Source organism: Shewanella sp. SM87 (genome assembly GCF_025653705.1).
GTDB lineage: Bacteria > Pseudomonadota > Gammaproteobacteria > Enterobacterales > Shewanellaceae > Shewanella > Shewanella oncorhynchi.
Genome location: NZ_JAKKSC010000015.1, coordinates 53,535 through 111,205 on the forward strand (window position 1 = coordinate 53,535; position 57,671 = coordinate 111,205).

The 57,671-nt window shown below is 46.1% G+C and carries 55 protein-coding genes (2 of these 55 cut by a window edge); 47 read left to right on the forward strand and 8 right to left on the reverse strand.

Annotated features, from left to right (window positions below; genetic code table 11):
- The 40 genes from L5M11_RS13335 to L5M11_RS13530 all read left to right on the forward strand — a co-directional run.
- Nucleotides 1-891, forward strand: the 3' portion of a protein-coding gene (locus L5M11_RS13335) for a KAP family NTPase (protein ID WP_263192415.1). The gene continues 615 nt to the left of window position 1, outside the view; 891 of the gene's 1,506 nt are visible here — the last part of the coding sequence; its start codon lies beyond the left edge, outside the window; its stop codon occupies nt 889-891.
- A gap of 342 nt (nt 892-1,233) precedes the next feature.
- Nucleotides 1,234-1,746 (forward strand): glycoside hydrolase family protein, encoded by a 513-nt coding sequence (locus tag L5M11_RS13340; protein WP_263192418.1) that lies wholly within the window; start codon nt 1,234-1,236, stop codon nt 1,744-1,746.
- Nucleotides 1,747-1,995: 249 nt separating this feature from the next.
- Nucleotides 1,996-2,520, forward strand: coding sequence for a hypothetical protein (locus L5M11_RS13345; protein ID WP_263192419.1), 525 nt, complete (start codon nt 1,996-1,998; stop codon nt 2,518-2,520).
- A gap of 116 nt (nt 2,521-2,636) precedes the next feature.
- The gene (locus L5M11_RS13350) at nt 2,637-2,906 is read left to right on the forward strand and encodes an HP1 family phage holin (protein ID WP_012587930.1); all 270 of its coding nucleotides are present in this window, start codon (nt 2,637-2,639) and stop codon (nt 2,904-2,906) included.
- Nucleotides 2,899-3,264, forward strand: coding sequence for a hypothetical protein (locus L5M11_RS13355; RefSeq protein WP_263192421.1), 366 nt, complete (start codon nt 2,899-2,901; stop codon nt 3,262-3,264). The genes L5M11_RS13350 and L5M11_RS13355 overlap by 8 nt, the downstream gene beginning before the upstream one ends.
- Complete coding sequence (locus L5M11_RS13360; protein ID WP_263186220.1) at nt 3,261-3,599, forward strand: HNH endonuclease; 339 nt, start codon at nt 3,261-3,263, stop codon at nt 3,597-3,599. Before L5M11_RS13355 ends, L5M11_RS13360 begins: the two co-directional genes overlap by 4 nt.
- Nucleotides 3,600-3,607: 8 nt before the next feature.
- Nucleotides 3,608-4,120 carry a phage terminase small subunit P27 family gene (locus L5M11_RS13365; protein ID WP_263192423.1) on the forward strand — a complete coding sequence of 171 codons (513 nt, stop codon included), beginning with the start codon at nt 3,608-3,610 and terminating at the stop codon, nt 4,118-4,120.
- The gene (locus tag L5M11_RS13370; protein WP_263192426.1) at nt 4,077-5,822 is read left to right on the forward strand and encodes a terminase large subunit; all 1,746 of its coding nucleotides are present in this window, start codon (nt 4,077-4,079) and stop codon (nt 5,820-5,822) included. Before L5M11_RS13365 ends, L5M11_RS13370 begins: the two co-directional genes overlap by 44 nt.
- Nucleotides 5,822-5,983, forward strand: a complete 162-nt coding sequence (locus tag L5M11_RS13375; RefSeq protein WP_173496331.1) for a hypothetical protein — start codon at nt 5,822-5,824, stop codon at nt 5,981-5,983. The genes L5M11_RS13370 and L5M11_RS13375 overlap by 1 nt, the downstream gene beginning before the upstream one ends.
- Complete coding sequence (locus L5M11_RS13380; RefSeq protein WP_263192429.1) at nt 5,980-7,284, forward strand: phage portal protein; 1,305 nt, start codon at nt 5,980-5,982, stop codon at nt 7,282-7,284. The genes L5M11_RS13375 and L5M11_RS13380 overlap by 4 nt, the downstream gene beginning before the upstream one ends.
- A 3-nt stretch (nt 7,285-7,287) precedes the next feature.
- Complete coding sequence (locus L5M11_RS13385; RefSeq protein ID WP_012587923.1) at nt 7,288-8,142, forward strand: head maturation protease, ClpP-related; 855 nt, start codon at nt 7,288-7,290, stop codon at nt 8,140-8,142.
- A 12-nt stretch (nt 8,143-8,154) separates the two neighbouring features.
- On the forward strand, nt 8,155-9,345 hold the full coding sequence (locus L5M11_RS13390; protein WP_263192431.1) for a phage major capsid protein: 1,191 nt from the start codon (nt 8,155-8,157) through the stop codon (nt 9,343-9,345).
- A gap of 96 nt (nt 9,346-9,441) precedes the next feature.
- On the forward strand, nt 9,442-9,789 hold the full coding sequence (locus tag L5M11_RS13395) for a hypothetical protein (RefSeq protein ID WP_263192434.1): 348 nt from the start codon (nt 9,442-9,444) through the stop codon (nt 9,787-9,789).
- Between the two features lie 21 nt (nt 9,790-9,810).
- On the forward strand, nt 9,811-10,107 hold the full coding sequence (locus L5M11_RS13400) for a head-tail connector protein (RefSeq protein ID WP_263192435.1): 297 nt from the start codon (nt 9,811-9,813) through the stop codon (nt 10,105-10,107).
- Nucleotides 10,107-10,469 carry a head-tail adaptor protein gene (locus tag L5M11_RS13405; RefSeq protein ID WP_263192437.1) on the forward strand — a complete coding sequence of 121 codons (363 nt, stop codon included), beginning with the start codon at nt 10,107-10,109 and terminating at the stop codon, nt 10,467-10,469. The genes L5M11_RS13400 and L5M11_RS13405 overlap by 1 nt, the downstream gene beginning before the upstream one ends.
- 1 nt (nt 10,470) lies before the next feature.
- Nucleotides 10,471-10,935 carry an HK97-gp10 family putative phage morphogenesis protein gene (locus L5M11_RS13410; RefSeq protein WP_219234361.1) on the forward strand — a complete coding sequence of 155 codons (465 nt, stop codon included), beginning with the start codon at nt 10,471-10,473 and terminating at the stop codon, nt 10,933-10,935.
- Nucleotides 10,932-11,300, forward strand: a complete 369-nt coding sequence (locus L5M11_RS13415; protein WP_263192439.1) for a DUF3168 domain-containing protein — start codon at nt 10,932-10,934, stop codon at nt 11,298-11,300. The genes L5M11_RS13410 and L5M11_RS13415 overlap by 4 nt, the downstream gene beginning before the upstream one ends.
- 90 nt (nt 11,301-11,390) lie before the next feature.
- On the forward strand, nt 11,391-12,092 hold the full coding sequence (locus L5M11_RS13420) for a phage tail tube protein (protein WP_263192442.1): 702 nt from the start codon (nt 11,391-11,393) through the stop codon (nt 12,090-12,092).
- An 89-nt stretch (nt 12,093-12,181) separates the two neighbouring features.
- Nucleotides 12,182-12,676: a phage tail assembly chaperone family protein, TAC gene (locus L5M11_RS13425; protein WP_263166931.1), complete on the forward strand. Its 495-nt coding sequence runs from the start codon at nt 12,182-12,184 to the stop codon at nt 12,674-12,676.
- 38 nt (nt 12,677-12,714) lie between these two features.
- Nucleotides 12,715-12,858, forward strand: a complete 144-nt coding sequence (locus L5M11_RS13430) for a hypothetical protein (RefSeq protein ID WP_087486469.1) — start codon at nt 12,715-12,717, stop codon at nt 12,856-12,858.
- 65 nt (nt 12,859-12,923) lie between these two features.
- On the forward strand, nt 12,924-15,677 hold the full coding sequence (locus L5M11_RS13435) for a phage tail tape measure protein (RefSeq protein WP_263192443.1): 2,754 nt from the start codon (nt 12,924-12,926) through the stop codon (nt 15,675-15,677).
- Complete coding sequence (locus L5M11_RS13440) at nt 15,677-16,012, forward strand: phage tail protein (RefSeq protein WP_263192445.1); 336 nt, start codon at nt 15,677-15,679, stop codon at nt 16,010-16,012. Before L5M11_RS13435 ends, L5M11_RS13440 begins: the two co-directional genes overlap by 1 nt.
- An 18-nt stretch (nt 16,013-16,030) precedes the next feature.
- Complete coding sequence (locus L5M11_RS13445) at nt 16,031-17,257, forward strand: formylglycine-generating enzyme family protein (RefSeq protein WP_263192447.1); 1,227 nt, start codon at nt 16,031-16,033, stop codon at nt 17,255-17,257.
- Between the two features lie 62 nt (nt 17,258-17,319).
- Entirely contained in the window at nt 17,320-17,676 is a 357-nt protein-coding gene (gene avd, locus L5M11_RS13450) for a diversity-generating retroelement protein Avd (RefSeq protein ID WP_263192448.1), read from the forward strand.
- Complete coding sequence (locus tag L5M11_RS13455; protein WP_263192449.1) at nt 17,673-18,950, forward strand: RNA-directed DNA polymerase; 1,278 nt, start codon at nt 17,673-17,675, stop codon at nt 18,948-18,950. The genes avd and L5M11_RS13455 overlap by 4 nt, the downstream gene beginning before the upstream one ends.
- A complete protein-coding gene (locus tag L5M11_RS13460; RefSeq protein WP_263192450.1) occupies nt 18,943-19,233 on the forward strand; it encodes a hypothetical protein in 291 nt (96 codons plus the stop codon). Before L5M11_RS13455 ends, L5M11_RS13460 begins: the two co-directional genes overlap by 8 nt.
- A complete protein-coding gene (locus L5M11_RS13465; RefSeq protein ID WP_263166944.1) occupies nt 19,226-19,951 on the forward strand; it encodes a phage minor tail protein L in 726 nt (241 codons plus the stop codon). Before L5M11_RS13460 ends, L5M11_RS13465 begins: the two co-directional genes overlap by 8 nt.
- A gap of 139 nt (nt 19,952-20,090) precedes the next feature.
- The gene (locus tag L5M11_RS13470) at nt 20,091-20,804 is read left to right on the forward strand and encodes a C40 family peptidase (protein WP_263186244.1); all 714 of its coding nucleotides are present in this window, start codon (nt 20,091-20,093) and stop codon (nt 20,802-20,804) included.
- A gap of 79 nt (nt 20,805-20,883) precedes the next feature.
- On the forward strand, nt 20,884-21,459 hold the full coding sequence (locus L5M11_RS13475) for a hypothetical protein (protein ID WP_263166948.1): 576 nt from the start codon (nt 20,884-20,886) through the stop codon (nt 21,457-21,459).
- Nucleotides 21,460-21,569: 110 nt separating this feature from the next.
- On the forward strand, nt 21,570-22,214 hold the full coding sequence (locus L5M11_RS13480) for a tail assembly protein (RefSeq protein ID WP_263186245.1): 645 nt from the start codon (nt 21,570-21,572) through the stop codon (nt 22,212-22,214).
- 5 nt (nt 22,215-22,219) lie between these two features.
- A complete protein-coding gene (locus L5M11_RS13485; protein WP_263192451.1) occupies nt 22,220-27,754 on the forward strand; it encodes a phage tail protein in 5,535 nt (1,844 codons plus the stop codon).
- Nucleotides 27,751-28,857 (forward strand): hypothetical protein, encoded by a 1,107-nt coding sequence (locus tag L5M11_RS13490; RefSeq protein WP_263186552.1) that lies wholly within the window; start codon nt 27,751-27,753, stop codon nt 28,855-28,857. The genes L5M11_RS13485 and L5M11_RS13490 overlap by 4 nt, the downstream gene beginning before the upstream one ends.
- A gap of 320 nt (nt 28,858-29,177) precedes the next feature.
- On the forward strand, nt 29,178-30,137 hold the full coding sequence (locus L5M11_RS13495; RefSeq protein WP_131523925.1) for a beta-ketoacyl-ACP synthase III: 960 nt from the start codon (nt 29,178-29,180) through the stop codon (nt 30,135-30,137).
- 62 nt (nt 30,138-30,199) lie between these two features.
- Nucleotides 30,200-31,126, forward strand: coding sequence for an ACP S-malonyltransferase (fabD, locus tag L5M11_RS13500; protein WP_263186553.1), 927 nt, complete (start codon nt 30,200-30,202; stop codon nt 31,124-31,126).
- A 9-nt stretch (nt 31,127-31,135) separates the two neighbouring features.
- Complete coding sequence (fabG, locus tag L5M11_RS13505) at nt 31,136-31,882, forward strand: 3-oxoacyl-ACP reductase FabG (protein ID WP_006081230.1); 747 nt, start codon at nt 31,136-31,138, stop codon at nt 31,880-31,882.
- 164 nt (nt 31,883-32,046) lie between these two features.
- Entirely contained in the window at nt 32,047-32,280 is a 234-nt protein-coding gene (gene acpP / locus L5M11_RS13510; protein WP_006081231.1) for an acyl carrier protein, read from the forward strand.
- Between the two features lie 236 nt (nt 32,281-32,516).
- Nucleotides 32,517-33,755 carry a beta-ketoacyl-ACP synthase II gene (gene fabF / locus L5M11_RS13515; RefSeq protein ID WP_006087466.1) on the forward strand — a complete coding sequence of 413 codons (1,239 nt, stop codon included), beginning with the start codon at nt 32,517-32,519 and terminating at the stop codon, nt 33,753-33,755.
- Between the two features lie 232 nt (nt 33,756-33,987).
- A complete protein-coding gene (locus L5M11_RS13520; protein ID WP_028760367.1) occupies nt 33,988-34,356 on the forward strand; it encodes a hypothetical protein in 369 nt (122 codons plus the stop codon).
- A gap of 117 nt (nt 34,357-34,473) precedes the next feature.
- Nucleotides 34,474-34,953 carry an acyl-CoA thioesterase gene (locus L5M11_RS13525; protein ID WP_105252855.1) on the forward strand — a complete coding sequence of 160 codons (480 nt, stop codon included), beginning with the start codon at nt 34,474-34,476 and terminating at the stop codon, nt 34,951-34,953.
- A gap of 168 nt (nt 34,954-35,121) precedes the next feature.
- Nucleotides 35,122-35,997: an NAD(P)-dependent oxidoreductase gene (locus L5M11_RS13530; RefSeq protein ID WP_263186554.1), complete on the forward strand. Its 876-nt coding sequence runs from the start codon at nt 35,122-35,124 to the stop codon at nt 35,995-35,997.
- Between the two features lie 206 nt (nt 35,998-36,203).
- Here L5M11_RS13530 and L5M11_RS13535 read toward each other — a convergent pair whose 3' ends face one another.
- Entirely contained in the window at nt 36,204-37,052 is an 849-nt protein-coding gene (locus L5M11_RS13535) for a D-hexose-6-phosphate mutarotase (RefSeq protein ID WP_263186555.1), read from the reverse strand.
- Nucleotides 37,053-37,298: 246 nt separating this feature from the next.
- On the opposite strand from L5M11_RS13535, the gene L5M11_RS13540 reads away from it, so the two are divergent.
- The 3 genes from L5M11_RS13540 (at nt 37,299) to L5M11_RS13550 (ending at nt 43,114) form a co-directional block, all read left to right on the forward strand.
- A complete protein-coding gene (locus L5M11_RS13540) occupies nt 37,299-39,089 on the forward strand; it encodes an acyl-CoA dehydrogenase C-terminal domain-containing protein (protein WP_263186556.1) in 1,791 nt (596 codons plus the stop codon).
- Between the two features lie 396 nt (nt 39,090-39,485).
- Entirely contained in the window at nt 39,486-41,732 is a 2,247-nt protein-coding gene (locus L5M11_RS13545) for a TonB-dependent siderophore receptor (RefSeq protein WP_263192455.1), read from the forward strand.
- Nucleotides 41,733-41,974: 242 nt separating this feature from the next.
- The gene (locus L5M11_RS13550) at nt 41,975-43,114 is read left to right on the forward strand and encodes a patatin family protein (RefSeq protein ID WP_263186557.1); all 1,140 of its coding nucleotides are present in this window, start codon (nt 41,975-41,977) and stop codon (nt 43,112-43,114) included.
- 192 nt (nt 43,115-43,306) lie between these two features.
- On the opposite strand, the gene asnB is transcribed toward L5M11_RS13550, so the two are convergent.
- From asnB to purM, 5 genes are all read right to left on the reverse strand, one after another.
- Complete coding sequence (gene asnB / locus L5M11_RS13555) at nt 43,307-44,971, reverse strand: asparagine synthase B (protein ID WP_263192452.1); 1,665 nt, start codon at nt 44,969-44,971, stop codon at nt 43,307-43,309.
- A gap of 598 nt (nt 44,972-45,569) precedes the next feature.
- Nucleotides 45,570-47,246, reverse strand: coding sequence for a M28 family metallopeptidase (locus tag L5M11_RS13560; RefSeq protein WP_263192453.1), 1,677 nt, complete (start codon nt 47,244-47,246; stop codon nt 45,570-45,572).
- Between the two features lie 232 nt (nt 47,247-47,478).
- Nucleotides 47,479-48,225, reverse strand: a complete 747-nt coding sequence (locus L5M11_RS13565) for an HAD-IIA family hydrolase (RefSeq protein ID WP_028760358.1) — start codon at nt 48,223-48,225, stop codon at nt 47,479-47,481.
- Nucleotides 48,226-48,384: 159 nt separating this feature from the next.
- Nucleotides 48,385-49,029 carry a phosphoribosylglycinamide formyltransferase gene (gene purN / locus L5M11_RS13570; RefSeq protein WP_028760357.1) on the reverse strand — a complete coding sequence of 215 codons (645 nt, stop codon included), beginning with the start codon at nt 49,027-49,029 and terminating at the stop codon, nt 48,385-48,387.
- A complete protein-coding gene (gene purM, locus L5M11_RS13575; protein WP_113938786.1) occupies nt 49,029-50,066 on the reverse strand; it encodes a phosphoribosylformylglycinamidine cyclo-ligase in 1,038 nt (345 codons plus the stop codon). The genes purN and purM overlap by 1 nt, the downstream gene beginning before the upstream one ends.
- Nucleotides 50,067-50,396: 330 nt before the next feature.
- On the opposite strand from purM, the gene upp reads away from it, so the two are divergent.
- The gene (upp, locus tag L5M11_RS13580) at nt 50,397-51,023 is read left to right on the forward strand and encodes a uracil phosphoribosyltransferase (protein ID WP_011789711.1); all 627 of its coding nucleotides are present in this window, start codon (nt 50,397-50,399) and stop codon (nt 51,021-51,023) included.
- 116 nt (nt 51,024-51,139) lie between these two features.
- Here upp and L5M11_RS13585 read toward each other — a convergent pair whose 3' ends face one another.
- The gene (locus tag L5M11_RS13585) at nt 51,140-52,459 is read right to left on the reverse strand and encodes a Na+/H+ antiporter family protein (protein ID WP_173496537.1); all 1,320 of its coding nucleotides are present in this window, start codon (nt 52,457-52,459) and stop codon (nt 51,140-51,142) included.
- Nucleotides 52,460-52,844: 385 nt separating this feature from the next.
- Here L5M11_RS13585 and L5M11_RS13590 point away from each other — a divergent pair, with 385 nt between their 5' ends.
- Nucleotides 52,845-53,450, forward strand: coding sequence for a peroxiredoxin C (locus L5M11_RS13590; protein WP_006081247.1), 606 nt, complete (start codon nt 52,845-52,847; stop codon nt 53,448-53,450).
- Nucleotides 53,451-53,550: 100 nt separating this feature from the next.
- Here L5M11_RS13590 and rnt read toward each other — a convergent pair whose 3' ends face one another.
- Complete coding sequence (rnt, locus tag L5M11_RS13595; RefSeq protein ID WP_105252848.1) at nt 53,551-54,222, reverse strand: ribonuclease T; 672 nt, start codon at nt 54,220-54,222, stop codon at nt 53,551-53,553.
- A gap of 141 nt (nt 54,223-54,363) precedes the next feature.
- Between rnt and motY the strand changes: the two genes are divergently transcribed.
- The gene (gene motY / locus L5M11_RS13600; RefSeq protein WP_028760352.1) at nt 54,364-55,233 is read left to right on the forward strand and encodes a flagellar protein MotY; all 870 of its coding nucleotides are present in this window, start codon (nt 54,364-54,366) and stop codon (nt 55,231-55,233) included.
- A 764-nt stretch (nt 55,234-55,997) separates the two neighbouring features.
- Nucleotides 55,998-57,671, forward strand: the 5' portion of a protein-coding gene (locus L5M11_RS13605; protein WP_263186558.1) for a prolyl oligopeptidase family serine peptidase. Its footprint extends 510 nt past the window's final position; the window shows 1,674 of its 2,184 coding nt (coding positions 1-1,674); its start codon is at nt 55,998-56,000; the stop codon falls past the right edge of the window.

Here is a 57,671-nt window from a genome sequence, read left to right on the forward strand (position 1 = left end):
ATTTTTATTGATGAACTAGATCGATGCAGGCCTACATATGCAATTGAAATGCTTGAGGTTGTGAAGCATTTGTTTGATATACCTAGACTGGTATTTGTTATGTCAACAGATACAAAACAACTAGAGAGTTCAATAAAGTCTTTATATGGTGAACAATTTGATGCTGAAGAATATTTAAGTAGATTTTTTCAGAGGAGATTAACGTTGTCAAAACCTAAATATTTTGACTTTGTTAAGTCAATGGATGCTTTTTCTCTGGTGAACTTTGATAATTGCTTAATTTATCCTCCGATGAACAAAGAGTCTGCTCAAAGTGTTTTTGCGCTGTTTTGTGAATATAACGATGTTTCACTTAGAAGAGCAGAACAACTATGCGCAAGAGTTGATGCTGCGTTAGTTAATTTACCAAGTAACGCTGCAGTTTTTTTCATAGAGTTAGTGGGTAGCATTTTTTGTTATGAGTTATATCCAAAGTATAACATTAAGTATAACAATATATATGAACATGGTCCGCATGAACAAAATGGATTTAAATATGATATAAAGATTATAGGGGATGTTAATGACGTTAATCCAAATACTGTTTTAAATTTTCATAGAGGCGTATGGGATTTGATTTTGAGTTTTAAAAATGCCTATGGTAATAAACATGGGTTTTCTTCTGCATTAGAAAAAGAAATTTTTCAGAATTTTACAGGAGGTATAGAACGATGTTATGTACATAGGCGTGTTGGAGGTTTACCTTATTTTGTTGGTCACCTACCAACTTCTGATGTTAAAGCCGTTGATATGTTGGTTGAACTATTAAGTAAAATTAATAGCGACAATACAATTATTCTTTCAGGAGATGATTTAGAAGAATTCTTACATATATTTGAAAGTATTTCGTAACGATATAAAATGAAATATTTGTCGCTTACTCGAAAGTGGATACTACTCGTAATTTGGTGGCAACAATTGATAAGGTGTGTTTATCTAACTAAAAAAATTACTGCTTAGTGTTGGAAGTCAATGCGAGTTGCTTACCTTTACAAACAGATAATGGCAAAATGATTTATGATTATAAAGGTAGATAAACACGCATTGACCCAGCAAACACTATTCACTATCCTATTATAACAATGCGGGTTATAGCACCTAAAGCCACCTAACAGGTGGCTTTTCGCTATCTAGACCTTCTGGATTATTCAAGCCTCAGCACCTGCTGGGGCTTTTTGTTTTGGGGCTAATTCAATGCGCAATAAGATGATAGTCACAGGTCTTAGCCTATCAGCTGCAGCATTCATTACCTTGATCACCTCAGAAGGGTTTGCGCCAGTCGCAACAGTGCCGGTGCAAGGAGATAGACCAACAGGTGGCTTTGGTTCCACGTATCACGCAGATGGACGGCCCGTAAAGCTTGGTGAGAAATTCACCCCTATTAATGCGCTTACAACAGCTAAGGCTCACATCTCAAAGGATGAGGAACGCTTCCGCAATAGCTTACCGAATGCCGAGCTTAACCAAGCATCTTACGATCTCTATATCGATTGGGTTTACCAGTACGGCATTGGCCGATGGTCAAACTCACCCATGCGTGATCATGTAATCAAAGGTGAATATCAACAGGCATGTGATGCGCTGCTACTGCCGCAGTATCGCACTGTCGCTGGCTATGACTGTTCAACGCCTGGCAACAAGCGCTGCTATGGCGTCTGGGTTAGAGTACAAGAGCGGCATGAGCGCTGCCTTGATTCACTGCAGTAGATTCACTCTGAATAATATCCAACATAACGCGATTAGAAGCGATTACAGAAGGGTTTGAATTCATGATGTCAGCGGCCAAATCATTCGGTAAAGGCTCTGAAATCAACGCCTATGAATCGGTTGAGGCGTTGTCAGTGGGGGTGGGGCGGGTCGAAACCTTGGGGCTTTTGCCTAACTGACCGTGCGCTCCCATCTTTATACAAAACCGCGAAATGAAACCTTTTTTTCTGGCGCAGGAAGGTCTTGAAAATGTTCAGTACATTAAAGAATAAAATCATTGCGTTAGTTATCGGTTTATTGGTCGTTTCCATTTTTGCTTTAGGTGTGTTTTTGATGATAAATCAGGGTCAAATAGCACAGTTAAAGAGTGATTTGGCAATATCTGATCAATCAAGGGAAAACTTGCAAAAGGATTTGACCTCTGTTTCAGACTCGCTTGAAGTTGCTGAAAAAGATAAAGAAAACCTGTTATCTAGCCTTAGCTTATTAGCGAAAGCATTAAGCGATCGAGAACGTGATCGGAATGAAATTAAGCAGGAATTTGCCGCAAGTAATAAAGAATTGAAGCAAATTTTTAACGGGGCCAGTGATGAAAAAACGAAGTCTTGGGGTTCTGCTGATATCCCTGCAGATCTTAACCGCGTGCTCGAGCGTTCAGCCAGATGTGCGAACCGTTACCGTTACCAAGATAAAGTATGTTTTCCCGCCACAGGAACTGATCAGCCAGTGCCTAGCGCCACGATATTCCAGCAAGAAAAACCAAGAGCTTTCTGAATACACCAATTCGTTGATTGAAGTGATTTCATTGTGTGACCGAGATTGGCTAGCACTAGAAAACTGGATTAACGAGCAAAAATCAAAACTGTCTACCGAGTGATCGGAGGCTAACAATGAATATCAAACCATTGGCGCCAATTATGGATAAAGCTACGACAACCGGAAGCTATATTGCTTCGATCTCAACAGCAATAGGCGGCTTTTTGTCACTCAATAATATTGCGTTGTTGCTTGGTATCGCATCAACAATCGCTTTATTCGTAGTTCAATTTCGCCTCTCGCGAGAAAAGAAAAAACAAAACCGAGAATTTCACGAAGCGAGAATGGCCGCGATTAAACAAGGCAACTTAAAAGTAATCAATATGGATGATGGCAATGAATAAAGTCGTAGTTGTCTTTAATGGCACCATTGTTTCTGTTCCAGCAATAGAAACTAACGAAAATGGCATTATCACGCTAAATCCACTTATTCCCAGCGACTGGGAAGACGTCACTACGTTAGGCAGTCCTTATCAATCGTTTGTCGGAACCACAAAGCCTGAGCTGCTTAATCCAAGCCAGCAATCATCAAACGATAGCCTAATTGAACAACTCAAAGCCCTTACTGCAGCACTAACCGCCCAAACCACAGCGATCAGTCAGCTGGTAAATAGTAACCTTGAAATCGTTGATCAGATGATGGCCGCAGAGCCAGAAGAAGAAAAACAATCAGGCTATTTAGATGGCTCCGATGAGTTATGAGTCAAAAACCTAGCTGGCGTGATGATAAGCGTAAAACCGCTGAACGTGGGTACGGTGGACGCTGGCAAAAAGCCAGAGAAACATTCTTAAGTCGCCACCCGCTTTGTTGCTTCTGCGAACAAAAAGGCAAGATCACAGCCGCGACAGTCGTGGACCACAAAATTCCACACCAAGGTGATCAAGCCTTGTTCTGGGACACCAACAACTGGCAACCGCTTTGTAAGCTTTGCCACGATAGCACTAAAAAAATAATGGAGAGCAGAGGGGTAAAGCCTGGCGCTGATGAAAGCGGCAAGCCTACAGACCCTAACCACCATTGGAACAAGAGTAATTGAGGTGAAAAGTGGCAGTAGGAAGAAAATCCACCCCCACTGCGCTCAAGCTAGTTACAGGGAACCCAGGCAAGCGGCCACTCAATAAAAAAGAGCCGAAATTGCAAGCCGGTATTCCTCGCATGCCAGCTCACTTAAGCCCAAGAGCCAAAGCCGCATGGAAGAAACTCACCCTGCTACTAAAAAACATGGGCGTTCTTACCCTTGCCGATGGTATGGCCCTTGAGCGTTTATGTGATGTTTACTCTGAAATCCTTGAGCTCAGAGACGAAATTAAGCAAAACGGTCGAACCTACCAAAGTATCAAAATCATCGGCGAAAACATCGATGAAGAAACCAAAGAATTTACGCAAGTCGAGCAAATGCTAATGAAGGCTAACCCAGCCGTGCAAATGCTGGCTGATGCCGATCGGCGCTTTAGAGCCTATCTCGTTGAATTTGGGCTAACCCCATCAGCCCGTAGCAAAGTACAGGTAACTGATGGCCCCAAGAAAAAAGACGAAGTCGACCAATTCTTCGGATGATATAGAAGATCGCGTCACTCGTTGGGCTAAGCAAGTTGCATCAGGTGAATTCTTAGCAGGACCAGACATCCGCAACGCCTGTAAACGGCACTTAAAAGACTTAGAAACAGGCCACGAACGTGGCATTTATTTTGACTTAGCCGCAGCAAACCGTGCGATCAGCTTTTTCCCAAAAGTATTGTGCTTAAGTGGCGGAGATCACGAAGGTAAGCCGTTCCATCTTCTAGATTGGCAAGCCTTTATCGTGGGCTCCTTGTTTGGTTGGAAAGATGCCGACCATACCCGCCGATTCCGCATGTGTTATGTCGAAAGTGGCAAGGGTTCAGGTAAATCACCGCTTGCAGGTGGCATAGGGCTTTATGGTTTAGTCGCTGATGGCGAGGCAAGCGCCGAAATTTATGCCGCAGCTACGAAAAAAGATCAGGCGATGATCTTATTCCGCGATGCGGTTTCCATGGTCAACCAGTCGCCGCAGTTAAGCTCAAGATTAAAAAAATCGGGAACTGGCCAGAGTGTTTGGAACCTTGCATATCTAGAAAAGAACTCATTTTTTAGGCCAATAAGTTCGGACAACGGCCAATCTGGCCCACGTCCACACATGGCGCTGATTGACGAAGTACACGAACACAAGAATAACAACGTCGTTGAAATGATGCGCGCCGGCACCAAAGGCCGCAAGCAAGCGCTGATCTTCATGATCACCAACTCAGGCCACGACCGCACCAGCGTTTGTTACTCATACCACGAATATGGCAAGGCCATTTGTGCGGGTACCAAAGAAGATGATTCATTCTTCGCCTTTATCTGTTCTCTCGATGAAGGTGACGACCCAATCAATGATGAAAGCTGCTGGCCGAAAGCAAACCCGTCACTCGGGTATACCTTCACGCACAAATACCTGCGTGAACAGGTTACACAAGCCAAGGGCATGCCAGCTAAAGAAAGCATTGTTCGGCGCTTAAACTTCTGTCAGTGGGTCGATTCCGCCTCACCTTGGCTATCAGCCGACACATGGACAGATTGTGAAGATGATTTTGATATCAGCGAACTCTTCGGCGAAGAATGCTACGGCGGACTCGACTTATCCGGTACCAGAGATTTAACGGCATTAGGGCTCTATTTCCCTAAATTAAAGACCTTATTAGTCGAGTTTTGGACACCAAAAGACACCTTGCTTGACCGTGAACGCACCGATAACGTGCCGTATTCAGCATGGTTAAGGCAAGGTTTTATCCATGCACCACCCGGGCATGCAGTGGACTACAGCTTTGTCGCCGAACGCATCGCCGACTTATCAGCCCAGTTCAATATCAAATGCATCGGCTTCGACCAATACAGGATTAACTACTTAACGCCAGCGCTAACAGAAGCAAACGTGTTTATCCCGCTGGTTAAGCATGGGCAAGGTTACTACAAGGCATCAGAGTCAAACCTCTGGATGCCACGCTCAATTGAAGAGTTCGAAAAGCTGATCACCAGTAAGCAGATCAGAATCAAAACCAACCCATGCCTAAGGTGGAACGCAGCAAGCGCAGTGCTTGAGGCCGACGCCAAAGACAACCGTATTTTTACCAAGAAAAAATCCACAGGCCGCATCGATGGCGTAGTCGCCGCCGCAATGGCAGTGGGAACGGCATTAGAGTCAGATGGCATAGATGATACCGAAGATTGGTTAGCAGCGATAAGGGACCCAATTTACTAATGAACACACCACTTGCTCTATTCATTGCCCTAGCGCTCACAGGTTCATTACTGGCTGTCGCAGGCGTTTACATTCTTTTTGGGCTTGGCTGGTCATTACTAGCGGGTTCATTGTTTGCATTCGCTGGCGCCTCATTTTTACGTAAAGGAATGGCTGCGTGAAACCAACCAACTCATTAGGTTCAGTCATTGCGAAAGCGGCAAGCCAACCATTTGCATCGTTAGATAGTTTTATGGGTAAAACCTTAAGGCTCACAGACGGTGATTTTTGGTCGCAATTAATGGCAACCTCAAAAAGCGGCAAAACGGTTAATGTGAATACCGCCCTGCAGCTTGCAGCTGTTTGGGCCTGTGTTCGCCGCATTGCTGAAACCGTTGCCATGCTGCCATTGGGGTTATACGAGCGCCAAAGTGATGGCGGCAGAGTACAGGTTCAAAGCAGCCTATCGAATGTATTAAGTCTTAAGCCAAATGCAGATATGACAGCAATGCAGTTTTGGGAGGCCGTCATTGCCTCCTTACTGCTAAAGGGCAATGCATTCATTGAGATCCACCGTTCAGGGGCTGACATTATCGCGCTCGATTTCCTTATGCCACACCGCATGGATATCGATCTCGCCGACAACGGCAGCCTAGTGTATTGGTACACGCCAAGAAAAGGTAAAAAACGTCAAATCGAAAAGCAAAACATGATGCACATTCCCGCATTCTCGCTGGATGGCTTGATTGGCTTATCGACTATTTCCTTTGGTGCCAATGTGTTTGGCGGCGCTATGTCAGCCGAAGATGTCAGTGCTAACACCTTTAAAAATGGTATGACAAAGACAGTCGCCTTTAAAGTTGACCGGATAATGACTGCACCTCAACGTGTGGAATTTCGCGAATATGTAAAAACCATCACTGGCGCAATGAACGCGGGTAAATCCCCCGTACTTGAGCAAGGTGTTAGCCCCGAGTTGATCGGCATTAACCCTATTGATGCCCAGTTACTCGAGTCGCGAAACTACAGCGTAGAGGAGATCTGCCGATGGTTTCTAGTGGACCCTTCATTAATTGGTTTTGGTGGTAAAGATAGCAATTTTGGCACAGGGCTAGAGCAGAAGATGATCGGCTTTATCACCTTAACCCTATCTTCTTGGATCCGCCGCATTGAGCAGTCAATTAGCATTAACTTGCTCACACCAGCACAGCGTCAAACTCAGTACGCTCAATATAACCTTGAAGCCCTACTTCGTGGCGATAGCGCATCACGGGCAGAGTTCTACAGCAAAATGACTCAAAACGGCATTTATACCCGTGACGACTGCCGCGTTAAAGAAAACTTACCGCGCCGTGGCGGCAACGCCGATGTGTTAACTGTTCAAACCAACTTAGCCCCCATTGATCAGCTGGGTGCTCAATCTGAATCTGCAAAAGTACAAGCCGCATTAAATAGCTGGCTTAATCAAGACAACCAGGGGTAAACCATGCCATTTCCAAAAAGCTTCTCGCAGAGCGGAGTGCGCTGCGATATTTCTCCGCGTGCGCAAGAGCTGTGGAACCCAGCGATTCAGGCCGCGGTTGAAAACACTGAATCTACCATTACGGTTTACGGCATCATTGGCGAGGACTGGTATGGCGAAGGCGTCACACTGAAGCGTATCGATGCTGCGCTACGCAGTATTGGCGCAGATAAAGATGTGACCGTCTACATCAATTCTCCCGGTGGCGATATGTTCGAAGGTATCGCCATTTATAACCGCTTGCTTGAGCACAAAGGCAAAGTGACAACTAAAGTGCTTGGCCTCGCAGCTTCTGCTGCATCCGTCATTTACATGGCTGGTGCTGATGATGCGCGCTTTGTCGCCAGCTCTGCCTTTCTAATGATCCACAACTGTTGGGTATTTGCCATCGGTAACCGCCATGCATTGCGAAACATTGCTGATGACATGGAAGAATTCGATGCTGCCATGGTCGATTTGTATGTTGAAGGCAGTGGGCAAAGTGAAAAAGCCATAGCAACCATGATGGATGAAGAAACCTTTATCCGCGGCAAAAAGGCCGTAGAACTTGGCTTTGCGGCTGGTACCTTATCCGCTGCTGAAATTGGCGAATCAACCGACAACACCAGCGCAAACTCACTACGAAAAGTCGATGCCGCCATGGCAAAAGCAGGCGTTCCGCGCAGTGAACGCCGTCAACTATTGCAAGATTTAAAGTCCAGTACGCCGAGCGCTGCTGGCGGCATCACGCTAAATGCTGATGTGTCCGATACGCAAAACGCTGTCGCCCCCGATCTAACTGCGTTAATCAACGCATCAAACACCATTTTATCTAAATAACTGGAGGCGATTATGCCAACCCCAAATTTTGAAAAACAAGTAGAAGAATTAGGTGCCAATCTAGCCAAGATTGGTGATCAAATTAAATCGGCGGCAGAAGAAACCAATAAGCAGATCAAGGCTTCTGGTGAAATGCATGCCGAAACCCGCGATAAGGTCGATAAGCTGCTGTTAGAGCAGGGTGCCATGCAAGCACGATTGCAAGAAACTGAGCAAAAGCTACTTAAGGGGCCGCAAAGTCAGCAAGAAGAACGTGAAATGTCGATCGGTGAGCGAGTAGCGAAAGACAAAGAAATGGAAGGGGTAAACAGCTCTTTCCGTGGTAGTCGTCGTGTGCAAATGCCACGTTCAGCGATTACATCCGCCACAGGCTCAGGTGGTGCATTAGTCCGCCCTGATCGTATGGCTGGTATCATTGCACCTCCACAGCGCACCTTCACGATTCGCGATTTGATTGCACCAGGTCGAACTGGCAGCAACAGCGTTGAATATGTGAAGGAAACTGGCTTTACCAATAATGCTGCACCAACTGCTGAAAATACTCAAAAACCGTATTCTGATATCACTTTTGGTTTAGTGAATAATGCAGTACGTACCATCCCGCATCTTTTTAAAGCCAGCCGCCAAATCTTGGATGATGCCGAGCAATTAGCTAGCTACATAGATGCTCGTGCTCGTTACGGCTTAATGCTTGCTGAAGAAACGCAACTGCTGTACGGCAACAATACTGGCGCTAACCTGCACGGTATTATCCCGCAAGCCAGTGCTTACGTTAAACCAACAGGTGCAACAGTTACTGCAGAGCAGCATATTGACCGTATTCGTCTTGCAATGCTACAAGCTGCTTTAGCTGAATACTCCTCCGACGGTATCGTACTCAATCCGATCGACTGGGCTGTAATTGAAATGCTTAAAGATAGCAATGGGAATTACTTAATTGGTAAACCTCAAGGCCAAACATTCGCAACCTTGTGGAATCGTCCTGTTGTAGAAACTTCTGCGATTGTGCAAGACGAGTTCTTAGTCGGTGCATTCCAAATGGGTGCGCAGATCTATGACCGTATGGATATTGAAGTCTTAATCTCTACCGAGAACGACAAAGACTTTGAGTTAAACATGGTGACTATCCGTGCTGAAGAACGTTTAGCACTTGCGGTTTATCGTCCTGAAGCGTTTGTCACTGGCGATTTCACTTTCGCTTAACAGCGCAAAATCACTTAACTGATAACTAAAAGCAAAAAGGCCGAATATCTTCGGCCTTTGTCGTTTTTATCAATACCAATTTATAGGAGTAATACCATGGCTAAAGTTCTCGCCATTGCACTTAAGTCCTTTTACTTTGAAAAGGAAGTAAAAACCCGCGCATCAAAACCATTTGAAGTGGATGAACATCATTTCAATGAGTTAAAGCAAAACAAATTAGTTGAGCGCGCACCGGAAGAAAAATCAGATGAAGTAGACGCTAAGGCCACTGCAGAAGCTGAAGCAGATGCTAAGGCAAAAGAAGAAGCTGAAGCAGATGCTAAGGCAAAAGAAGAAGCAGATGCAGATGCTAAGGCAAAAGAAGAGGCAGATGCAGATGCTAAGGCAAAAGAAGAGGCAGATGCTAAGGCCGCTGCCGCTGCTGCAAAAAAAGCTAAAGCTTAATCCGTTATTCAGGAGTCCTCAGTGAGCACCATTTACCTAGAGCAAGCCAAGCAATTTCTTGACGTTATCCACGATGAGGATGATGCCAAACTGCAATTATTGCTCAATGCCGCCGAGGATGAAGCCTGTCAATTTATGGGAAGGGAATCCCTTACTATTCTGCTTGATGAAACGACTGCAGAGCTGCCAGCAAGTATCACTATGGGCGTAATGATTTTACTGCAAGCAAACTATCAAGCAACACCAGAAGATGCGGCAAAACTGCGCAAAGCAGCAGAAATAAAATTAACGCCATATCGAATAGGTTGGGGCATCTAATGCTAGCTCATCGTTTACGTCATCGGGTGCATATTCAACAACCGATAATAACTCAGGATCCTCAATCAGGTGGTGATCTCATCGAATGGCAAACCCTCATGTTAGGGGTAAAACCTCTCGATAAGCTCGCTGCAGAAGTATTAACAGGTGCAGGCCGTGAGTTTTATGCCGCAGATGCCAAGCAAGCTGAAACCAGCGCAAGAATTAATTTTCGTTGGTTCCCCATTGATTTAAGCCTCTTATACCAATGCCGCATTTTATGGGATGGCAGAACCTACGATATCCAATCGGTAGAAACCGACATAACAGGGCGTCAAGAGTGGCGGTTACGCTGCAAAGATGGCGTTAATCAGGGGCTTTAAGATGGCCGCAAAATTTGATTTCAGTCTCATTGGCTTAAAAGAAGTTAAAGCCAAAATGAACAAGGTGAGTCAAACCGTGCTTGATACGGGTACTCGCACCGCGCTGCGTAAAGCCGCTGGCATAGTAAAAAAAGCGGCTCAAGAAAACTCACTTAATGTGGACGACCCCAAAACAGGCAGGCGCATTCGCGACAACATCACACTGCAGTTTGCTAGCCGGCTATTTCAACGCGAAGGCGTGATCATGTATCGAGTGGGTATCGCCACTAATCGCGGACGTATTCCAACCCCGAACGCCGACGAGGGTGCGCGCGGCAATACCCCACACTGGCATTTAGTCGAGTTCGGTACCGAACACGCCCAAGCACAGCCATTTATGCGCCCAGCATTGGCCAATAACATCAATCAAGTGATCGGCCGTTTTACGGTTGAATTTGATAAAGAACTCGATAAGGCACTTTCATGAGTATCGCGCCCATTTTTGTCGTGTGCCGAGCAAGCACGGCGGTAACTGACTTACTCGGTACTAATCCCACAAGGCTTTATCCCTTTGGCCAAGCGCCGCAAAACGTAGCCAAGCCTTATGCGGTTTGGCAAGTGATCGGTGGTAGCCCTGAAAACTATATCTCAGGCCGACCCGATACCGACACCTTTGCACTGCAAGTGGATGTGTATGCCGATTCAGGCAATTCGGCTAATGCCGTGGGTGATGCAATTCGCTTCGCCACTGAATTAGAGGCGCATACCACCAATTACAACGGTGATAGTCGCGACAAAGAAACAGGCAATTATCGTCACAGCTTTGACATCGATTGGATAGTCACACGCTAGCCCACTAAAACCATTTCATAAAACCAAAAGCCTCTGCAACCGCAGGGGCTTTTTTGTATCTGCCGCAAGGCTATTGTTAGGAGCACACACATGAGTATTAAAACGCAGGGCACCCAGCTCTATGCAATCGATCCGGCAGATGATTCCGTTTTATCGATCACTGCCGTCACCACGATTGATGGCATTGACAGCCCAGTTGATTCTATCGAAACAACACCACTCGAAGCTTTAACTCGTGAATTTGAGTCTGGATTAAAATCACCTGGTGCGGCCACGTTTGGTATTAACGTCGACCCAAGAATGCCAAGCCATTTACGTTTACATCGTTTAAAAACCGCAGGAACCACACTGCAATGGGCAATTGGCTTCTCTGATGGGCTTAATACAGCCCCTACAGCCATTGCAGATCAAGGTATTGGCACAATTATTCTTGAAGAAGGTGGTTCAGGATATACAACTGCACCTACAGTAACATTTGTCGGTGGCGGAGGTTCAGGGGCAACTGCAACTGCAACTGTAGCTGGTGGTAAAGTGACAGGTTTTGAAATTACAGAGGCTGGTAGCGGATATACTTCAAATCCAACAGTTATTTTAACTAGTGAAGCTGGTTCAGGAGCAATTGCTAAGGCAATTCCGTCGCTTGTTTTGCCAACTAACCGCACTTGGATTGCATTTCGTGGATTTATGACTGCTTACCCATTCTCGTTCAATCAAAACGATGTAATCAAGTCAACCGTAGGAATTCAGGTATCAGGCGATCCGATTCTAGCGCCTGCCGCCGTAACGCCTTAATCATAGACACGCCTGATTAACCTAAATGAAGCCCACTTAATCAGTGGGCTTTTGCTTAACCGTATTAACTTAATCCTAAAGGAACAATCATGGAATTAAGTGTTGCTAGCCTTATTCAGTCGGGATCTTATGCGCCCGCAAAGCCAGAACGTCGCGAAATTTCGTGGAAAAAACCTAATGGTGACATTCATAAAGCCACGGTCTTTATCCGAAAAGAGTCATTTGCCACCGCACAAGCCGAAGCCCGTAACTACAATCTCGGCGTTGACTGGCTAACCTCGCGCATTGTGTCAAGTGTGGTCGATCACGAGGGTAAACCCCTATTTGAAATTGATGACATTCTTGGCAATGAGGCCCATGGCCCTATCTGTGACTCATTAGGTTACGCCTTAATTGGCGCTATTAACGAAGTCAACGGCATTGGACTGAAACCTGACCCAAAAGCCTTACCGCCGACGACGAATTCTGGCACGAACTCGTCCTCGCAGGCGTTGGCGGACGAACCATCGAAGAAGCCCAGCAAAACCTCACGCATCGAGAAGTCATCAACTGGATCGCCTACAGAGCAAAGTTCGGCCCCTTAAGCCTTCAAGCGCGGCAAGAACGCATTGCCGCCGCGCAAATGCACCACCTCAATATCATTCACGGCGGCAAAGCCGATCTTGAACACTTCATGTTGTTCAGCCAGTTGGATGAAGCGCCGCAGCAAGAAGCCACCGTTGATGACGTGCTTATGATGCTAAAAGCCAGCGCCATCAAAAAGTAATTCAAATTAGTAGCAATAAGGCCAAGGACGGCCACCAAAAACCCTTAAACCAAGCAGGAATCCCCATGGCAAATAAGTCACTCGGCACACTAACGCTAAACATGGTTGCTGAAACGGGCAGCTTTGTTGAAGGTCAGTCTAAAGCTGAGCGCGCATTAGCTAAAACCGAAGCTGCCGCAGCAAAGCAAAAAGCTGAGCTAAATAGGCTTATGGGCCAGATTGATCCTCTGGTTGCTGAATACAGCAAATTAGACAAAATGGAGCAGCAGCTTCGTCGCCACCGTGAAGCCGGAAACTTAGGCCAAACGGAATATGATACCTACACGCAAAAAATCGCCAAGATGCGCAGTGAGGTAGGCAAGACCAGTGTTGAATTTGATAAAAATGGTAAATCAGCAAAGGAATTAGCCTTTGTAACTCGTGGCCTACCTGCCCAGTTCACCGATATCGCAGTATCGCTCCAAGGTGGTCAAAACCCCATGACCGTGTTCTTGCAGCAAGGCGGTCAGCTAAAGGATATGTTTGGCGGCGTGGGCCCAGCGGCTAAAGCTATGGGCGGCTACATACTGGGATTAATTAACCCATTAACCATTGCAGCCTCTGCTGCTGGCGTAATGTCGCTGGCGTATTACCAAGGCAGTGTTGAGGCAGATAGGCTACGTAATGCATTAATACTGACAGGTAACTCTGCAGGATCTACATCAAGCGAATTGATGGAGTCAGCCAAACGTATTGATGCCATTAGCGGCACTCAGCGCCAAGCAGCCGCAGCGCTGGCTGAGATTGGCAATACAGGCAAGTTTACCGCCAGCCAAATCGAATTAGTTGGACGTGCCGCAGTGCAAATGGATAACGTCACCGGCAAAGCGGTCGCCGATACGGTAGCCGAGTTTGCCAAACTTGCGGATGATCCGGTCAAAGCGGCTGAAGAACTCAACAAAAAGTATCACTTCCTCACTGCATCTGTGTATGAGCAGATTGTAGCGCTTAAGGAAGCGGGTAAAAGCACCGAGGCATCAGAGTTAGCTTTTAGAGCCTACGGCGATGCCATTAGCCAAAGAACGAAAGAGATCACCAGCAATCTTGGCAGCATAGAAAAAGCATGGAAGGCGATCAAATCGGGCGCTTCTGAGTCTTGGGACCAACTGCTTAATATTGGCCGTATCGATACATTAAAAGAAAGACTAGCCGATAATGCTAAAGAGATTAATAAGTTAGTTTCTCTAGGAAAAGGTTCTGGCTTTGAGTCAACTCGCCGTGAAAATTTATTATCTAAGCTTCAGGCAGAAGGTAATGAGCTCGTTAAGCAAATCCAGCTAGAAGATAAACTCGCACAAGAACAAGCAAAACGGGCAAAGATCAACCAAGACTCAATCGAGGCTCAGCATGCCATTGCCAAGGTGACCGAGGAAACCCTCACCAATGAGCAAAAGCGCACTAAGGCAATAAAGGAATATAACAACAATATCGAAAAGGTGCGTAAAGGTGATGCTAATAGCGCCTTGCTGGATCCTGAAAAAATTAAACGTGATCTAGCATCGATAGAAGAAAAGTTTAAAGACACCGCTAAAAAGACCAAAGCCTTTGCTGACGACGCAGCAACCACATACCTAATGCGTTTGCGCGAAACTCAAGCAGGCTTGCAAGGTCAGCTAGAGTCAAATATCAAGCTTACTCAGTCGCAAAAAGAGTTAGTGCAGTTTGAGCAGCAAATCGCCGATATCAAAAACAAAGATGTACTTACCGCACAACAAAAAAGTTTGTTAGCGGAACAATCAGCGATCCGCGCTCAACTCGAAAAGAACGTTGCACTCGATGATGAACTTAAAAAGCGCAATGAATCTATCCGCCTGCAAAGCTACAGCGCCAATCTCACCGCTAACCTTGCTGCAGAACAACAGCGCAACGCCGATAAACTTGCCACCTTTGGCCTTGGTGACAAAGCCCAGCAACGCCTAGGCGATCGCCAAGGGATTGAGCGAGATATCGAGCGCGCTCAGGGTAAGGCGTTATCAGATAACCTCGCTGGCCGAACTACCGACGAAGAGTATCAGCAACAGCTTGCTATGTTGAAAGACAACCTCACCGCACGCTTGGCCGTTCAGGATGAATACTATTCAGCGCTCGATGCTAAGCAAGCCGATTGGACTAACGGTGCCCGTTCATCAATGCAAAACTACATTGATGCCGCGGCTGACATGGCAGGCCAAACCAAAACCCTCATGGATGGGGCTTTTGGTGGCATGACCGACGCGCTTACCGATTTTGTAATGACGGGTAAGGCTGACTTTGCCGGGCTCGCTAAATCCATCATTGCGGACATTGCCAAAATTGCCATGCAAAAAGCCATTGCTGGCATGGCTAGCAGTATTTTTGGTGGATTCTCTGAAGGTGGCGCTGTCGGTGATAGCGGGTTCTCATCCGGCGGTTTTACTGGCTTTGGTGGGAAATATGAGCCTGCAGGCATTGTTCACAAAGGCGAGGTCGTTTGGTCGCAGCGTGATGTTGCAGCAGCTGGCGGCGTGGCCACAGTGGAAGCCATGCGCAAAGGAAATAAAGGCTACGCCAATGGCGGCATAGTTGGTGGCGCAGCCTATAACGGCGTGCCAGCCTCGGCAACTACTGGCGCAGGCGTGGTGCATGTTGAGGTCAACATAGATCAAAGTGGCAATGCCACAACCAAAGCCGATACACCAGCCTTAAGTCAGTTCGGCAGCGAGCTGGGTAAGTTTGTCGAGCAAAAATATCGAGAGTTATTGGCGAAGGATTTACGCCCTAATGGTCAAATTGGCCGCACTATGGCTGGAGGTTATCGCTAATGCCGCAGACATTCACTTGGGCACCCGATAATGGCGCTACAGGCGATACCCAATATCGCACCCGCACGGCACAGTTTGGCGATGGTTATAGTCAGGCAGTTGGCGATGGTATCAACAGTAAAGTTCAAAGCTGGCCGCTGACGTTTACCAAAAATAAAGCCACTGCTGAAGCGATCACCGCATTCTTTGATGATCACCAAGGCTTTAAGGCTTTTAAGTGGACGCCACCACTCGGTACCACATCACTGTGGAAAGTGACTCAGCAAACAAACACTCCACTCGGCGGCGGCATGTACCGCATCACCGCCACTTTTGAACAATCATTTCATCCTTAATCAATTCTGGAATTATCTATGACCATAGCAACAATCAACTTAGGCACAGCACCAAGCGGTGTCGGTGGCGATGCAGCCAGAAACGCATTTGAAAAGGTTAATGCTAATTTTTCACAAACTGAAAATGCAGCAAGTCGTACTGTTGGCACCGTAAATGATAATCAAGTGCCTGACAAAGCAGGGCTGCAAATTCTAATAAAAGACCCACGCCGACAAGAGGTTGAAGCCTTGTCCGGTGGACGTAATACGGTCATTTACGATGCCCAAGGCAATCCAAACGTGATGGTAGTTATTCCGCGTTTTAATGTTGAAGACCTAGGGTTAACGGCATTAAATTTAGGCTCAGGTACACACCCTGCATTTATAACTAACGGAGCGCCGCGCGGTGAGATATTAATCGGCAAGTATTTAGCCTCAACAGCTGCCAATGGTAGCGCAGTCATTGGTGGCGTACAGCCGCGCACATCCGTTAGCTACGATGCAGCCAAAGAGCTGTGTACGCGCAAAGGCGCAAATTGGCACATGATGTCAGTGCATGAATGGGCAGCTATTGCGTTGTGGTCCCTTGCTAATGGAACTGTGCCGCGCGGCAACACAAACTATGGGCGCTCACACGAGAAAAAATGGGAAACCGCGCGCCGCTCTGATAATGGCGCTCCAGGGGACGTGAGCGGCACGGGTAGAACGGACACGGGTAAAGGACCCTCAACTTGGAACCATGACCATACCAATTTTGGCGTGTGTGATTTAGTTGGCAACGTTTGGGAATGGTTAGATCAATTTAAGCTAGATGATGGCCAGATTATTACAACGCTGGACAATAACCCTGCAGTGGCTGAAGCAAACTGGCACAAACACGCTGCTTATTTTGATTCACCTACTGATAGCCAAACTGGCGCGGGCAGCGCTGGCGCGCCAATCCTCAGCAATGCAGTGACTAAGCGCAACGGTCCTATAAATGACGATTCAAACGATTACCCATACTTAACCGCCTCGCACTTTGCTGCAATCACTAAAGCAGTGAGCTACGTGCCTAACGAGCTATTGCGCAAGCTGTTAATTGAATCGGCCACAACATCAACGGTCGGGGGTTACATTGCCGCGAGAAACTACGGTGACCGGTTCCCTATCCGCGGTGGCAGCTGGGGCGACGGCGCGGGCGCCGGGCTGGGTGCGCTCGACTTGAACTTTCCGCGCTCGCTTGCGAGCATCGGCATCGGTTTCCGTCCAGCTTTCTTTGTGTAGTGAAGCCTGAATCTTTGTGTGCTGCGCGATAGCGCAGCTGTTCTCTTACCCTTGGAGGCAGATTGACCGCCTTACTTATTGAAGATAAATGCCGAGAAATGTTGTTGTACGGCTATCAAGCGTTAAAGCAGTTCCCTAAGCATGAAACACATGTACTGGGCGCTGAAATTCGTTTGTCTATGCTGCAATTGCAGCGTTTAGTTATCACAGCTTTTAAACGTTATCACAAAAAGACCACGCTCACCGATCTCGACATTGAGTTGGCAATTCTGAAGCGACAGGTTCGACTGGCAAAAGACTTGCGCTATGTCGATCTTAAAAAGTATCAGATATGGATTGAAAAACTCGTCGAGATAGGTCGCATGATAGGCGGTTGGATAAAGTCTGTTAAAACCAAACAACAGGCGATTGCATTATGAATATGCGGGACCGGTTCCCTATCCGCGGTGGCAACTGGAACAACGGCACGAACGCCGGACTGGGTGCGCTCAACTTGAACAATCCGCGCTCGAATGCGAACAACAACATCGGTTTCCGTCCAGCTCTTGATTACGCCAGAAGCAAACATCCTACGGGATGCTGCCAGTGCAACAATGAAAAGGATGCCGTCGCCTCAGCCATTGCTGAAACAAAAATTAAGCCGATTGATGCGTCAATAGGCTGCTCTTTTGAGCAAATTTACAGCTTTGAAAATATCTTGAATGCGGCTTACCAATGTCGCAGGGGTAAAACAAAAGCCAATGCAACACTGGCATTCTTCAATCATCTTGAAGAGAACGTTATTCAAATTCAAAACGAGTTAATGTGGGGTATGTATGAAATGTCGCCATACCATCACTTTTATGTCTTTGAGCCAAAGCGTAGATTAATCTCGGCGCCTCATTTTAAAGACAGGGTGGTGCATCGTGCGATTTACAACATCATAGAGCCGCTTTTTGACCAGCAGTATATTCACGACTCTTACGCCTGCAGGCGCAATAAAGGGACGCATAAAGGCGCTGATAGAGCGCAGCTTTTTATCAAGCGTGTGGAGCAAAAACACGGCAAAGCTTATGCACTTAAGGCGGACATTAGTCGTTATTTTTCTAGCATTGATCACCACATTCTTAAATCGCTGCTTAATGCAAAAATACAATGTGAGCGCACCAAAGCGTTGCTGTTTTATATCATTGACAATAGCCCGAGTGATGCGCCCGGCGTAGGCATTCCTCTGGGCAACCTAACGAGCCAAATATTTGCCAACATCTATCTCAATGAGCTTGATAGATTTGTTAAGCACAATCTAAAGGCGAAAAACTACGTGCGCTATATGGATGACTTTGTCATCGTGCACCAGGATAAAACCAAGCTCCATGCGTGGAGGCATGAGATAGAAACATTTTTGCATCAATACCTCAGGCTCAAAACCAATAGCAAGACGCAAGTTTTTCCCATTTCAACCAGTCAAGGTAGAAGCTTAGATTTTCTGGGGTATCGAATTTACTCAGGCCATAGGCTATTAAGAAAGTGCAGCGTCAATCGAATAAAAGCCAAGCTAAAGCAGTTCCATAGGAAGTTTGGTGAAGGCGAGATCAATCTAGTGGAGATAAAGCAAACCATCCAATCATGGCTAGGACACGCAAGCCATGCCAATACTTACAACCTAAAAAAGGCTTTGCTTAGCAAGCCGTTCAGGAGAAACAGCAATGAATGAAAAATTCACCTATTTATTTAACGGCGTATCGCACACTGATGTGTCGCGTGAATACATGAACAACCTAGGCATGAGCACTGAGCAGGTTAATTCTGTGCTCGCCCAGCGTGACTTTGAATTGTCGCAAAACATCGAAAAACGTAAGGCTGCGTATCGAGAAGAGTCAGACCCGCTTTATATGGAGTGGCAATACGACCAAACGCCAGAAAGCGAGCAACATTGGCGCGATAAAATATTAGAAATTAAAGCCCGTTACCCAATCTCAGGTGCTGCCGATGCTTAGTGCCGATATTCAAACCCTCGAACCGGGCAATGAGGTTATTCTCTACGAAATCGATGGTACCGACTTTGGCGCCGATATCCTGCGCTTTCATGCCCACAATATTCCGTACTCAGATGCAGACCTTAATCAACCAAATTTACCCGCGCGCATCATCCATTGGCAAGGCGAGCAATACAGTGCATGGCCAGCGCAGTTAGAAGGGGTGGAAGTTAACTCTGATGGCTCACCCAGCACACCAACGTTAACCGTTGCCAACATCGATGGCAGTATCAGCGCCTTGTGCTTGTATTTTCAGAACATGGAACAAGCAAAGGTCACAATTCGCCGAACGCTCGCAAAATACCTTGATGATGCCAACTTCCCAGCAGGCAATAGCGAAGCGGATCCAACGCAAGAGGCGGTAGAGATTTGGTACGTTGATAAAAAAGTGAATGAAGATAATGTCGCTGTCACGTTTGAGCTATCAAACCCTGCTGACTTGTCAGGCCAAAAAATCGGCCGACAAATGACTGCTTATTGTTCATGGTGTCAACGCGGTGAATATCGCGGCGCTGATTGTGGATACACAGGTGAAGCCATGTTTACCGAAGATGACGAGCCAACTGATAACCCCGCACTAGATCAATGCTCGGGCACGATAGCCGGTTGCACTTTACGATTTGGCGAAAATGAAGAATTACCCCACGGCGGATTCCCCAGCGTTAGGCTTATACGTTAAGTCTATGCGTTAAGTGATCGGCTATGCGTTAAGACCACAATGAGTTAAACAAGCGCTAGCAATCAAGCATCCATCAAAAATTGATCAAGCATTTTCCCGCCGTCGGCAAAATGGTCTAACACAACCAAAGTAGGTCCCTATGCATCAAACGCTCTTGCATGCTTTTACTCAGCATGCGGCAAACTGCTACCCCAATGAATGCTGTGGGCTGATCATCCAGCAAGGTAGCAAGCCTTGTTATGTGCCATGCGATAACAAGGCAACTAACAAAGCAGATGAGTTTGTGATTGATCCACTACAATATGCTGCCATTGAAGAACAAGGGCAGATCATCGGTATCTGCCACAGCCACCCAGATGCGAGCAGCAAGCCTAGCCAACGTGATATTGCCATGTGTGAGGCGAGCGGATTGCCTTGGCATATCCTAAGTTGGCCTGATGGAGATTTACGTTCTATGGTACCAACGGGTGAACAAAAACCCTTGTTAGGTCGTCCATTTGTTCATGGGGTATGGGATTGCTATAGCTGTGTTCGCGATTGGTATCACGATGTTCAAAGCATTTTATTGCCAGACTTTGAGCGCCAAGACGGTTGGTGGGAAGGTGAGCAAGAGCTGTACCTCGATAACTTTGCTAAAGCTGGCTTTAAGGCACTCCCCAATATTAACTTTGCCGATCTGCAAATTGGTGACGGCATCTTAATGCAAATTCAAAGTCAGCGAGTCAATCATGCCGCCGTTTATGTCGGTGACGGTAAAATTTTACACCACCTCTATGGTCGCCTTAGCCGCTACGATATTTACGGCGGGTACTGGCAGCGCAATACAAGGATGATTGTGCGTTATGCAGCATAGCTAGGCTAGAAACTTTACAGCTTAGTGAGTCGTTGTCATAGTGGTAAAGTTAATATTTTTAGTATGATAAGGATATAATATGAGAGTGATTGTTCTGATTTTATTGAGCCTTAGTTCGTTTTTTTTAAACGCACAAGAATTATGGAAAGGAGCCATGTACGGTGATAGCGTTGAAAAAGTATTAGCGTTATTCCCGCAACACGAGAAGCCATCTACAGAAGCAGAGCTTCGTAAAATAGGTCAAACATCATTAAAAGCATTAGTTGTAGTGCCTATTGAGTTAGTAAAAAGACCTTTTGAATCGGTGCTATTTTTTGATAAAAACGGACTTTTCCAAGTCATCATAAAGTCGAAATCTTTATTAACCCATGCAGAAGCCAAATCTACTGAAGACTTTCTTCTAGTTGCACTCCGTTCAAAATATGGTAATGCCATCAAAACGGTTGATCCACTCGAAGTTATCACAGAAAACAAGCCATTTTGGGCACAATGGGAAATTAACGCTTTAAAGATATTATTTGTTTCACAGCATGAGAAAGACTCAATTATGATCTCTTACAGCCTCACTGATGCAGAGAAAGATCTATTAGAGAATGCCGCCGCAAAGAAACATCTTGAAGGAACAAGTGTTAACCAAGAAGCAGAAAAACTGTAATACATAAACGCTGATCTACTAGTTCTTTTCCTAGTAAACATCCAGAAAAAATTCTTCATTAAAAGCCACCTTTAGGTGGCTTTTTTATTGCCTCTAATAAGTTGGACAACATGATCAAACATCAACTTACCACGATAAAGCTATCAGGATCTTTGGCTTCTAAGTTCGGACGCATTCACCAGCGTTTACTAGAAACGGGGACCACAAACGAAGCATTTAGCGCCTTAAAAAATACCCTGCATGGATTTGATCTGTTTATTAAAGAGCAGGCCAAGCTTGGGCTGCGCTATGCCATTTTTCGCAATGGACATAATACAGGGGTCGATGAATTTGATTTAGCAGGTACGACTGAAATTCGTATTGTCCCTGTCATTGGTGGCAGCAAGCGTGGTGGCATTCTTCAAACGATTCTAGGTGCTGTGATGATCGTAGTTGGTGCTTATTTTGGACAAGGCTGGCTAGTGCAAGCGGGTATTGGTCTGGTTGCTGGTGGTGTGGTGCAAATGCTCTCACCGCAAGCAAAAGGACTGAAGGGTAGGGAAGCCGCAGAGAACGCCCCAAGTTATGCCTTTGGTGGCGCAGTTAACACCACTGCAGCAGGTAACCCTGTCGGCATCGGTTACGGTAAGCGCCGCATTGGTGGCGCCATTATTAGTGCAGGTATTTATGCCGAAGATATTGCTACATCAAAGCGCCCAATCCAATCGGGTGGCGGTAATGGTGGCAATGGTGGCGGCAGTCAACAGGAGCAATAATCAGCATGGGTATTCCTGCATTAAATCAACAACTGACTATTCATGGCGCTAAAGCGGGTGAAGGCGAACAGCGCACACCTGTCGAATCCCCTGATGACCTGCGCTCAATTGCTAAAGCTAAAATCTTGCTGGCAATCGGTGAAGGGGAGTTTGATGGCCAATTATCAGGACAGAATGTCTTTTTAGATGGCACTCCACTACTGGATCCCAATGGCGCCGAAAACTTCCCCGGTGTTATTTGGGACTTTCGCCCAGGCACTGCACATCAAACTTATATCCCCGGGCTTCCATCGGTTGAAAATGAAGTAGCCTTAGGTATTGAGTTAAAATCAGATCAGCCTTACACCCGCGCCATCACTAACTCATTACTCTCTGCTGTACGTGTGCGCTTTCGCTGGCCAGCACTGCAACAACAGCTCGATAACGGTGATGTAAATGGCTATCGCATTGCATACGCCATTGATCTATCTACTGACGGCGGCAGCTATCAAACCGTGTTAAGCACGGCTGTTGATGGTAAAACCACCCAACCCTACGAGCGCAGCCACCGCATTGATTTACCAGCGGGCAATAACTGGCAAATCCGTATTCGCCGACTTACCCCAAATCAAAACAACAATCGTGTCGCTGATTTAATGCAAATCGCGGCGATCACCGATGTTATTGACCGCAAGCTAAAGTACCCAAACACGGCACTGTTATATGTCGAGTTTGACGCCAGCCAATTCCAAAACATTCCAGTGATATCCTGCGAGCCCTTTATGCGCAAAGTAAAGGTGCCCACTAACTACAATCCGCTAACGCGTGATTATGCTGGAGTGTGGGATGGCAGCTTTAAAATTGCATGGACCGATAACCCTGCTTGGGTGAGTTACGACATCATCCTCGATGACCGTTTCGGCACTGGTCGCAGGATCAATGCTGCGCTGGTGGATAAGTGGGAGCTTTACCAGATTGCTCAGTATTGCGATCAGCTGGTTCCTGATGGCAAAGGCGGCATGGAGCCTCGCTATATCTGTAATATATACATCCAGCAAGCCACCGAAGCGTGGCAGGTATTGCGCGATTTGGCTTCTATTTATCGCGGTATGACATATTGGTCAAACGGCCAAATGTACTCAGTGGCAGACATGCCACGCGATGTGGATTTCATTTATAACAATAGCAATGTGATAGACGGCAAGTTTAGCTATTCATCCAGCAGCGAAAAGGTGAAATACACTCGAGCACTAATCAGCTGGGATAACCCTGATAATGCTTATGAATCCGATGTTACCTCTGTATCAGATCAACCATTACAGCGCCGCTATGGCGACAACGTGATCGAATTATCGGCCTTAGGTTGCACCCGTGAATCAGAAGCGCAACGCCGTGGCAAGTGGGCTATTTATACCAATAACAATGACCGTGCCGTCAATTTTAAAGTGGGCATGGATGGCAGCATCCCATTACCTGGCTTCGTTATCGGCATAGCAGATCAATTGATTGCAGGTAGCCGCATTGGAGGTCGAATCTCGGCGGTTAACGGCAAGCAGATCACTTTAGATCGTGCGGCCACAATTGCGGTTAATGATCGACTCATCATCAACTTACCCAGCGGTAAAGCGCAGGCGCGTACTATTGAGGCCGTTAATGGTCGTGTGGTTACGGTAACAACGGAATACAGTGAAACCCCACGGCCGCAACTGCTATGGTCGGTTGAGTCAGACGAGCTAAAGCTGCAGCAATTTAGAGTGCTGCGCGTAGCCAAAGCAAATAGCGACAGCATTGAGTACGAGATCACCGCAGTTGAGCATAACCCAAGCAAATATCCTTACATTGATACAGGCGCACGGTTAGAAGAACGCCCTATAAGCAAACTGCCCATCGGTGCCCAAGAAGCTCCGGCTACTGTCACCATTTCACAGTCAGTATTCACCGAGCAAACACTCGCAGTCACTACTATGACGATTCAGTGGGCGACAGCAAAAAATGCGGTTGCTTATGAAGTCGAATGGCGCAAAGACTCTGGCGAGTGGATAAAACTGCCAAAAACTAGCAGCACATCAGTTGATATCCGTGGCGTTTACACCGGGCAATATATTGCTCGAGTCCGTGCAATCAACTCTGTCGATGTTTCGTCGGTACCAAAGTCATCATCGCTGACCAATATCACAGGTAAAACTGGCTTGCCGCCAGCAGTCGCATCATTTACTGCTACGCCGCTAGTGTTTGGTATTGGCTTAAATTGGTTGTTCCCTGCAGGTGCAGAAGACACGCTTCGTACCGAGCTTGAGTACGGGCCCAATAACAGCGAAAGCGGCATGATTAAATTGGGTGATTTTGCTTACCCAATTGCAACTCACACCATGACTGGATTAAGTGCAGGCGCTAATTTTTGGTTTAGGGCTCGGTTAGTCGATCGCACTGGCAACGTTGGGCCATGGTCAGGATTTATCAGCGGACAATCATCGACAGACCAATCTCAATATGATGCGTATTTCAGCGAGCGCATTACATCATCAGCGTTAGGGCAAGAACTACTCAGTGAAATAGAACTGATCCCGCTGATTAAAATTGAAGCGGACAAAATTCCGAGCATTGATAGTCAGCTTAATGAAGTTGTCATCCCTAAGATTGAACTGATCCAAGTCGAAGTTAATAAAATACCAGATATAGAGGATACGCTTAGTCAAACAGAAACTAAGATAAATCAACTTCAAGCAGAAATGGCTGATATTGCTGGTGCTCCAGATTGGGATAGCAATACTGCTTATCTAACTGGGCAATTAGTTAAGTACCAAGGAAAACTTTATTCAGCAAAACAGACCATTCCTGCAGGTACATTACCAACAAATACATCTTATTGGACAAAAATAGGTGAGTACTCATCTATTGGTGAGGCAGTATCTGCTTTAACTGTGCGAGTTGATAATGTTGAAAACTCGATTGAGACTATTGATGGTAAATTAGTATCACAGGCATCACGCATTGACGGTATATTTGCACAAGTAAACCCACCTCTTGCTGGCGATATGAGCTGGAATGCTGGAACTACAGTTGTACTTGCTGGCGTGTGGTCTGAGCAATATGCAAGGGCTTCATCTGATGAGGCATTGGCGAAAAGTATTGCAAGTGTTGCTGCGACTATGGATAAAAACACTGCAGCAATTATTACTGAGCAAATGGCTAGAACGACAGCCGATGAATCGCTCGCTAATCAGATCATCAGCATTTCCGCTACTGTGGATGCCAATGGCGCCTTAATTAAGGCAGAGCAAACCGCCCGCGCTGATGCTGATAGTGCTTTGGCACAAAATATCACTACAGTTCAGGCCGCTGTAAATATCGCCCAGCAAGGCGTCACCCAAAACGCTGCAGCAATTCAGACAGAGCAAACTGCTCGGGCTGATGCAGATAGTGCTTTGGCACAAAATATCACTACAGTTCAGGCGTCGGCGACCGCAGCTAATACCGCAGCATCTAATGCGCAAACGGCCGCGAACTCAGCTGCCCAAGCTGCTGCTGACGCAGCAGGTTTGGCGGGTACCAAAGGCAAGGTGCTGATCCAGTCTACGGCCCCTGCTGCTGCTGATCGCTTAGCGCAAAACCTGTGGATTGATACGACTGGCAATGCCAACACACCTAAACGTTGGAGTGGGTCAGCTTGGGTTGCTGTCACTGACAAAGCCGCAACCGATGCCGCCAGTGCTGCCGCTGCCGCCCAAGCCGCCGCGAACGCAGCCCAGCAAGGAGTCACGCAAAATACTGCTGCTATTCAGGCAGAGCAAACCGCTAGGGCTGATGCAGATAGTGCTTTGGCGCAGAGTATCACTACAGTACAAGCATCGGCGTCAGCTAATGCTGCTGCAATACAAACTGAAGCAACTGCAAGAGCTGATGCAGATACTGCTCAGGCATCACGCATTGACGGTATATTTGCACAAGTAAACCCACCACTTGCTGGCGATATGAGCTGGAATGCGGGAACAACAGTCGTGCTGGCAGGCGTGTGGTCTGAGCAATATGCAAGAGCCTCGGCGGATGAGGCATTGGCAAAAAGCATTGCATCAGTCGCGGCAACCATGGATCAAAACACTGCTGCAATTATTACTGAGCAAATGGCTCGAGCGACAGCAGATGAGTCGATCGCTAATCAGATCATCAGTATCTCCGCGACTGTTAACGCCAATGGTGCATTAATTCAGACAGAGCAAACCGCTCGATCTGATGCTGATAGCGCATTAGCAACACAGATCACCATAGTTCAAGCCTCGGCGACGGCTGCGAATGCCGCAGCATCAACCGCGCAAAGTGCCGCTAACTCAGCCGCTCAAGCCGCTGCTGATGCTGCAGGTTTAGCGGGGACCAAAGGCAAAGTGCTGATCCAGTCAGCAGCACCTGCCGTGGCTGATCGGTTAGCGCAAAATCTGTGGATCGATACCACTGGCAATGCGAATACGCCTAAGCGTTGGAACGGTTCAACTTGGGCCGCCGTCACTGACAAAGCCGCGACCGATGCCGCCAGTGCTGCCGCAGCCGCCCAAGCCGCCGCGAACGCAGCGCAGCAAGGTGTTACGCAAAACGCTGCAGCGATTCAGACAGAGCAAACGGCTCGGGCCGATGCCGATAGTGCATTGGCGCAGAGTATTACCACTGTTCAGGCCTCGGCAACGGACGCTAACTCTGCGGCATCGACTGCGCAAACTGCTGCGAACTCAGCCGCCCAAGCCGCCGCTGACGCTGCAGGTTTAGCGGGTACCAAAGGCAAAGTACTTATTCAGTCTACGGCCCCTGCAGCTGCTGATCGCTTAGCGCAAAACCTGTGGATTGATACCACTGGCAATGCCAACACACCTAAGCGTTGGAGTGGTTCAGCATGGGTTGCCGTCACTGACAAAGCCGCGACCGATGCCGCCAGTGCTGCCGCAGCCGCCCAAGCCGCCGCGAACGCAGCTCAACAAGGCGTTACGCAAAACGCTGCAGCGATTCAAACCGAGCAAACAGCGCGAGCCAATGCTGATAGCGCATTGGCAACACAGATCACCACTGTTCAGGCGACAGCTAATAACGCATCAGCTGCAGTTCAGCAAACATCAACGGCTCTTGTAGCTTTAGATGGCAAACTGCAAGCCATGTACTCGGTAAAAGTAGGCGTAACTACCGACGGTAAATACTATGGTGCTGGAATGGCGATAGGTGTTGAAAACACGCCTGCAGGCATGCAATCGCAGGTACTCTTTACTGCTGATAGATTTGCCATCGTTAATCAAATCACGGGTGCATCGACCATCACGACTCCTTTCGCTGTACAAGGTGGTCAGGTATTTATTAATAGTGCGGTAATTGGTGATGGAACTATCACAAATGCCAAGATCGGCAGTTATATCCAATCAACAAACTATGTTGCAAACTCGATTGGTTGGAAGCTTGATAAAAATGGGCTTTTTGAGATAAATGGTTATCAAGCTGGACAAGGACGAATGAGAATTACCAATGAAAGAATCGATGTCTATGACGCAGCTGGCACACTTAAAATCAGACTTGGCAAACTTATATGAGTTATGGATTAGCGCTTTACGCTCAAGATAGAACCATAGATATCACCAGCGGATGGTATCCAATGGCATTCAAAGGAACAATTGAGTTTACAGTAAAATATCTATCTGCCGCAGATGTTGTACAAGACTTTGTCATACCAAATGGTTGCAGGCTGTTTATTCAGCCTGCTGGCTCCGCTGTCAGGCACACCTCTTATGTTAGCTTTGGTAGCACTGTTTACACGGGGTACATAGTTAGCAGTAAGTGCGACGGTGGAAGGGTAACGCTATCACAAAGCCTTTGGTATGGTGGCGCAGACTCCCCGCTAAATAACTCGGTAGTAAAATTTAATGTTTATGCGTATTACCCTGTTGCCAATGTTCCAGATAACTACGGGATCTTATTTGCTGACGGAGGTGTCGCGGTGGCCTTATCAAATGCTAACCGCTTAAACGTAGAAAGATTTAAATACACAATTACCAATGCAGATAGAGAAATAGATGTTTCAACCGCGATTGCATCAACAGAACCGCCTCCAAGTGTTTATGTCAGCGATACTGGTTACAACGCCATGGCATCTTACGTTTATTCAAGTGGCGGATATTGGCGCGTTAAGTGTTTAAGAGCAGGAGGTTTGTATAATGTTGGCTCGACGTATAATGACGAACCGCCAAGATCTGGCACAGTTAAAATTATCGCCTTTGGTTCACCCTTGCAAACTCTTCCAAGCTGGGGTTTAGCGTTTTATGGTGACGATGGTGGCGTGGCATTCAGTTCAGCAAACCCACCAGAAATGCCAAGAGGCTATCTCATCTCTCCTACGCCATTAGCAAATCCACCAGGCTCAGCTGGTTGGCATGCGATCGGCGATTCAAATCCGCAGCAATTCCCAAACTTCGCCACAAAAAAACCGATGTATCAGGCCAGATTGATTGGAGCAGCAAAGCTAAGTTTTACTCCTTTCCCTGTCGGAATTTGGCTTAAGTCAGATGGGACTTTTACTTGCGGAGTGTTGACCAAAGGAGCTGGCAGCATGCCTGTTGGGGGTAGTGCATTTGGTTACTGGGGCGAATCTTCAGTTAACTCACCAATCCCTTACATACATGAAGATGATTATTTCTGACTTAAGTCACAATTACTCTTTGCTCATGAAAATATCACTTCAATTAATGTGATGTTGTCTGATTCTTAATGTAACTTTGCGACAAGACTGCATAGCAAAGCAGACCAGTTTTGCGGTATAAATTCTATTGTCAGCAGTTTTTTTATGTTACTTTGCGGCGATAAACATTAGTGCGTACAAATCTGGCTAACTTTTAGATGTGTACAAAACAGCGTACAAAATCAAGATTTATCGACATGGCTTAAGTTGAAATTAATAGCAAGTTCAACAGCATGTAAAGTAAATCAATTATTATAGATATAAATAACTGATCCCTCCTTATGCATACAAAAATTCTCGGAACTGGTAGTTATCTACCGGTGCAGGTGCGTAGCAATCAAGATTTGGAAAAAATGGTGGAAACCACTGACCAATGGATTGTTGAACGTACAGGTATATCAGAACGTCGCATTGCGGCTTTCGATGAAACCGTTTCAACTATGGGCTACCAAGCGGCATTAAAAGCGCTAGAAATGGCTGGCATAGAAGCATCAGATTTAGACATGATCGTCTGCGGCACCACCAGTGCTCCCAATGCTTTTCCGGCTGCAGCTTGTGAAATTCAAGCCATGCTTGGCGTGCATACCATTCCAGCTTTTGATATCGCAGCGGCGTGTTCAGGCTTTGTTTATGCTTTATCTGTTGCCGATCAATTTGTAAAAACGGGCGCGGCTAAAAAAGTATTAGTGATTGGTGCCGATGTACTGTCTCGCTTATGTGAGCCAGAAGATCGTTCAACGATTATTTTATTTGGTGATGGTGCGGGCGCGGTTGTGATAGGCGCATCCGAAACACCAGGGATCATTTCGACCCACATTTATGCCGACGGTCGCCAAGGTGACTTATTGAAATGCGCTTTCCCACCACGTAAAGGCGAAACTTCTGAAGCGGTCGGTTTTATGACCATGAAAGGCAACGATGTCTTTAAAGTGGCTGTGACTCAATTGTCCCATGTGGTGACTGAGACGCTGCGCATTAACAATATCGATAAGTCAGAAATTGACTGGTTAGTGCCACATCAAGCCAACTTCCGAATTATCAATGCTACCGCTAAAAAGCTCGATATGAGTCTTGAGAAAGTCGTATTGACTTTAGCTAAACACGGTAATACTTCTGCCGCGTCAGTGCCCATTGCATTGGATGAAGCCGTACGTGATGGCCGTATTCAGCGCGGACAATTACTGTTGCTTGAGGCCTTTGGTGCTGGATTTGCGTGGGGCAGTGCGCTCATTCGTTTCTAAGTTCTACATGTGTGTTCCACATGATTTTTCAATAAATTAAGTTAGCCATAGGTAATTTGAATATGGAAAATGTTGCTTTTGTATTTCCGGGCCAAGGTTCACAAGCCCTAGGCATGTTAGCCGAGCTTGCCGAATCTCATGCTGTTGTTGGACAAACCTTTGCTGAGGCGAGTGACGTCTTAGGTTATGATCTGTGGGCATTGGTTCAGCAAGGTCCTGTTGAAAGCTTAAATGAAACCGATAAAACTCAACCAGCCCTATTAGCGGCGAGCGTGGCGATTTGGCGTACCTACGTGGCTTCAGGCAAACCTATGCCAGCTATACTAGCGGGTCACAGCTTAGGTGAGTATTCTGCTTTAGTTTGCGCCGGTGTTATGGATTTTAAAGACGCGATTAAGTTGGTGGAATTACGTGGTCAACTGATGCAGCAAGTGGTTCCAGCTGGCACGGGTGCTATGTATGCGATTATCGGTTTGGACAACGAGAGTATCGCTAATGCCTGCGCCGAAGCGGCTCAAGGTGAGGTGGTGAGTCCAGTTAACTTTAACAGTCCTGGTCAAGTGGTCATTGCAGGTCAAAAAGACGCAGTTGAGCGCGCTGCAGCAGCTTGTAAAGCAGCGGGCGCTAAAATGGCGGTGGCTCTACCTGTCAGCGTGCCATCACACTGCGCATTAATGAAACCTGCGGCGGATAAACTGGCCGTGGCATTAAACGATGTACAGTTTAATACCCCAACAATTACAGTGATTAATAACGTTGATGTGGCATCACCCACCTCTGCTGATGACATTAAAGATGCGTTAGTGCGTCAGTTATATTGTCCTGTCCGCTGGAGCGAAACGGTTGAGCTAATGGCCCAAAAAGGCATTACCCAACTGGTGGAATGTGGTCCAGGTAAAGTATTGACAGGATTAGCAAAACGAATTAATAAATCACTATCAGCCCAAGCGGTTAATGATGTTGCTTCATTAGCAGCATTAACTGAGTAAGGAGTTTATATGAGTTTCAACCTGAATTTAACAGGCAAAGTGGCTTTAGTGACAGGTGCGAGCCGCGGTATTGGCCGTGCGATCGCAGAGACACTGGTCGAAGCGGGCGCCGTGGTTATTGGAACCGCAACCAGTGAGAAGGGCGCTGCGGCGATCCAAGAATATCTGGGTGACAAAGGTTTTGGTTTAGTGCTTAATGTCACAGATAGTGAATCTGTTACACATTTATTCGCCTCGATCAAAGAAAAAGCGGGTGATGTTGATATTCTAGTCAACAACGCGGGTATAACCCGTGATAATCTGCTGATGCGGATGAAAGATGATGAATGGCAGGATATTATCGACACCAACCTGACATCGTTATTTAGACTGTCAAAACCTGTGATGCGTACCATGATGAAAAAGCGCTTTGGCCGAATCATCAATATCGGTTCAGTGGTAGGCACCATGGGCAATGCAGGTCAAGTTAACTACTCGGCAGCAAAGGCGGGTTTGATTGGATTTACAAAATCTCTTGCAAGAGAGGTTGCATCTCGTCAAATTACAGTTAATGCTATCGCTCCTGGATTTATCCAGACCGATATGACAGATGAGCTGACCGAAGAGCAGCAAAAAGCTATCATGTCACAGGTTCCGATGGAACGATTAGGGCAAGCGCAAGAAATTGCCAATGCAGTGCTCTTTTTGGCCTCGGACTCAGCCGCTTACATCACAGGCGAAACTTTGCATGTGAATGGCGGCATGTACATGGTTTAAGGGCGAATGGCAGGGATTTCTGTCGCAACTGAGTAGTGATCTGTATCAATTGATAGTGAAATTTCGTGGTTAGACCACGAAAACTAAGCTTGCATTGTCAGCCAAATCTAATAAACTACTCGCAATCTTACGCAAGTGCGTAATTTGAATAGGAAAGAAAACTAATGAGCAACATCGAAGAACGTGTAAAGAAAATCATTGTAGAGCAACTGGGCGTTAAAGAAGAAGACGTTAAGCCAGCGGCATCTTTCGTTGACGATCTGGGTGCAGATTCTCTGGACACTGTTGAGTTGGTTATGGCTCTGGAAGAAGAGTTTGATACCGAGATCCCTGATGAAGAAGCTGAAAAGATCACTACTGTTCAAGCAGCGATCGACTACGTTTCTAAGAATCAGTAATTCTGAATTCTTGAAGACAGGCGGCATTTTTGCCGCCTGTTTTTGTTTTACCCCCGTCAAATTCTGCCTCCGTGCCATTCAATCGTCTCTGGATCGTGTTTTAATTATTATCCACGAGATGCTCGCCGCAGATTGGCGAATTTTTCTAAATAAAAGTTATTTAAGAAATTGTCTAATGATAGAAAACCCTGCGTCCTCTATCTGAATTAACAAATTAGCATTTAAAGGTGACTGCCGTGTCTAAACGTCGTGTAGTGGTAACCGGTTTGGGGTTAGTAACTCCAGTGGGCAATACTGTCGATACTACTTGGAAGGCTTTGCTTTCGGGTAAGAGTGGTATTGCACCGATAACCAAATTTGATGCCAGTGAATTTACCACTCGTTTCAGTGGTTCAGTAAAAGATTTCGATGTTGAGCAATACGTAACGAAAAAAGACGCCCGTAAGATGGACCTCTTTATTCAATACGGTATGGCGGCTGGCATCCAAGCTATCCAAGACTCAGGTCTGGACATGAGTAAAGAAAACCCAGGTCGTGTCGGTACTGCTATTGGTGCGGGTATGGGCGGTATGTGGTTGATTGAACAAGGTCACAGCGCATTGATGAATGGTGGCCCGCGTAAGGTTTCTCCTTTCTTCGTACCTAGTACCATTATCAATATGATTTCAGGCCACTTGTCGATCATGTTTGGCATGAAAGGCCCAAATTTTGCCGTGACGACCGCTTGTACTACGGGTGTGCATAATATCGGTTTCGCGGCGCGTACCATTGCCTATGGCGATGCAGACGTGATGGTTGCGGGCGGTGCTGAGGATGTCACTTCTCCTTTAGGCGTTGCAGGTTTTGGTGCAGCGAAAGCGTTATCGACACGCAATGACGATCCGACTGCGGCGAGCCGTCCATGGGATAAAGACCGTGATGGTTTTGTGATCGGTGATGGCGCTGGTGTTATGGTGATGGAAGAGTACGAACACGCAAAAGCGCGCGGTGCGACCATTTACGGCGAATTAGTCGGTTTTGGTATGAGCGGTGATGCGTTCCATATGACATCGCCTCCAAGTGACGGAGCAGGCGCTGCAGCTGCTATGGTCAATGCTATTAATGATGCTAAGTTATCACTGGAGCAAATTGGTTATATCAATGCCCACGGTACGTCGACGCCAGCTGGTGATAAAGCGGAAGCGGCAGCGGTTAAGTCAGTATTTGGCGACCACGCTTATAAAGTACTGGTTAGCTCGACTAAATCGATGACGGGTCACCTGTTAGGTGCTGCGGGTGCGGTTGAAGCGATTTTCACTTTGCTAGCACTGCGCGACCAAGCCGTACCGCCAACCATCAACTTGGATAATCCAGATGAAGGTTGTGACTTAGATTTTGTTGCCCACACAGCCCGTGACGTGAAAATGGATTACGCTCTGTGTAACTCCTTCGGTTTCGGTGGGACTAACGGTTCGTTACTGTTCAAGAAAGTGTAAAACACGCATTTATGGTGTAAAAAACAATGAAAAAATGCGCCTGAGGGCGCATTTTTTATGGGTCAAATTCATTGCTCATGTGAGTTGAACTCCGTTATCTTATGACTTTATTGTGATGGATGTCACTTTCTAACTGTATGATATCCATAGTGTTAACATTTGTTCATCAAGCTTGTTTAATTCTAATGACCACAGATAATGACAGACATATTCAATCTTAATGGAGTGTGTCATGTTAAATCCCGCGGTGATCCCGCTTGTTCCCCTCATTGGCGCATTAACTGCCAATCTGACCGAATTGATCCGTGGTGAGTTTAAAGTGTGGCATCCAAACATGGACATTGGGATCAAGACTTTTACCTTAGCAATCGCTGCTTACGTGGTGGTTTGGTTTGCCTTATTGGTGACGGCGATTAACGTCGGTGGCGATAGCAATATGTCTTCGGGCCTCGAAGTGCTTGGTTTCTTTATGTTTGGCTTAGGCGTTTACACTTTTGCTAAGGGTACGCGTTTCGTCAGTAGTGAATTTCAGCTATGGATTTATCGTTTAGCGTTGCCGAGTTTATTGCTTTGCTGCGTGCTTATTAGCCACTTTGGTTAAATCGAATTTTTTGACGAGGTCAATCGTAATTATTTTTACGCTAATGGCGCTTTCTATCGTAAACTCAGCCTATTGCACGAAACATTGAGCCACAGTGGCTGAATAAGTTGAGGTTATATGGCTGGTATCGATAGACAAAGTACCCTGAGATTTTTGTCAGAGCCTGCGGATGTGAATTTTGGTGGTAAAGTTCACGGCGGCGCTGTGATGAAGTGGATCGATCTCGCGGCCTATGCCTGTGCAGCGGGCTGGAGCGGTAAATATTGTATTACTGCTTATGCGGGCGGTATTCGTTTTGTGCAACCCATTTTGGTGGGCAATATCGTTGAAGTCAGCGCAAAAGTGATTTATACGGGTAAAACTTCTATGCATATCGGTATCGATGTGCGAGCGGGCGATCCTAAAGTTTCTGAGCGTCATCTCACCACCCATTGTATTGTGATCATGGTAGCAGTTGATGAAGATGGCCTACCTACGCCAGTGCCTGAGTGGATACCACAGACGGAACATGATATTCATTTGCGGGATTCTGCACTGCGCTTGATGGAAATGCGTAAAAAGATTGGCGCCGAAATGGAAGCCCATGTGGTGAAATAGCCCCATAAATTAAATCAGCAAAGGCGCTTAAGGCGCCTTTGTTGTTTCTAGCGAAAAGTGCGTTTATCACTCGCTCCGATTTCACTCTGACGTTATCGTAGATGGATGTTAAACTGCGGCTACTATTTTGAATCGATTCATTTTGTTTATCTATTTAAGGATCAGCTCATGGCAAAAGTCGCATTTATTGGTTTAGGCGTAATGGGATATCCCATGGCGAGGCATTTACTGAACAAAGGCCATGAGGTCACTGTTTATAATCGTACTTTTGCCAAGGCGCAAACTTGGGTCGACACCTATGGTGGCCGCTGCTGTCCAACACCAAAGGAAGCGGCAGAGGGTCAAGATATTGTGTTTACTTGCGTGGGCAATGATAACGATCTGCGTGAAGTGGTATTAGGCAGTGATGGCGTTATTCATGGGATGGAAAAGGGCGCAGTGTTAGTTGACCATACTACGGCTTCGGCCGATGTTGCCCGTGAGCTTCATCAAGTGTTAGCGGAAAAGGGCGTTGATTTCCTCGATGCGCCTGTGTCGGGTGGTCAAGCGGGCGCCGAAAATGGCGCCTTGACTGTGATGGTCGGCGGCGATGAAGCGGTATTTGAGCGTGTTAAACCCGTGATTGAAGCCTTTGCCCGCTGCGCCGAACGTTTAGGTGAGGTTGGTGCAGGTCAGTTAACTAAGATGGTGAACCAAATTTGTATCGCGGGTGTGGTGCAAGGTTTGGCGGAAGCGCTGCAATTTGCTCGTAAAGCGGGACTCGATGGCGAGAAAGTCATTGAAGTGATCAGCAAAGGCGCGGCGCAAAGCTGGCAGATGGAAAATCGCTACAAGACGATGTGGGGCCAAAGCTATGATTTTGGTTTTGCCGTCGATTGGATGCGTAAAGATTTAGGCATCGCCTTAGAAGAAGCTCGCCGCAATGGTTCACACTTGCCATTAACCGCGTTAGTTGATCAATTCTATTCAGAAGTACAGGGCATGGGCGGTAACCGTTGGGATACGTCTAGCCTGTTGGCACGTTTAGAAAAATCGGCGAAATAAGCTTTACCTTAAGTTTTATCGTTATAAAAACTTAGGTTATCGTAGTGATAAAACTCTGGTTTCGTAGTGATAAACACTCTGGTTTCGCAGTGATAGGTTTTGCAGTGATAAAAATGCCCAGTCCCAATTGCGTTGGCAAATAGGACTGGGCATTTTTGTGTGTATCGTTTTTTGACTAGGACATTAAGAGCTAGGATATTTAATCGTTAGTCTTTCCAGCGAATATGGGTCACTAAACTGTGGGTTTCACCTGGAGCAAGCACGACTTTATCTTCTAATACATTGGCCGCTTCTAGGCAGACCATGGTCAGATAATCCTCTGGATTAAATCGGCCAAGGCGTTGTGACTTTTCAATCCATGGGTTCCATAATACGGCGGATTGGCTGTTTTCACGGCTGACTTCGATTGTCCCCTGCGGCGTATGCAATAACTGCGCAGGGCCGAGATCGGTATAGACACGGTCTGTCTCACGATCAAACAGCACTTCATCCGTGTTTTGCGGATAAGGCCCTTGTGCAAATTCGATGTATTTTGACCCACTAAAACCGCTGGCTTTGAGTTGGTGGATATCCTCAATCGGGAAATAGCTGTGCAGCGCTTGGGTAAGCGTGACGGTTTCATCGCCTAAATTGGTATTCACAAGGCTAATGCTTAGGGTGTCGCCTAGGGTGAATAACACGCTGACCTCTGTGTTATGCGGCCAATAGATTTTATCTTGCTCACTGATTTTTAAGCTAAAACGTAAATCCACTAACTGATTACGCATTTCTACCGATTCCAGCGCCCAAATGCGGGTACGGGCAAAACCGTGTTGGGGAAAGTTCGCTTCACTACTCATGCCAAACCAAGGCCAGCATACGGGCACACCGCCACGGATCCCATTACCGGGTTGATAATCGTCAGCCGATGAAACCCACAGCAAAGGTGGTTTGCCTACGGATTGAAAATAGTCTATTTGCGCGCCCTGCAAAAAAATTCTTGCCTGACATAACGCCGTATTCACTTCGACATAATCGAGCCCGTTGGCGTGTTTTTTAGTAGTGACAGAACCCATAGTAGCAATATCCTTAACTCTGCTTGCATATCAGAAAAACAGGCAGTTAGCTTACAAAGTTTTCCGCGATAACATAAGGCTTTGTTGCGATCAATTTACGGTTTCGCTGTTCGTTTGTGTAAACAAAAGTCTGTGGCGGATACTGAGGTGCTTTCTTTTTCGGCAGATTTAGCTAAAGTGGTCAGAGCACCAAAGTGGTCAGATCACTTAGTTGAGTTGCAGTCTAACAAGAAAAGGGAAGCGATTATGCCAGTTTATCAAGCGCCGCTGCGCGACTATCAATTTATCCTCGATGAAATGTTAAATATTTATCAGCAAGATGCACTCAAGGGGTTCGATGAAATCGATCCAGATCTTGTCGATGCGATCCTGCAAGGTATGGCCGACTTTAGTACTGAAGTGATGTTACCGCTCAATAGTGTCGGCGATCTGCAAGGCTGTAAGTTGGTCGATGGTAAGGTGATTACACCGGAAGGATTTGATAATGCCTATCGGCAGTTTGTTGATAATGGCTGGCCTACGCTGACCTGCTCCCCTGAATATGGCGGCCAAGGCTTACCCGAAGTGGTAGGGATTTTTGCCACTGAGATACAAACGGCAACCAACATGGCCTTTGCCATGTATCCCGGTTTGACCCATGGCGCCTATGCCGCCATCCATGCCCACGGCAGTGATGCGCTCAAGCAAAAATATTTGAGTAAACTGGTTAGCGGTGAATGGACTGGGACCATGAATTTGACCGAGTCCCACGCCGGTACTGACTTAGCCTTATTACGCACCAAAGCCGTGCCAGTATCCGAAGGTGTTTTTGCTATCAGCGGTGAGAAAATTTTTATCTCCTCAGGCGATCACCAACTCACCGACAACATAGTGCACCTCGTATTAGCTCGTTTGCCCGATGCACCTGAAGGTGTGAAGGGCATATCTTTGTTCGCCGTGCCTAAAGTATTAGTGAATAACGATGGTAGTTTAGGCGCACCGAACACTTTATATGCCAGTGGCCTTGAACATAAGATGGGCATTCACGGTAACTCAACTTGTGTGATGGTATTTGAAGGTGCATTGGGCGAGCTTGTTGGCGAGCCGCACCAAGGACTGCGCGCCATGTTTACTATGATGAACCAAGCGCGTTTAGGCGTGGGCGTGCAAGGGCTGGGCGTCTCTGAAATCGCCTATCAAAATGCGCTAGCCTATGCCAAAGATAGATTACAGAGCCGCGCCTTAAGCGGTGCCAAAGCCCCCGAAAAAGCCGCCGATCCGATTTTGGTTCACGGCGATGTGCGCCGCATGTTGCTGTCGCAAAAAGCTTTCAATGAAGGCGCAAGAGCCTTAGTAGGACAACAAGCTTTGTGGCTAGATGAAGCTGAGCGTCATACCGATCCCGCCAAAGCCAAAGTTGCTTCCCAATTAGCGGCACTGTTCACGCCAGTGGTGAAAGGTTTTATCACTAACCGTGGTTTTAATGCCTGTGTCGATGCACAGCAAGTGTTTGGCGGACATGGTTATATTCATGAGTGGGGTATGGAGCAATTTGTGCGTGATAGCCGTATTGCACTGATTTATGAAGGCACTAACGGTATTCAGGCATTGGATTTAGTGGGGCGTAAGCTGCTTAGCGACCGCGGCGCGGCGATGCAGCAATGGTCGGCGTTAGTGACTGAGTTTATTAAGTCACATAGCACGAATGCGGCGATGCAACACTACGTGAGTGGTTTAATGGATTGTGCGGGTGATTTGCAAAAGGCTAGTGGTTATTTAGCTGCACAAGCTGCGACCAATCCAGACATTATCGGCGCAGCCTCTATGGCTTATCTGGAGTTATTTGGGGTGACTGCACTGGCATGGATGTGGGCCAGAAGTGCCGCGGTGGCATTAGCGGCGTTGGAGCAGGGCACCGAAGAAACCGCATTTTACCAAGCTAAATTGAAAACTGCCGATTTCTACATGGCTTACTGGGCGGTGCAAGGTCGCAGTCTGCGTAAGCAAATCGAGCAGGCGAGTGAAATGCTAACTCAATTGGATGAAGCTATCTTTTAAGCATTTACCCTATAGGCTGAGTTAAATCAGCTTAAGAACAGCACAACAACAGCCAAAAACCAGCGCACTGTCGCTGGTTTTTATTTTTATATCGTTTAAATATTTAACTTTTTGTTTTTATTAGGTTACACACAAATACATCAGCTTGATGCTGTGCGTCTCTTTCTCATTCCACATAAAAACTTCCATCGAAGGTTTGTGTTACTGGCGCTCTCTTTCGTTTGAGTCATAACCAAACATAACAAGGATTATGTGGGCTGATGTCGATGATTTATTAAACGCCTTTCACAATTGTGTAAATTCAAATGATAATTATTGTCATTCGTAAATCATTCTTTATAATGACGGCCAATTCGTTTGAATACATTTGTAAACCCTTTGGTTTATGCCATTTTTATGCGCTCGCGCTGGGGACATTCTGTGAAGACTCGTTTCGCCTACTCATTAATCGCACTTGCACTCGCTCAACATCAGTCGGCATTTGCCGCTGAAACCGTACTCGATAAAGAGGCTCCACAGCAGACCTTGTCTACGAGCTCACCAGTTCCCAGTCCTGCATCGACTCAATCCGCAGCCGATGGGGAGATAACACTCGCAGCACCTGAGCGTATTACCGTCCATGGCCGCGCGATGCAAATGTACGTCGATAAAGAAACAACGGTTGGCACTAAGACGGCGATTAATGTGATGGAATTGCCGCAGTCGGTGCAAGTGCTGACCGAGCAGTTAATCGTTGACCAAGCAGCGCGCAATATTACCGATTTATACCGCTCAATCGCTGGCGTAAGTGAGTTCAGTTATTCTGGCGTGACCTTTCGCGGTTTCCGTGACGATGCCAACGTCTTTTATGATGGGGTAAAGGGCGATCCCTATTCGGGATTTTCTGTGCCGCAACTCTTTAATGTGCAGCGGGTTGAAGTGTTAAAAGGCCCTGCATCCGCACTTTATGGCGGCGGTGAACCCGGCGGCATGATCAACTATGTCACTAAAAAACCAACCTTTGTCGAGAGTAAAGAGCTGACCTTAAGTACGGGCAGCGAGGATATGATGGGCGGCTCGCTGGATTTCACCGGTGGCTTAACCCAAAATCTTGCCTATCGCTTTGGCGCCTATTATCAGCAGGAAGATAGCTTTCGAAATAATGCCGATAGCCAAAATGCCGAAGTGGCGGGTGGGTTACTCTACGAAATCAGTGATGATACTAAGCTCACTACCACTTTCGATATTATTAAGCAGGATTTAGGTGGCAATCGACTGCGCGGCGTTCCTGTCGATAATGACGGTAACTTCCTGGTTGCGCCATCCTATAATGCCAATGAGAAGAGTGACTTCCAGAAGATGGATGCACTGGTGCTGCAATCGATTCTCGATCATCAATTTACCGATAATTTCTCGGTCAAGACTCAGATCCGTTATCTGAATAATGATTCGACGCAGCAATATCATGAATCGAGAGGTTGGGCGACCTTAGATGCCAATAAAAAGCCCATTATGGGTGATGGCACCATTAAGCGTGAATACCGAGTTCAAGTACGGGCTAATGATGAAATCAGTTTAAGCAATGATTTTGTCTATGCATTCGATGCTTTAGGTTTTGAACATGAATTCCTGTTCGGCGGCGACTATCACTATGTCGAAACCGAATATCAGTACAAATTGGCGACTGATAAAGATGGTGTTGGTAACCTGAATATTTTTGACCTTAACTATGGTGAAACCAACCCTAATAGTTACAACTTGAAGGATAAAAATACCGATGGTACCCGCGCTAACCGTTACGGCATTTATGTACAGGAACATCTGCACTTTAATGAACAGTGGTCATTGATTGCTGGTTTGCGTTTTAGCCAGTTTGATGATTATGATAAAAATACCGGGTTCTCTTTCAGCGATAACGCGATAACGCCAAGAGCAGGGCTTAATTATCGTCCAATCGATTCAATGTCCTTTTATTTGAATTACTCAGAGAGCTTCAATCCAGCATCTTTAACCAATCAAGCTGAAGATATTGGTGACGGTTTCCTCGATCCAGAAACGGGCAATCAAATTGAACTTGGGATGAAAAATGAATGGCTTGATGGCCAGTTTATGACCACGCTTGCTGTGTATCGTATTGAAAAACAAAATGTCGCCCAAGCTAACCCTTTAGATACTGGCGATGACGATGGTATTCCCGCTTTACTTAATTTGGGTGAAGTACACAGTCAAGGCCTTGAATGGACGCTGGTGGGGGATTTAACCGATAACCTGACCGTCACGGCAAACTATGCCTATAACGAGACCGAAGTGGTTAAAGGGGTAACGAACGACAGTTTAACCAATACGTTTGATAGTAAGCACTTTGCCAATGCGCCACGCCATCAAGCAGGGATATGGACCCGTTACGATATCAATGCACTCGATTCGGCGATTGCCTTTGGCATGGATTACGTGGGTGAACAGTTCAGCCTCGATGGCCAAACGGTGAAGCCCCATACGATTTTTGACATGAGCTGGACGACCCAGTGGGATCAAACTCAAGTTCGCTTAAATCTTAAAAATATCTTCGATAAAGAATATGCCGTCAGTGGTTTTAGCGAGCGTAATGGCCATTTCCCCGGTGAGCCGCGTAATATCACGCTTGAACTGAGTCATAAGTTTTAATGCATTGATGTAAAAATAGCTTGTTCGTTAATGATGATGAGCAAGCTGGAGCGAATGGGTTAATCTTGCGCGAATAACCGCCGTAGCTCTCTGTCTGTATTCGTGCCTTTAGCATGGATTAACCTTGTGTAACTATCATCTTAATAGTGTTTACCTATTAAGATGATAGTTTCTATCCGTTATATTTTCTCATTCAGCTTGTTTAGACTCGCCTTATATGAATTATTCGATAAGGTTTTCCTATGCACGCCGTCAGCCACTTAACCTCCAAAGACGCTCAATCTAACGCTAGCCCACAGGTGGCCCTGATTGCAGAAGGTGGCGGTCAGCGGGGTATATTCACCGCAGGCGTGCTCGATGCTTGGCTTGATGGCGGATTCGATCCCTTTGATTTGTTTATCGGTACCTCAGCAGGCTCACAGAATCTCAGCAGTTTTTTGGCCCGCCAAAAGGGTTATGCCAAGCGCTTAATCCGCGGTTTATCGCGTCATAAACGCTTCTATCGACTCGGTCGCGGGTTAGTCGGCGGCAATGTAGTCGATTTAGATTGGTATTTTGAGCAGACTCGACAAGGGATGTTTAAATTAGATCTTAACGCGGCGACAGCCTCACTCGGTCATCGGCAGTTACTGATCACCACCACTAATGCCAGTGATCGCAAAGGTTATTTTTTAAGTCCAAGCAGTAAAGGCCAGTGGCGCGAATTGCTAAAAGCTTCTAGCGCATTACCATTTTTATATAAACAAGGGGTGAAACTCACGCCTTGGCTGAGTGACAACGCCTGTAATAGCGACAAGGCTTCTAATAACGGCGCGGCTAATCATAGCGCTTCTGATAACAGCGCCTCTGATCATGGCGCTGCATTAAGCGAAGGTATTGATAGTGATTTTTATCTCGATGGCGGCTTAGCTGCGCCTTTACCTGTGCGTGAGGCCTATCGTCGAGGTGCCCGCAAAATTGTGGTGATCCGTACTGTGAGCGAGGATTTTCAGGCGCAATCGGCTTGGGTTCACAAATTAAAATCTTGGATTTGTGTTTCTGGCTTTTGCCCGAAAACCATAGATTACTTAGTGCAGCACGAACAAGCCTATCAGGATGAATTGGACTTTATCGCTAATCCACCAGAGGATGTGGAGATAGTGCAGATTTTTGCTGCTGAAAATTTGCAAAGTAAATTGCTGGGCAGTACCGATGCGGATTTACGCCATGATTATCATGCGGGGCTGAGTGCTGGAAAGCAGTTTTTAACCCAAGATCCGATGGCATTGACGCAGAGTAATGCTTATTTTCAAACTCAAGTGCAAACCAACGACAAGACTCAAATTCATACTAACGCTCATACTCAGGCTCAAATCCAGCCATTCAGTGCGCTGTCGGCCTAGTTTGGTATTTTAGCTAAGTCACCATTTTGTACGCGAGTAAGCAATAAAAGTAAAAAGCATTAAAATACAAGCGCCACCCTAGGGTGGCGCTTGTGGTTTGCAGTTTTAACCAGTTCATCAATCTAATTAACTTAGCTCATCAATCTAGCTCATCAACCTAATTTATGAACTTAGTCCTTCAACGTTAGGCTATTAATAACTTGAGGTGTGCACTGAGCGTACGGCTCGGCCCGATGGGTCGATAATGCCGCGTAAGCTTTCGTCCCAAGCCAATGCTTCTGGCGTTGAACAGGCGACGGATTTACCGCCTGGAACCGTTTCTGCAGCGCCGCTCAGTGGATAATGTTCCTCAAAGAAGCAGCGATAGAAGTAGGCTTCTTTGGTTTCTGGCGTGTTGTATGGGAAACGGAATTTCGCGTTCGCCAATTGTAAATCATCCACCCGCGCTGCAGCTTGTTCTTTCAAACCGTCAATCCAAGAGTAGCCCACTCCGTCACTGAATTGTTCCTTTTGACGCCACGCCACTTCTTTTGGCAATTTATGCTCAAAGGCTTTACGCAGAATATGTTTCTCAATACGGCCATCCTTAGACATTTTCGCTTCAGGGTTGATGCGCATCGCCACATCCATAAACTCTTTATCGAGGAAGGGCACGCGAGCTTCTAATCCCCAAGCGGCCATGGCTTTGTTGGCTCGCAGACAATCGAACAGATGCAGTTTATCGAGTTTGCGGACTAACTCCTCGTGGAATGCCTGTGCGTTTGGCGCTTTATGGAAGTATAAATAGCCGCCAAATAGTTCGTCAGCACCTTCACCCGACAACACCATTTTAATGCCCATCGCTTTGATTTTTCGCGCCATTAAATACATTGGCGTGGCAGCACGTATGGTGGTGACATCGTAGGTTTCTAAGTGATAGATCACTTCTTTAATCGCATCTAAGCCTTCTTGGAAGGTGAAATGGATCTCATGGTGAATCGTACCAATCGCTTCGGCGACCTTTTTGGCGGCGATTAAATCTGGCGCACCTTCAAGGCCGACGGCAAAGGAATGTAACTGTGGCCACCAAGCGTTGGTTTCGCCATCGTCTTCAATGCGGCGTTTAGCAAAGGTTTGCGTCACGGCGGAAATGATCGATGAATCTAAGCCGCCCGACAGCAACACACCATAGGGCACGTCTGACATTAATTGGCGCTTGACCGCCGCTTCTAATGCGTCACGCAATTCTTCTTGGCTGGCTGGGTTATCTTTAACCGCATCATAGCTTTGCCAATCGCGAGTGTAGTATTTCACCGCAGCGGCATCGCTTGAGTACAAATATTGGCCCGGTAAGAATTCTTTTACCGTTTTACACACTGGCATCAAGGCTTTCATTTCGGAGGCAACATAGAAGTTACCCGCAGCGTCACGGCCCGTGTATAGCGGGATAATACCCATGTGATCGCGGCCGATAAGGTATCTGTCTTGGGCTTTGTCATATAACACAAAGGCGAAGATACCGTTTAATTTATCAAGAAATTCAGTGCCGTATTCTTGATACAGCGCCAAGATCACTTCGCAGTCAGAGTTGGTTTGATAGCTGTACTTATCGCCTAATTGGGCTTTCAATTCTTTGTGGTTATAGATTTCGCCGTTGACCGCAAGGATCAAGCTGCCATCTTCGGTCAGCAGTGGCTGGGCACCGTGTTCAATGTCAACAATCGCTAAACGTTCGTGGGCAAGAATTGCCTTATCACTGGCATAAATACCTGACCAGTCAGGGCCACGGTGGCGCATGAGCTTAGACATTTCTAGCGCGACTTGGCGCAGTTCTTTGGCATCAGATTGGATATCTAAAATCGAAAAGATTGAACACATAGTACAACTCCCACACTGTCTGTCATTTGAGGATGTCTCAATTGAGGTTTAATGTGCCAGCAATTTAGGCATTTGCCAAACACTATTTTTGATGTTTTATCTGTTTATTGACGCTTTTGTTGATTTAGGTGTTTATGTTTTATGGTTTTATTTGAGAATAATTCATTTAATTCGAGTTATTTTTGATGATTTGTTTTTATTTTTTGATTTGGTGTGAGGGGTTTTGGGGAATTCACAATGTGTTTTAAAAAAGTGTCGATGACAGAAAAACCGTTAAAAAAGACCATAAATAATGAGTTGGCTCGTTTAAGTGTTTTATTTTTAATCAATTAATGCGTCGAGTTTGACATCAACAAATGGCATAAGCCTATTCATAATGGCGTTGTGGAATGGATATTTCGCGATAACTGCATTTTTGTGAGCTGAAAACAAAAAAGCACGTGAATGGTTCACGTGCTTGTAGGTCTTGTTTGGCGCTTTGGCTGGCGCAGGAGGCTCTTTATTCAGCTGGCGCTTTATTTCACAGGTGCGACTAGCAGGCGTCAATAAGAGACGACTAACCCAGCTGCCTTTCGTAAGAAGCCACTGACTTAGCCTGTTATTTTGCGTCCGTTACCAGCGTTGTTTTGGCTGGGCGCAGGCTATTGAATTCTGTGCCTTGATAATATCCCGGCCAATCTTCACTGTTGCCCAATGTGCGTGTGACTTGGTAGTAGATTTGCAAGTCTTGCAGCGCGCCGCTCAAATCCCAATCTTCACGATATTCATCGCAGACATTGTGATAACAGCCTTTCATTGTCGCTTGCATCTGAGTTTTATAAGCAGCCGTGGCTTCATCAACGGGGTCGCTACCGCCGCCGGCAAAGACGGCGGGCACGCCTAGTTTGGCAAAGCTGAAATGATCTGAACGGAAGAAACCGCCCGAAGCGGGATTTTTCTCACCCATGGCGATGCGGTTTTGTTGTTTAGCCGCATCGATAAGATAAGTTTCTAACTCAGATTTACCTTTGCCGACGATGGTAAAGTCTTTGGTTTTGCCATAGATATTAGTGCTGTCGAGGTTTAACACTGCCACGGTTTTGTCGATAGGATAAAGTGGATTAGCGGCGTAATAGCGTGAACCGAGTAAGCCCTGTTCTTCACCTGTGGTGGCAATAAAGGTGACCGAGCGCGCTAAACCATGGCCTTGTTTCGCATTGTCGGCTAATTGTCTGGCGATTTCGAGAATGCCGGCAGTGCCCGAGGCATTATCCATTGCACCGTTATAAATCTGATCGCCTGCTTTTGTCTCGTCTTTACCTATGTGATCCCAATGGGCGGTGTAGAGGATTTGCTCGTCGGCTTGTGTGCTGCCGGGGAGTGTGGCGACCACATTGTAGCTATTCGCGTATTCGGCTTTATTTTTAAAGGCGATGTTGGCCGTTTGTTCAAGGGATAAATTGATGGGGCTGTCGGCGGCGCGTGCCATTAAATTAGGCAGTGATAAACCGGCTTTATCGAACAGTTGTGTAGCTGCGTCCAGTGTAAGCCAGCCTTCGACTTGGATACGGCTATCTTGTTCTGCTTTACTGAGGACCAGATCTTGCTGTGGTCCAGTCCAACTATTTTCTATCACGGACCAAGGGTAAGAGGCGGGCTCGGTATCATGGATAATCAGTGCGCCGAGTGCGCCTTGTCGACTGGCCTCTTCAAATTTGTAGCTCCAACGGCCGTAATAGGTCATGGCTTTGCCGTTGAATTTACCCGAGTCAGGGCGAGCAAAGCCGGGATCGTTCACTAAGATCACCGCGATTTTGCCTTTCATGTCGAGATCTTGGTAATCATTCCAACCATATTCAGGGGCGTTCACCCCATAGCCGACGAAGACTAATGGCGCGTTCTCAATACTAATACCACCGTTATCGTGGCGACTGCTGAGCACTAGATCTTTTCGGTATTTAAAGGGTAATCCTGCCAGCGTGACTTGCTGCGCTTCATCTGCGGTATAGCTCACCATAGGCACAGGTTGTAAAAAGCTGCCTTGGTACGCGCCCTTGAGTCCCATCTCTGTAAAGGCTTTGGTCAAATAATCCAAGGTGAGTTTTTCACCGTGAGTGGTGGGCGCACGGCCTTCAAATTCATCGGATGACAGGGCTTTAATATCATTTCTAAAGCGCGCTTCATTAAACTGTACTGGTTTGAGTTCAGCCAAAGTGCTGTTGCCATCAGGCTCTGATACATTTGGACTACAGGCACTGAGCATGGCCAACGCACAGAGGGGATACAGACGTCGCATAGGTTAATCCTACTGTTGTTTTAATTACGGTATTTTAGATTTATGTTAATCAATCAGAAGCGAGGCTTATCATGAAGCAAGCCGCTGTGAGCCACAAGGCTGAGAAGAAGGCGAATATGTTACTTAATGTTGCTTTACCCTATGCAATACGCCTTTGGGCGAGGCGTGTTGCATAGGTAATGTTTAAGCGACTGGCAAGGATGAATTGCTAGACGTAGGATTAGACATCTGTTTAAACAACGTCGATATCGCCAGCGCAGGCAAACACATGGTTCGGGCGGAAGGGTTCTTTGTCGATATCTTCGAGCTTACTCACACCACTGGTGACCAGAATGGTTTCAAGCCCAGCTTGGAAGCCCGCCAAAATATCGGTACGCATATTGTCGCCTATGATGACAGTATCTTCCGAGTGTCCATCAATATGATTAAGCGCCGAGCGAATAATCCAAGCACTCGGTTTGCCCACGTAGAAAGGTTTCTTACCGGTAATACGTTCGATGGGTGAGCAGAGTGCACCACAAGCAGGGCTGTAGGCTGGACCGTGAGTATCGGGGTTAGTGGCAATAAAGCGCGCGCCGCGTGCGATGAAGCCTGCCGCTTTATGGATCATCTCCCAGTTGTAGGAGCGGGTTTCACCGACAATCACAAAATCGGGATTAATATCGGTAATGGTAAAGCCTGCTTTGTAGAGTTCGTGGGTGAGGGCGCCTTCGCCAATGACATAGGCCTTGCTGCCTTCTTGGTGTTTTAAAAAGTCGGCGGTGGCCATGGCAGAGGTGTAAAAGCATTCTTCAGGAATATCAATACCAGCGGCACTTAAACGGTTTTGCAGATCCTTACCCGTTTGTACGGGATAGTTAGTCAATATCACTAACGGATTGCCTTGCTCTAAAATGCGCTGGATAAATTTGTCGCTGCCGGGGATCAGTTTATTGTCGTGCAGTAGTACACCATCGATATCGCAGATAATATTTTTCATCTAATAGTCTCTTGTCATGCCGATCAAAAATCACTTTTTCGTTAAGTTATCTAATGCCACATTGCCTAAGAAAACAATGCTTTTGTTGAAAATAGTTAAAAAAATAGAGACCAGAAGGTCTCTATTTTTTTGATTGGTACAACTTACTATCAAGTGGAACTAATCGGGCGCGTAACCGCTTGGGCCGATAAGGTTGCCATCGAGATAGGCTTGGCCATTTTGCATGTTAAGACGTTGCTGACTAAACCATTTCACCACGAGCGGATAAATGGCATGTTCTTGCTCATGCACGCGGGCGGCGAGCATATCAGCCGTATCGTCTTCATAAACAGGCACTTTGGCCTGTAAAATCACCGGGCCTGCATCCAGCTCAGGCGTGACAAAATGCACGCTAGCACCATGTTCGCTATCGTTCGCGTCTATGGCACGTTGATGGGTGTTTAAGCCAGTATATTTAGGTAGCAGCGAAGGATGAATATTGATCATGCGACCTAGGTAATGATTCACGAAATCATCAGTTAAGATCCGCATAAATCCCGCCAGCACGATTAAATCGGGCTGATACTTTTCAATCACAGTCATTAAACGTGCATCGTATTCAGAGCGAGATTCACCTTGGTGAGCTATCACGCAGCTGGTATCAATTTCGCCATGATGGGCGCGCACTAGGCCATAGGCATCGGGTTTATTACTGATGACTCCGACAACTTCGGCCTGCAGATTATCGTCGCAACCGTCGATAACCGCTTGCAGGTTACTGCCATTTCCGGAAATTAATACAACTACACGACAGCTCTGGGGCATTACAGGATCTCCACTTGCTCTTCATTGCCTTCACGATGTGCGATAGCACCGATAAGCCATGCTTGTTCGCCTTCTGCAGCCAGTAATGCAAGTGCTGCATCCACTTTATCGGCTGGCAGCGCAACTAACATGCCGACGCCACAGTTGAAGGTGCGATACATTTCGTATTCTGCAATGTTGCCATTTTCCATTAACCAACTGAAAACAGCAGGCCATTGCCATGAATCGCCTTGGATAACCGCTTTTAAATTATCTGGCAGTACGCGCGGGATGTTTTCCCAGAAGCCGCCGCCAGTAATGTGCGCCATCGCATGGACATCAGATGCTTCAATCAGTTTGAGCAATGATTTTACGTAAATTTTGGTTGGCTCAAGTAGATGTTCAATCAGCGGTTTGCCGTTGAGATCTTGTTGAGGGTCTGCTTGGCTCACTTCTAATACTTTACGTACTAAAGAGTAACCATTTGAATGAGGGCCGCTTGAGGCTAATGCAATAAGCGCATCACCCGCTGCCACTTTGCTACCGTCAATAATGTCGGCTTTTTCAACTACACCCACGCAGAAACCCGCTAGGTCGTAATCTTCACCTTCATACATGCCTGGCATTTCAGCGGTTTCACCGCCAATTAACGCACAACCAGATTGGAAACAACCTTCGCCGATGCCGTTGACGACGGACGTTGCCGTTTCAACATCAAGCTTGCCTGTTGCGTAGTAATCGAGGAAAAACAGTGGCTCAGCGCCTTGAACGATCAGATCGTTCACACACATGGCGACTAAGTCTATGCCGACAGTGTCATGTTTTTTATAGTCGATAGCTAAACGTAATTTAGTCCCAACACCGTCGGTGCCAGACACTAAAACCGGTTGTTTGTATTTAGTGGGGATTTCACATAGGGCGCCAAAACCACCTAAGTTGCCCATAACTTCTGGACGACGGGTACGTTTAACGGCTGCTTTAATGTTACTTACCAGTGCATTACCTGCATCAATATCAACGCCGGCATCTTTATAGCTCAGTGGGGTAGGTGTGCTCACGGAGGGATCCTCTCGGGTACATCGTTATTGGATTTTATGCGGCGGTATTCTACCAGCTTGTGCTAGGGGTCGAAAGTCATGATTTGGATTTATGCCCCTTGGCGGAGTTTTTTTGGTCTGAATGCGAGATATTCTATTTTTAGAGGTCTTGAGTTTGGTCACAAAATAGTAAATCACAGTAGGTATCTTAGACGATTGGGGATTATTCTTGCGAGATAGCTCACGATTAGACCGAATGGCAAAACTTTCTGTTTTACCTAGTAAACAAATCAACTAGAATCTGAAAAATTTGCCTAAAATAATACGCCGAAAAATAAGCAGGAGAGAAAAATGAAAGTTGTCGAGGTTAAACATCCTTTAGTGCGTCACAAAATCGGTTTAATGCGCGAAGGTGACATTAGCACTAAACGTTTCCGTGAACTAGCCGCCGAAGTGGGTAGTTTATTAACCTATGAAGCTACCGCAGATTTCGAAACTGAAACGGTGACGATTGAAGGCTGGAATGGTCCGGTTGAAGTCGATCAAATCAAAGGTAAAAAAGTCACTGTCGTACCAATTTTGCGTGCGGGTTTGGGCATGATGGACGGCGTACTCGAGCACATTCCAAGTGCGCGTATCTCAGTTGTCGGTATTTACCGTGATGAAGAGACCCTTGAGCCTGTGCCTTATTTTGAGAAGCTGGCCAGCGACATGAACGAGCGTATCGCCTTAGTTGTCGACCCTATGTTGGCGACGGGTGGTTCTATGATTGCGACCGTCGATTTATTGAAAAAGCGCGGTTGTACTTCAATTAAGGCCTTAGTGCTAGTGGCTGCGCCTGAAGGCATTAAAGCCTTAGAGGCAGCGCATCCGGATATCGAACTATATACTGCCGCTATCGATAGATGCTTAAACGAGAAAGGTTATATCCTGCCTGGTTTGGGTGATGCGGGCGATAAAATCTTTGGTACTAAATAATCGTTCCTGTGCTTGTTAACATGCCTATTCATATCGCTTGTTAATATTTGGGCGCTCGATCTAAAAGGCCGAATTGCAATACAATTCGGCCTTTTTATTGAGTGTGTTGTCCGGTGTTACAACACCATTGCTGCAATCCAACCAAACACTAATAGTGGAATATTGTAGTGGATAAATGTTGGTATCACGCTGTCACGAATGTGATCGTGTTGACCATCGGCATTCAAACCTGCAGTGGGACCTAAGGTGGAATCTGATGCTGGCGAGCCCGCATCACCCAGCGCGGCGGCAGTGCCAACTAACGCGATTGTGGCCGCTACTGAAAAACCAAAACTTAATGCCAATGGTACATATATCGTCGCGATAATTGGAATGGTGGAGAAAGACGACCCAATTCCCATAGTGATCAGTAGACCAACCAGTAACATCAAGAAGGCTGCGAGGGCTTTATTATCCCCAATGATGTCGCTAAGCGAGGCCACAAGCGTACCCACTTCACCGGTTTCTTTCACTACAGCGGCAAAGCCTGCGGCTGAAATCATGATAAAGCCGATATTGGCCATCATTCGCACACCTTGGTTGAAGATATCTTGGTCGGCGACATGCTTCAAGGCACCCGAAAAACTGAAAATCATGAAGCCGACTAAGGCACCAAAAATCATAGAGTCAGTTTCAAGTTGTACGACGAGAGTGGCTAATATCGCCAGTGCAGCAATGATGATATTGCGTTTGTTGAGATTTTCTTCAGGTTCAGCGACTAACACTTTTGCCTCGTCGTAAGTCCGAGGTTTACGGTAACTGATGAATACTGCTGTGAGTAACCCTACGACCATACCCGCCGCTGGAATTAACATGGCTGGCGGAATTTGCTCGCGAGCAGCGGCTAAGCCATTGCTGGTTAAGTTGGAAAGCAGAATATCATTTAAGAAAATGCCACCAAAACCAATCGGTAAAATCATATAGGTGGTGACTAGGCCGAAGGTGAGAACACAAGCCACAAGGCGGCGGTCGATGTTCAGTTTGGTCATCACATGTAAGAGTGGTGGCACTAAAATCGGAATGAAGGCGATATGGATCGGTAAAATATTCTGTGAAGCCATCGACATAACGAGTAGCGATAACAGCAGTAACCAGCGTACCCAGTTAGTGTTAGTGGGATTAGGATCTTGTCCAAGGCTACTAATGATGCTTCTAGAAATCAGCGTCGTTAAGCCTGAATGCGATAGTGCGACAGCGAAGGCGCCTAATAATGCATAACTGAGCGCAATTTGTGCGCCGCCACCTAAGCCTGTATTAAAGGCATCTATAGTTTGGTGCAGATCCATTCCGCCTACCAATCCCGCCACGAGGGCGCTCACGGTCAGGGCAATAACCACATTCACCCTAGCTAAACTGAGTGCTAACATTAAGCACACTGCAATTACGACTGCATTCATTATCAATTTTCTTAATTCTTTAAGCCAAAGGAGCTATTTTCGACTGCAAAGGCAGTGGATGTCCAGTTTGCCGAGGGCTTATCTGAAAAATATCTGAAAATGTGATCATGCTGGGTTTTGTCTGTTAGCCGAATGTGGATTGCTCCGCACACTCGGTACGCAGAATGCTCTATCCTTAGTCAGGCAAAACGGAAATACCCTTGAAAAATGTGATATTGGTCTTAAATAGGTTGTAAGGCACAGCACACGACTTATAATGCCTAAGGATTTGATTGGTAAGAACACCTTTTAATCAGTAAGGATTTAACTTGACCTAGGTTGAGAACATACTGGCTAGAAGGCATCTTGCCTTACACTTAGTTCAACTCATAGATGGAGATATAAAATGAGCGTATTAGTAGGCCGTCAGGCTCCTGATTTTACTGCTGCAGCTGTATTAGGTTCTGGCGAAATCGTTGATAGCTTTAACTTGACTGCAGCCATCAAAGGCAAACCAGCCGTCGTATTCTTCTATCCACTTGACTTCACTTTCGTTTGCCCATCAGAGTTGATCGCTTTTGATCACCGTATGGAAGAGTTCACTAAGCGTGGCGTAGAAGTGATTGGTGTGTCTATCGATTCTCAGTTTACCCACAATGCATGGCGTAACACCCCAGTTGAAAAAGGCGGTATTGGCCAAGTTAAATACACGCTAGTGGCTGACGTTAAACATGAAATCTGTAAAGCATACGATGTTGAGCATCCAGAAGCGGGTGTGGCTTTCCGTGGTTCATTCTTGATCGACAAAGAAGGCATGGTTCGTCATCAAGTCGTTAACGATCTGCCATTAGGCCGTAACGTTGATGAAATGCTACGTATGATCGATGCACTGCAATTCCATGAAGAGCACGGTGATGTTTGTCCTGCTGGTTGGGAAAAAGGCGATAAAGGTATGAATGCAAGCACTGAAGGTGTTGCTGCTTACCTGTCTGAAAACGCAAGCTCACTGTAATTAGTACTTTTCTAATCACAGTCGCCTGTTAAATGAAAAAAGCTGCCAATGGCAGCTTTTTTGTTTTTCATTGCTGAAGATCTATTGTTAACTGTTCAATTTATTCCACAGTACCGCTTTCTGCATCCTGCGCATCCACAGCCAGTAATGGCCAGCCACCTAATGATTTCCAACGATTCACGATATGACAAAAAAGCTCCGCGGTACGTTCGGTATCATATAGCGCCGAATGGGCTTCTTTATTATCGAAGGGAATACCCGCCATAATACATGCCTTGGCAAGTACGGTATGACCAATGGCGAGTCCGGCGAGCGTTGCTGTGTCAAAGGTGGCAAAAGGATGAAACGGCGAGCGTTTTAAGTCGCAACGTTCTATCGCCTTACTCACAAAACCATGATCGAATGCCGCATTGTGCGCCACTATGATACTGCGATGGCAGTCGGAGGCTTTTTGGGCTTTCTTCACGGCTTTAAATATTTCTAAAAAGGCTTCTTTCTCGCTCACCGCTCCCCGTAACGGATTAGTGGGATCAATACCGTTGAATGCTAACGCTTCGGGTTCTAAATTTGCGCCTTCAAAGGGCTCAATGTGGAAGTGTAGGGTTTTATCGATTCCTATCACACCTTCATTGTCCATTTTTAGTAGGGTGACGGCAATTTCTAGCAACGCATCGGTTTGAGAGTTGAAGCCCGCAGTTTCGACATCAATAACTACGGGAAAGTAGCCTCGAAATCGGTATTTCAATTTGTTCGCGTCGCAAATGTCACTCATAAAGTACTCAAGAAAATTCACAGGGCGCTATTATGCTAAATGTGTTGGGGTGTGTCATGCTTGATTGGTGGTTTTATGAGCTAAAGGAACTAAATAGTTTGCCGATAAAGCCATGTAACCGATTAAACATGAGTAAAGGCTATGTGGCGAAAACTGATATTAGTATCAATTTTATGCGTTCCAGCAACTGCAATGGCAGAGTTGCGCCATTATGTCGCCTCTTTAAGTGATTCCCAGTGGCGAGTGAGTGAAAATACTCCCATCGTCTGTCGCCTTGAGCATGATATTCCTTCTTACGGTAAAGCGATTTTTACCAGTGAAGCGGGTAAACAGCAGAATATGACTTTTACCTTAGATATGTGGGTAAAACCTGATCAAGTGACGCAGGCGAAATTAATTAGCCGCGCGCCGCAGTGGCGTCCTGGTGTGGTATCGAAAGAGATCACTTCATTACATTATCAAAAGTACTTTAACGGTGAAGTGCCTAAGCGCGCAGCTTGGTCTATGTTGGCAGAGTTGAGTCGCGGTATGGAACCAACGTTTTACTATGCTGATTGGTATAACGAGTCGAATAAGATAGCTGTGGGTTTGTCTTCAGCTAATTTTGGCCGTAAATATACTGAGTTTAAAGCTTGTCTAGCGCATTTATTGCCCTATAGCTTTGAAGATATCGCTTTTACTGTATTAAATTACGATGAAGGCGGAACCGATTTAACTCGTTTCTCCCAGCAACAACTGTCTCGGGTGCAAGAATATTTAGCTTATGATCCCTTGGTAGAGTTAGTGCTGGTGGATGCATATACCGACAGTTATGGTGGCCGTTCAGTAAACCAGAAAGTATCGGATACACGAGCTGCGTCGGTAAAAGAGTTCTTTGTTGCCAGTGGTATTCCTCAAGATCGTATTGTCACATTCGGGCATGGTGAGCGTCGTCATGTGGCTTCCAATGATGATATGGATGAAAGGGCGCGTAACCGTCGCGTTGTTATACGGATCAGTAAACCTTTTTAGTGATTTTTTTACCTAGGTTTTAAGTGTTTTCCAATGCCAAGTTTATGACTTGGCATTGTCGTTTTTAAAAGAAGGAGAGTTCAGGCAGTATGCCACTTTAATCGAATGATTCGCTCAATTTGCGAGTATGGGTAAAAATAATGAGATTTTTTAATTTGTAGTGATGACATATCCACCTCAACAAGTACTGCAGAAAGCGAGAGTGGGATAAGTACGAGTAATATCGATGATGTATAAAACTTGGCCGTTGCAATAATCAGGATTGTGTTTGAAATGCTAAAAAAAAGCCCGCTTAAACTAAGCGGGCCGCAAAAATAATGCATTTGCAATCAACAAATTGAAGGAAGGAAGTCAAGCATAAGAACCAGAAAAGAAACTGAAGTGTTGGGAACACACCAGTTTAAAAGTTCTTTGTTTTCAGGAGATATCTGCAAGCAGTTATCTCCTGAAAACAAGCACATTCTATTGGGAAACCTGTTGTAAAACAAACGAGAAAAATTGCCCATAAACATTAGTAATTCTAATGGCTACAAAGGTGATTTATATCACTTAAGTCACTATTTACCTTGATTAATAACTTATAACTCACTATTAATGCATAATAATACACTTCAATAAGCTTATCCTTGCTGCTATTTTGTTAAATTCACGATACAGCTTAAAAAACTTCATATTAAGTTACGCCATTGCCATGATTTTTTTTGCTTGTATAGTACTTGCTGAAAAGGCCTTAAGCCCGAAACCATAAGAAGGACGACAACACGATGGCATTAAGATTTCGCCTTGCAAAGCAAGGTTTGTTAGTGGCCACATTGGGGATGGCACTCGGTGCCTGCCAAAGTGGCAATGCACCTGAGCAAAATTCGACTGAGCAGGCAAGCGCAACTAAACTCGTTTACCCTGTTACTGAAAAAGATGACCTCGTCGAAACCATTCATGGTGTCGCTGTGGCCGACCCTTATCGTCATCTGGAGGCCAATACGCCTGAAACTGAAGAGTGGGTAAAAGAACAACAAGACTTTGGTCAAGCCTACCTCGCTAAGATCCCCAATAAACAAGCTGTGGTCGAACGTATTACAGAACTTTGGAATTACGAAAAAGTCTCTGCTCCGTTTGAAAACGGCGACAATCAATTTTACTACCGTAATGATGGCCTACAGGCGCAATCGGTTTTGTACGTTAAAGGTTTAGATGGTGTTGAAAAGCCTGTTCTTGACCCAAATAAACTGTCTGCGGATGGTACTGTTGCCTTATCCGGCGTTGCTGTGAGTAATGACGGTAAAATTTTAGCCTATGGCGTTTCAAATTCTGGCTCAGATTGGCAGCAATGGCAGTTCGTTGATATTGCAACCGGTAAGAAACTGGGCGATGAACTGAAATGGATTAAATTTTCTAGCGCAGTGTGGGATAAAGAAAACCAAGGCGTGTTTTATGCCCGTTATGATGCCCCAGCAGGGGGGGATGTCTTAGCTGACGTTAATTTTAACCAAAAAGTGTATTACCACAAATTAGGCACAGACCAACATCAAGATCTATTGATTTATGAGCGTCCACAGAATAAAGATTGGGGCTTTGGCATTGATGTCTCTGAGAAAGGTGAATACTTATTACTGTCGATTTCTCAAGGTACGGATAAGCGTAATCGTTTCTTCTATAAATCGTTATTTGAGCCTAAATCCCAAGTGGTGGAATTGATCCTCAAATTAGAAGCTGAATATGAGTTTCTCGGTAATGATGGTTCAGTGTTTTATTTCAAAACTGACTTAGAGGCACCTAACGGTAAAGTGATTGCGATTGACACCCGCAATAGTGATAAATCGCAATGGCAAACGATTATTCCTGAGTCTAAAGATCCGATTAATAATGTCGCCATTATTAATGACCATTTAGTGGTGAGTTATTTACATGATGTGTTAGGTCAATTATCGATTTACAGTATGGGTGGTCAGAAGCGTCAAGATGTGGCATTACCTGGTCTTGGCAATGTGACAGGGCCTTTTGGTAAAGCCAGCAAAGATTATTTCTACTATGTGTTTAATAGTTATATTCAGCCTGAAACCACCTATAAGTTTGATTTTAAAACTGGCGGTTCAACCGTTTTTGCTAAACCCAAAGTCTCGTTTAATCCCGATGACTATGTTTCTGAACAGGTTTTCTATAGCAGCAAAGACGGTACGCGTGTGCCTATGATGCTCTCCTATAAAAAGGGCTTAGTGAAAAACGGTCAAAATCCGACATTACTTTATGCCTATGGTGGTTTTGCCATTTCGATGACACCACGTTTTAGCCCTGCCAATATCGCTTGGTTAGACATGGGTGGCATTTATGCCGTGCCGAGTTTACGTGGCGGTGCTGAGTATGGCGAAAGCTGGCATCAAGCGGGGATGTTCGACAAAAAGCAAAATGTGTTTGATGACTATTTTGCTGCTGCTGAATAT

What these genes read in the sequence shown, in the direction of transcription:
- L5M11_RS13340 (WP_263192418.1), top strand. Translation starts at nt 1,234, where the DNA reads ATGCGCAATAAGATGATAGTCACAGGTCTTAGCCTATCAGCTGCAGCA.
- L5M11_RS13345 (WP_263192419.1), top strand. Translation starts at nt 1,996, where the DNA reads ATGTTCAGTACATTAAAGAATAAAATCATTGCGTTAGTTATCGGTTTA.
- L5M11_RS13350 (WP_012587930.1), top strand. Translation starts at nt 2,637, where the DNA reads ATGAATATCAAACCATTGGCGCCAATTATGGATAAAGCTACGACAACC.
- L5M11_RS13355 (WP_263192421.1), top strand. Translation starts at nt 2,899, where the DNA reads ATGAATAAAGTCGTAGTTGTCTTTAATGGCACCATTGTTTCTGTTCCA.
- L5M11_RS13360 (WP_263186220.1), top strand. Translation starts at nt 3,261, where the DNA reads ATGAGTCAAAAACCTAGCTGGCGTGATGATAAGCGTAAAACCGCTGAA.
- L5M11_RS13370 (WP_263192426.1), top strand. Translation starts at nt 4,077, where the DNA reads ATGGCCCCAAGAAAAAAGACGAAGTCGACCAATTCTTCGGATGATATA.
- L5M11_RS13375 (WP_173496331.1), top strand. Translation starts at nt 5,822, where the DNA reads ATGAACACACCACTTGCTCTATTCATTGCCCTAGCGCTCACAGGTTCA.
- L5M11_RS13385 (WP_012587923.1), top strand. Translation starts at nt 7,288, where the DNA reads ATGCCATTTCCAAAAAGCTTCTCGCAGAGCGGAGTGCGCTGCGATATT.
- L5M11_RS13390 (WP_263192431.1), top strand. Translation starts at nt 8,155, where the DNA reads ATGCCAACCCCAAATTTTGAAAAACAAGTAGAAGAATTAGGTGCCAAT.
- L5M11_RS13395 (WP_263192434.1), top strand. Translation starts at nt 9,442, where the DNA reads ATGGCTAAAGTTCTCGCCATTGCACTTAAGTCCTTTTACTTTGAAAAG.
- L5M11_RS13405 (WP_263192437.1), top strand. Translation starts at nt 10,107, where the DNA reads ATGCTAGCTCATCGTTTACGTCATCGGGTGCATATTCAACAACCGATA.
- L5M11_RS13410 (WP_219234361.1), top strand. Translation starts at nt 10,471, where the DNA reads ATGGCCGCAAAATTTGATTTCAGTCTCATTGGCTTAAAAGAAGTTAAA.
- L5M11_RS13415 (WP_263192439.1), top strand. Translation starts at nt 10,932, where the DNA reads ATGAGTATCGCGCCCATTTTTGTCGTGTGCCGAGCAAGCACGGCGGTA.
- L5M11_RS13420 (WP_263192442.1), top strand. Translation starts at nt 11,391, where the DNA reads ATGAGTATTAAAACGCAGGGCACCCAGCTCTATGCAATCGATCCGGCA.
- L5M11_RS13425 (WP_263166931.1), top strand. Translation starts at nt 12,182, where the DNA reads ATGGAATTAAGTGTTGCTAGCCTTATTCAGTCGGGATCTTATGCGCCC.
- L5M11_RS13430 (WP_087486469.1), top strand. Translation starts at nt 12,715, where the DNA reads ATGCACCACCTCAATATCATTCACGGCGGCAAAGCCGATCTTGAACAC.
- L5M11_RS13435 (WP_263192443.1), top strand. Translation starts at nt 12,924, where the DNA reads ATGGCAAATAAGTCACTCGGCACACTAACGCTAAACATGGTTGCTGAA.
- L5M11_RS13440 (WP_263192445.1), top strand. Translation starts at nt 15,677, where the DNA reads ATGCCGCAGACATTCACTTGGGCACCCGATAATGGCGCTACAGGCGAT.
- L5M11_RS13445 (WP_263192447.1), top strand. Translation starts at nt 16,031, where the DNA reads ATGACCATAGCAACAATCAACTTAGGCACAGCACCAAGCGGTGTCGGT.
- L5M11_RS13455 (WP_263192449.1), top strand. Translation starts at nt 17,673, where the DNA reads ATGAATATGCGGGACCGGTTCCCTATCCGCGGTGGCAACTGGAACAAC.
- L5M11_RS13460 (WP_263192450.1), top strand. Translation starts at nt 18,943, where the DNA reads ATGAATGAAAAATTCACCTATTTATTTAACGGCGTATCGCACACTGAT.
- L5M11_RS13465 (WP_263166944.1), top strand. Translation starts at nt 19,226, where the DNA reads ATGCTTAGTGCCGATATTCAAACCCTCGAACCGGGCAATGAGGTTATT.
- L5M11_RS13470 (WP_263186244.1), top strand. Translation starts at nt 20,091, where the DNA reads ATGCATCAAACGCTCTTGCATGCTTTTACTCAGCATGCGGCAAACTGC.
- L5M11_RS13475 (WP_263166948.1), top strand. Translation starts at nt 20,884, where the DNA reads ATGAGAGTGATTGTTCTGATTTTATTGAGCCTTAGTTCGTTTTTTTTA.
- L5M11_RS13480 (WP_263186245.1), top strand. Translation starts at nt 21,570, where the DNA reads ATGATCAAACATCAACTTACCACGATAAAGCTATCAGGATCTTTGGCT.
- L5M11_RS13485 (WP_263192451.1), top strand. Translation starts at nt 22,220, where the DNA reads ATGGGTATTCCTGCATTAAATCAACAACTGACTATTCATGGCGCTAAA.
- L5M11_RS13490 (WP_263186552.1), top strand. Translation starts at nt 27,751, where the DNA reads ATGAGTTATGGATTAGCGCTTTACGCTCAAGATAGAACCATAGATATC.
- L5M11_RS13495 (WP_131523925.1), top strand. Translation starts at nt 29,178, where the DNA reads ATGCATACAAAAATTCTCGGAACTGGTAGTTATCTACCGGTGCAGGTG.
- fabD (WP_263186553.1), top strand. Translation starts at nt 30,200, where the DNA reads ATGGAAAATGTTGCTTTTGTATTTCCGGGCCAAGGTTCACAAGCCCTA.
- fabG (WP_006081230.1), top strand. Translation starts at nt 31,136, where the DNA reads ATGAGTTTCAACCTGAATTTAACAGGCAAAGTGGCTTTAGTGACAGGT.
- acpP (WP_006081231.1), top strand. Translation starts at nt 32,047, where the DNA reads ATGAGCAACATCGAAGAACGTGTAAAGAAAATCATTGTAGAGCAACTG.
- L5M11_RS13520 (WP_028760367.1), top strand. Translation starts at nt 33,988, where the DNA reads ATGTTAAATCCCGCGGTGATCCCGCTTGTTCCCCTCATTGGCGCATTA.
- L5M11_RS13525 (WP_105252855.1), top strand. Translation starts at nt 34,474, where the DNA reads ATGGCTGGTATCGATAGACAAAGTACCCTGAGATTTTTGTCAGAGCCT.
- L5M11_RS13530 (WP_263186554.1), top strand. Translation starts at nt 35,122, where the DNA reads ATGGCAAAAGTCGCATTTATTGGTTTAGGCGTAATGGGATATCCCATG.
- L5M11_RS13535 (WP_263186555.1), bottom strand. Translation starts at nt 37,052, where the DNA reads ATGGGTTCTGTCACTACTAAAAAACACGCCAACGGGCTCGATTATGTC.
- L5M11_RS13540 (WP_263186556.1), top strand. Translation starts at nt 37,299, where the DNA reads ATGCCAGTTTATCAAGCGCCGCTGCGCGACTATCAATTTATCCTCGAT.
- L5M11_RS13545 (WP_263192455.1), top strand. Translation starts at nt 39,486, where the DNA reads ATGCGCTCGCGCTGGGGACATTCTGTGAAGACTCGTTTCGCCTACTCA.
- L5M11_RS13550 (WP_263186557.1), top strand. Translation starts at nt 41,975, where the DNA reads ATGCACGCCGTCAGCCACTTAACCTCCAAAGACGCTCAATCTAACGCT.
- asnB (WP_263192452.1), bottom strand. Translation starts at nt 44,971, where the DNA reads ATGTGTTCAATCTTTTCGATTTTAGATATCCAATCTGATGCCAAAGAA.
- L5M11_RS13560 (WP_263192453.1), bottom strand. Translation starts at nt 47,246, where the DNA reads ATGCGACGTCTGTATCCCCTCTGTGCGTTGGCCATGCTCAGTGCCTGT.
- L5M11_RS13565 (WP_028760358.1), bottom strand. Translation starts at nt 48,225, where the DNA reads ATGAAAAATATTATCTGCGATATCGATGGTGTACTACTGCACGACAAT.
- purN (WP_028760357.1), bottom strand. Translation starts at nt 49,029, where the DNA reads ATGCCCCAGAGCTGTCGTGTAGTTGTATTAATTTCCGGAAATGGCAGT.
- upp (WP_011789711.1), top strand. Translation starts at nt 50,397, where the DNA reads ATGAAAGTTGTCGAGGTTAAACATCCTTTAGTGCGTCACAAAATCGGT.
- L5M11_RS13585 (WP_173496537.1), bottom strand. Translation starts at nt 52,459, where the DNA reads ATGAATGCAGTCGTAATTGCAGTGTGCTTAATGTTAGCACTCAGTTTA.
- L5M11_RS13590 (WP_006081247.1), top strand. Translation starts at nt 52,845, where the DNA reads ATGAGCGTATTAGTAGGCCGTCAGGCTCCTGATTTTACTGCTGCAGCT.
- rnt (WP_105252848.1), bottom strand. Translation starts at nt 54,222, where the DNA reads ATGAGTGACATTTGCGACGCGAACAAATTGAAATACCGATTTCGAGGC.
- motY (WP_028760352.1), top strand. Translation starts at nt 54,364, where the DNA reads ATGTGGCGAAAACTGATATTAGTATCAATTTTATGCGTTCCAGCAACT.